This window comes from Streptomyces sp. NPDC005648, from assembly GCF_040605395.1.
Lineage (GTDB): Bacteria > Actinomycetota > Actinomycetes > Streptomycetales > Streptomycetaceae > Streptomyces.
The window spans coordinates 55,652-105,613 of sequence record NZ_JBEXCS010000022.1; the positions used below are offsets into that span (position 1 = coordinate 55,652).

A 49,962-nucleotide genomic window follows, 5' to 3' on the forward strand; every position below is an offset into this window, starting at 1 on the left:
ACCCCGGGCGGCGATGGCGGCGCGCAGCGCGACATGGAAGGGTCCGCCGCGCAGGGCCGATTCCAGTTCCGCGGTGGCGACGGTGGCGACATCCGCGTGCTGTGTGGCGTGCGGCATGCAGGGGCCTTTCTGTGAATGCTCGCTACGGCTGGTCGGGCCGGGTTCGTGCGGCCCCGGAGCCACCCCGTCGGCGTCACGGGGCGTCTTCACATCCGTACGCCGTCGTTCACGGCCCCGAGTTCCCCCGCATTGAAGCGTGTTGACCAAGTCCCGACAACACCTGATGCCCAACAGTCGTGTGCTCCTGGCCGAGACGCGGTCGGTCGCCTCAGGTCGGCGGGGCCGTCCCGCCGCCGCCCACAACCTGCCGGATCGCCCGCGCGGACAGGTCGGACTTGTGAAGGAAGCCGCGGGCCGGACTGCCGGCGACCAGTTCCTCGAAGTCCTCCAGGGAGTGGGTGGAGATCAGGATGATGACGGAGGAGACGCGGTCGGCGAGCCGTGTCGCGATGTCGAAACCGCTTTCCCCGTCGAGATCGAGATCCACCAGCACGACGTCGGGGGAGAGTTCCGCCGCTCGCGCGAGAGCCTCCGCACCCGTCGAGGCCAGGCCCACGACGGGTATTCCGTCGCGTTCGAGCAGGGTGCGTGCGGCCTCCAGGAACCGGATGCTGTCATCCACGAGAAGACAGCGCAGGGACATGTGGCCAGAGTGCCAAGTGAGGGGTGATCGCGCTTTCCGGCTAGCCGGAAACTGTCGGCGGCCGGTGTTACCGGTCAGCTGGAATGTGCTGAAGTCCTGTGCCGGACAAGCGGGTTCGCGTCGGCCCGGCGCGGCGGCACAGCACCGGCGGTAGCGTGAGGGCCCCTCTGGGGAGGCCGAAGGTCCGGTCGAGTGGGGGTGCGCCATGCGGGCGTCGCGCAGCGGGATTCCGCTCTCGGGACTGACGGGTGCGGCGCTGGTGTTGGCCGGATGCAGCGGTGGCGGAAGCGGGTGCGCCGCGACGGCGAAGACCCCGGGCGACACCTCCTGCGACGGCCGGATCGAGGAAACCGCGCATGTCAGCGTGTGGTACCACTCGGGACCCCTACGGCGACCTGGTCGAGTCCGCCGCGGCCGGCGGCGCCCTGCCCGACTTGCTCGACTGCGCGACGGCATCGCGCGTCCACGGCCGCGGACGCCCGCCCACCCGGCGATCACCACCGCCTTCGGCCGCCGCCGCCAAGATCATGCTGCAGGGGGCTCCGGTGCGGACCACGTTCGACGCGGCGGCCGAAGCCGTGGCCAAGGACCTGACAGCCCACGAGGGCTACCCCTGGCAAGGGTCCTGAGGATCCACCAGGGACAGTCGGCCGCCCTCGGCGCCCTCGGTGACGCCTTCGGAACGTCGGTGCCTGGACCATGTACGGGTTCACGGGCATCCTGAGGGAACTCCGTGAGGCGGGACGACACCGCGCGCCACGGCACCGTCACGGGCGCCTTCCCGCCGAGCCCTGCGAGGTGGTGCGCATGACGGACGTCAGCGGCGCGATACCAGCGGCCTGTTCGGCGATCACCCGCACCGAGCGGTCCCCGCACCGTCCGCCCGCCGGGCACTGAGGCCCGGCCGTGCACCGCCCCCGACGCGCACGACGCCCTCGGTCAGGGAGACCGACGCGTGCCCCGCTCGGACGGCGCGCCACCCGGAGAAGGGGTACGACGCCCACGGCACCCCTTATCCGCGGGAACCGCCCGCCCTTCCTCGCCCGTCTCCGGGTCGGCCGCAAGCTGCTGCTCCTGGTCCTGCTGCCGGTGACCGGCATGCTCGCCTTCACCGCCTTCGGTGCCGTCGCCCAAGGACAGGAGGCCCACACCCTGGAGCGCTTCCACACGGCGATCGGGGTGTCGTACGGGACGACGGAGGTCTCCGACGCCGTGGCGCGGGAGCGGATCGCGGCGGTGCTGGCCCGGCTGCGGCCCGGAGCGGTCACTTCGGCGGAACGGACGGCGGCCGAGCGGGCGGTGGACCGCGCCCTGACCCGGGCCACTCGCAGGGCCGCCACCTGGTCGCGGACCGATGTGGTGGCTCGGCTCGAAGCCATCGGCCGCCAACTGCACGCGCTGCGGGTGCGGACGGGGACCGGCTCGCCGGGCGCGCGCTCGGTCGTGGACCAGTACCAGTCCGTCGAGGACCAGCTGCTCGACACCGTCGCCGGTCTCGAGTCCGGGCGGCCCACCAGGGCGGCCGGCCGGGCGGCCGACGCCCATCTCGCGCTCCTGGAGGCGATCGAGGCCGGCGAGCGGGAGCGCGCGGAGGTGGCCGTCCTGCTCGCCACACCCTCCGAGCGCCGTCCCGCGGCCGCCGAACGGTGGTCCGCGCTGGAGGAGTCCCAGCTGCGGGAGTTCCGCCGGAACACCTCCGACCGGCTGCGGGCCGAGCTGTACGGCAAGCAGTTCGAGCCGCCCGGCCGGGCCGTGCGCGCGGTACGCGACACGCTCACCGAGTCCGGCCCCAGGTCCGCCCGGCTGCCCTCGTACGACCGCTGGCTCGCCGCGTCCGAGGCGCGCATCGACTCCCTGCGCGGCCTCCAGGACCAGGCCGCCCGCGAACTCGCCGGCACGGCCGCCCGCGACCTGCGCGGCGCCGAGACCCGCGTGTGGCGCGACCTCTCCGTCTCCCTGTCCGTCCTGTGTCTCGTCACCCTCCTCTCCCTGGCCCTCGGCCGCTCGATCACCCGGCCCCTCGGCGAGGTCGCCGCGGGCGCGCGAGCCCTGTCGGACGGCGATCTGTCGTACGACATCCGGTACACGGGACGCGACGAACTCGGGGCGGTCGCCGACACGTTCCGCGAACTGCGGGTGACCACCGAACGACTGGCGGCCGAGATCCGTTCCATGAACACCGCGATCGACGACAACCGGCTCGGCCACCGGGCCGACGTCGATTCCTTCGCCGGTACCTGGGCCCAGCTGCTGGATGGCATGAACGGCACCATGGCGTCCTTCGCGGCGGCGCACGGACGGCGCGAGAAGGCCGAGGACGAGCTGGAGAGCATCTTCAACCTCTCCCTCGACCTGCTGTGCATCTCCGGAGTCGACGGCTACTTCAAGCGGGTCAACCCCGCCTTCGAGCGCACCCTCGGACACCCGGCGCGCACGCTGCTGTCCAAGCCGTTCATCGAGTTCGTGCACCAGGAGGACCGCGCCGGCACCCGCAGGGCCTTCGAACGGCTGGAACGGGGCGTGGAGGTCGCCGAGTTCGAGAACCGCTACCTGCGCGCGGACGGCACCGAGTGCCGGCTCCAGTGGAGCGCCCGGCCGGTCCCCGAGGAGGGCCTGGTCTACGCCGCCGCACGCGACGTCACCGAGAGCCGCCGGCGCGCCCGCGAGCAGGCCGCGCTGCGCCGCGTCGCGACCCTGGTGGCCGGCGGCGCGCCGCCCGCCGAGGTGTTCGCGACGGTGGCCGAGGAGGTCGGGGACCTGCTCGGCACCACCGCGGCCGTCCTCAGACACGAGCCCGACGGCAGCCGTACCGTCCTCGGGACCGCCCATGAGCTCCTGGACGACGACGAGCGCGTCTCCCGCGACGCCCGCCGCGACGCCGCGCGCCTGGCGGTCCACGAGGTGACCCGGACCCGGTGCGCGGCCCGCGTCGGCCGGGCCGTGGCCGCGCCGATCGTCGTCGAGGACCGGCTGTGGGGTTTCGTCGTCGCGGCCTCCCCGCTCGACGCGCTGACCGAGGGGACCGAGTCGCGGCTGGCCGACTTCACCGAACTCATCGCCACCGCGATCGCCAACGCCGACAGCCGCGCCGAACTGACCGCCTCACGCGCGCGCGTGGTGGCCGCCGGCGACGCCTCCCGCCGCCGTATCGAGCGCGATCTGCACGACGGCGTCCAGCAACGGCTCGTCGCCCTCCAACTCGACCTGCGGCTGGCCGAGTCCATGGTCACCGAGCCGGGTTCCGAGCTCGCCGGGCAGCTCGCCCACGTCAGCAAGGGGCTCGACGACGCCTTCCAGGACCTGCTCCAGGTGGCCCGCGGTATCCACCCGGCCATCCTCTCCAAGGGCGGCCTCGGCCCAGCCCTGCGCTCTCTCGCCCGCCGCTCCGCCGTCCCCGTGGAGCTCGACCTCCGGCTGCCCCCGACCCGCCTCCCCGAGCAGGTGGAGGTGGCCGCGTACTACGTGACCTCCGAGTGCCTATCCAACGCCGCCAAACACGCGCACGCGCGCGTGGTGAGCGTCGAGGCCCGGACCCATGACGACGTCCTGGAGCTGATCATCGCGGACGACGGTGTCGGCGGCGCCGAGATCGGCGGCGGCTCCGGCCTCATCGGTCTCATCGACCGGGTCGAGGCGATCGGCGGCAAGCTGGACGTGGGCAGCCCGCCGGGGGAGGGCACGAGGACGCGCGTACGGCTGCCGCTGGGCGGGCCGCCGTCAGACGGGTGACCGCCCGAGGCGCACGCGGGGGAGTTCGCCCAGGCGGGGGAGTCCTGGACTCGGTGACGTCGCGTACGCTCCGGGCGGTCCTGTTGGACGGAGAGGCGTCCGTCCGGCTCCGGGGGCGGTGCCGGCGGGCGCGGACCGGGTTCCGTTGCTTCCCGGCCGATCCACTCGCATCGGCACTGACAAGAGAATCCCGCGCGCATGTCCTTATGTCTTCATGGCAGGCCTCCAATACCGCTTCCGGCTAGCCGGAACCCCGCCGGTCGGGCAGGCTGTTGGGCGCGCACGGATCGGTCGGGCAAGGGGGGCCGGGACCATGGACGACGCATCGCGGCAGCCCGCGCGGGGACGGGTCGTCCTCGCGGACGACGACGTGCTGCTCCGGGAGGGGCTCGCGAGCCTGTGCGAGCGGGTCGGCTACGAGGTGGCGGGGCAGGCCGGGGACGCCGTGCGGCTCATGGAACTGGTCGGGGCCGAGCGCCCCGACCTCGCGATCGTCGACATAAGGATGCCGCCGGACCACTCCACCGAGGGCCTCCGGGCGGCCCGCGCGATCCGGGAGCGCCACCCGGACACCGGCATCCTCGTCCTGTCGGCGTTCGTCGAGGTCGAGGAGGCGCTGGAGCTGCTGGCCGGCGGCCGCAAGATCGGATACCTCCTCAAGAGCCGGGTCACGGTCGTCGACGAGTTCATCGAGGCCCTGGAGCGCATCCACCGGGGCGGCTCGGTCGTCGACCCCTCCCTGGTCCAGGAGCTCTTCTCGGTCCACCGCCGCGACGACCCCCTCGCCCACCTCAGCGCCCGCGAGAAGGAGGTCCTCGCCCTCATGGCCGAGGGCCGCTCCAACGCCGGGATAGGCCGCCGTCTGTGGGTCACCGAGGGCACGGTCGAGAAGCACGTCCGCAGCATCCTCGGCAAACTCCGCCTCACCGAGGACACGGACGACCACCGCCGTGTGCTGGCCGTACTGACCTTCCTGGAGTCGCGGTAGACCGGGCCGGTGCCGTCCGGTGTCGTCCACAGCCCCACCGCACTGTCAGCCCTCGCCAGTAGGGTGTGAGACATGGCCGACCCCTCCAGCTACCGCCCCAAGCCGGGACAGATCCCGGACTCTCCCGGGGTGTACAGGTTCCGCGACGAGCACCGCCGGGTGATCTACGTCGGAAAGGCGAAGAGCCTGCGTCAGCGCCTGGCGAACTACTTCCAGGACCTGGCGAACCTGCACCCGCGCACCCGGACGATGGTCACCACCGCCGCGTCCGTGGAGTGGACCGTGGTGTCCACGGAGGTCGAGGCACTGCAGCTGGAGTACTCCTGGATCAAGGAGTTCGACCCCCGGTTCAACGTCAAGTACCGCGACGACAAGAGCTACCCGTACCTCGCGGTGACGATGAACGAGGAGTTCCCGCGCGTGCAGGTGATGCGCGGTCACAAGCGCAAGGGCGTCCGGTACTTCGGACCGTACGGACACGCCTGGGCCATCCGGGACACCGTCGACCTGCTGCTGCGCGTGTTCCCCGTGCGCACCTGCTCGGCCGGCGTCTTCAAGAACGCCACCCGCACCGGCCGCCCCTGTCTGCTCGGCTACATCGGCAAGTGCTCGGCTCCCTGCGTCGGCCGCGTCTCGGACGAGGAACACCGCGAACTGGCCGAGGAGTTCTGCGACTTCATGGCCGGCCGCACCGGCACCTACATCCGCCGCCTGGAACAGCGGATGACCGAGGCCGCCGAGGAGATGGAGTACGAGCGGGCCGCCCGGCTGCGCGACGACATCGAGGCCCTCAAGAAGGCCATGGAGAAGAACGCGGTCGTGCTCGCCGACGCGACCGACGCCGACCTGATCGCGGTCGCCGAGGACGAGCTGGAGGCGGCCGTCCAGATCTTCCACGTCCGCGGCGGACGCGTCCGCGGCCAGCGCGGCTGGGTCACGGACAAGGTGGAGGAGATCACCACCGGCGCCCTGGTCGAGCACGCCCTGCAGCAGCTCTACGGCGAGGAGAAGGGCGACTCCGTCCCCAAGGAGGTCCTCGTCCCCGCCCTGCCCGACCCGGTCGAGCCCGTCCAGGAGTGGCTCGCCGAGCGCCGCGGGTCGAACGTGTCGCTGCGCATCCCGCAGCGCGGCGACAAGAAGGCCCTGATGGAGACCGTGGAGCGCAACGCCCAGCAGGCGCTCGTGCTGCACAAGACCAAGCGCGCCTCCGACCTCACCACGCGCTCGCGCGCCCTGGAGGAGATCGCCGAAGCCCTGGACCTGGACAGCGCCCCGCTGCGCATCGAGTGCTACGACATCTCCCACCTCCAGGGTGACGACGTCGTGGCCTCCATGGTCGTCTTCGAGGACGGCCTGCAGCGCAAGAGCGAGTACCGCCGCTTCCAGATCAAGGGCTTCGAGGGGCAGGACGACGTCCGGTCCATGCACGAGGTGATCAACCGTCGCTTCCGCCGCTACCTCGCCGAGAAGGAGAGGACCGGCGAGTGGACGGACGGCGAGGGCGAGCACGCGTTCACCGAGGAGGACGGGCGTCCCAAGCGCTTCGCCTACCCGCCCCAGCTCGTCGTCGTCGACGGCGGCCGGCCCCAGGTCGCCGCCGCCAAGAAGGCCCTGGACGAGCTGGGCATCGACGACGTCGCCGTCTGCGGTCTCGCCAAGCGCCTGGAGGAGGTCTGGCTGCCGGACGAGGAGGACCCGGTCGTCCTGCCCCGTACCAGCGAGGGCCTCTACCTGCTGCAACGCGTCCGCGACGAGGCGCACCGGTTCGCGATCACCTACCAGCGCGCCAAGCGGGCCAAGCGCTTCCGTTCCAGCCCCCTGGACGACGTGCCCGGCCTCGGCGACACCCGGAAGCAGGCACTTCTTAAACATTTCGGTTCATTGAAGAAACTGAAGTCCGCCACCATCGACCAGATCTGCGAGGTGCCCGGCATAGGCCGTAAGACGGCCGAGACGATCGCCGTAGCCCTCGCCCAGGCGGCCCCGGCCGCACCCGCCGTCAACACGGCGACTGGAGAGATCATGGAAGAGGAACCCGGCACCATGGGTTCCAGTGGGGAGCCCGTGACGACGGGCGCCCCGGACGAACGACGGGGGCAGGAGACATGAATGTGAACAAGCACGATGAGCAGGACGGCCGAACGGGCCAAGACGGAGACGGAGCACAGGTGAGTACGGGCACGACCGGTGACACGGCCGCGGTTCCCGAGGCGGCCATCCCCGAGCTGGTGATCATCTCCGGGATGTCCGGTGCGGGACGGTCGACGGCCGCCAAGTGTCTGGAGGACCTCGGCTGGTTCGTCGTCGACAACCTGCCGCCCGCGCTGATCCCCACCATGGTGGAGCTCGGCGCCCGCTCGCAGGGCAATGTGGCCCGGATCGCGGTCGTCGTCGACGTCCGCGGCCGGCGCTTCTTCGACAACCTGCGCGAGTCCCTCGCCGACCTCGACAGCCGGGGCGTCACCCGCCGGATCGTCTTCCTGGAGTCCTCCGACGACGCCCTGGTCCGCCGCTTCGAGTCGGTCCGCCGACCGCACCCCCTCCAGGGCGACGGCCGTATCGTCGACGGCATCGCCGCCGAGCGCGAACTGCTGCGCGAGCTGCGGGGCGACGCCGACCTGGTGATCGACACCTCCAGCCTCAACGTGCACGAGCTGCGCGCCAAGATGGACGCCCAGTTCGCCGGCGAGGAGGAGCCCGAACTGCGGGCCACCGTCATGTCCTTCGGCTTCAAGTACGGCCTCCCGGTCGACGCCGACCTGGTCGCGGACATGCGCTTCCTGCCCAACCCGCACTGGGTCCCGGAGCTGCGCCCCTTCACCGGCCTCAACGAGGAGGTGTCGGCCTATGTCTTCAACCAGCCCGGCGCCAAGGAGTTCATCGACCGGTACGCGGAGCTGCTGAGGCTCATCGCGGCCGGCTACCGGCGCGAGGGCAAGCGGTACGTGACGATCGCCATCGGCTGCACCGGCGGCAAGCACCGCTCGGTGGCCACCTCGGAGAAGCTCGCCGCGCGCCTCGCGGCCGAGGGTGTGGAGACGGTGGTCGTACACCGGGACATGGGACGGGAATGACGGAACGTTCTTCGCGGCTGGGCAGGCTGCGCCGGGTGGTGCCCGAGTCACGCGTGGGCCGACCCGTCGAGGCCCGTGGCGCCCGGCCGCGCCGGCGCGGCGCCCAGCCCAAGGTCGTCGCCCTCGGCGGCGGCATGGGCCTGTCCGCCTCCCTCGCCGCGCTGCGCCGCATCACCGGTGATCTGACCGCCGTCGTCACCGTGGCCGACGACGGCGGCTCCAGCGGCCGACTCCGCGACGAGCTGGGCGTGCTGCCGCCGGGAGACCTGCGCAAGGCCCTGGCCGCGCTGTGCGGGGACGACGACTGGGGCCAGACCTGGGCCCGCGTCATCCAGCACCGCTTCCAGTCCAAGGGCGATCTGCACGAGCACGCGGTCGGCAACCTGCTGATCGTGGCCCTGTGGGAGCAGCTCGGCGACCACGTCCAGGCCCTGGACCTGGTCGGCAGGCTGCTCGGCGCGCACGGGCGGGTGCTGCCCATGTCCGCCGTGCCCCTGGAGCTGCAGGCCCTGGTCAGGGGACACGACCCGGAGCGGCCGGAGGACGTGGACACCGTCCGGGGCCAGGCGACCGTCGCCCTCACCCCGGGCGAGGTGCAGTCCGTGCACGTCGTACCGCACGACCCGCCCGCGGTCCCCGAGGCCGTCGACGCCGTCCTGGACGCGGACTGGGTCGTCCTCGGCCCCGGTTCCTGGTTCTCGTCGGTCATCCCGCACCTGCTCGTGCCGGAACTGCTGGACGCGCTCACCGAGACCAAGGCGCGCCGGGTACTCTCGCTGAACCTCGCCCCGCAGCCCGGAGAAACCGACGGCTTCTCCCCGCAGCGTCATTTGGAGGTTTTGGGACGACACGCCCCTAAACTCGCCCTGGACGTGGTGCTGGCCGACGAGGCCGCCGTGCCCGACCGTGACGTGCTCACCGAGGCCGCCCGGCGGCTCGGGGCCGCGGTCGAGCTGGCCCCGGTGGCACGGAGAGACGGAACTCCGCGGCACGACCCGGAGCTGCTGGCCGCCGCGTACGACCGTATTTTTCGGATGCATGGAAGGATCGGCCCATGGCGATGACGGCAGCGGTGAAGGACGAGATCTCCCGGCTCCCCGTCACCCGGACCTGCTGCAGGAAGGCGGAGGTCTCCGCCATTCTGCGGTTCGCCGGCGGCCTCCACCTGGTCAGCGGGCGCATCGTGATCGAGGCGGAGCTGGACACCGCGATGGCGGCCCGGCGCCTGAAGCGGGACATCCTGGAGATCTTCGGCCACAGCAGCGAGCTGATCGTGATGGCGCCCGGGGGACTGCGCCGCGGCTCGCGCTACGTCGTCCGGGTCGTCGCCGGCGGCGATCAGCTGGCCCGGCAGACCGGCCTGGTGGACGGGCGCGGCCGCCCGATCCGCGGTCTGCCCCCGCAGGTGGTCTCGGGGGCCACCTGTGACGCGGAGGCCGCCTGGCGCGGGGCCTTCCTGGCGCACGGCTCGCTCACCGAGCCCGGCCGCTCCTCCTCCCTGGAGGTGACCTGCCCGGGCCCCGAGGCCGCGCTCGCCCTGGTCGGTGCCGCGCGCCGGCTGTCGATCGCCGCCAAGGCCCGTGAGGTGCGGGGCGTGGACCGGGTGGTCGTCCGCGACGGCGACGCCATCGGCGCCCTGCTCACCCGCCTCGGCGCGCACGAGTCGGTGCTGGCCTGGGAGGAGCGCCGGATGCGCCGCGAGGTGCGGGCCACGGCGAACCGTCTCGCCAACTTCGATGACGCCAATCTGCGCCGCTCCGCCCGCGCCGCCGTCGCCGCGGGCGCCCGGGTCCAGCGCGCGCTGGAGATCCTCGGCGACGAGGTCCCCGAGCACCTCGCGGCCGCCGGGCGGCTGCGGATGGACCACAAGCAGGCCTCCCTGGAGGAGTTGGGCGCGCTCGCCGACCCGCCGCTCACCAAGGACGCGGTGGCCGGCCGGATTCGCCGGCTGCTCGCGATGGCCGACAAGCGCGCCTCCGACCTCGGTGTCCCGGGCACCGAGTCCAGCATCACCGAGGAGATGGCGGACAACCTGGTCGGCTGATCCCCCGAACGGCCCAACACACCGGTGCCGACGCCCATTTGGGAGTCGGCACCGGTTTTTTGACTGGCTTTGTGTCGCCCTTGACTCCGCTGTGAACTGGCATGAGCCTGGCAGCAATTCGTCGCCGTGACGAAAGATTGCTAGGGGGGTTCATGAGACCCAGAGCGAGATCGATCCTCGCTGTCGGCGCGCTCCTGCTCGGCGGAGCGAGCCTCGCACCCATCGCCCAGGCGCAGAACGGACCTTCACAGGGACAAGATCCCCACGAGGTCAACGTCTATCGGGCCGACGTCACCGCCAAGCAGGTGCCCCTGCTGCTGGCCGCCGGACAGGACGGCCACGAACTCGGCGAGCAGGTCCCCGCGAAGGGGAAGGCCACCGTCGAGGTCTACCTCACCGCCGGGCAGGCCAAGTCCCTCGAGAAGCAGGGCGTCGACCTCACCGAGCACACACTTTCGGCCAAGGCGGAGAAGCGGGTCGGTGCCGCCGCCGAGGGAGTGTTCCGCCCGTACAGCGGAAGCGGTGGTCTCAAGGAGGAGATCGTCCGGACCGGGCAGCAGCACCCCGACCTCACCAAGGTCGAGTCCATCGGAAAGACGATCAACGGCCAGGACATCCTCGCGGTCAAACTGACCAAGGGCGCGCGGAAGTCCAAGGACGGTTCGAAGCCCTCCGTCCTCTACGTCTCCAACCAGCACGCGCGGGAGTGGATCACGCCGGAGATGACCCGCCGGCTGCTGCACTACTACCTGGACAACTACAAGAAGGACAAGCGCGTCAGGAAGATCGTCGACTCCACCGAGCTGTGGTTCGTGATCTCGGCCAACCCCGACGGCTACGACTACACCTTCAAGAACTCCGACACCCGTCTGTGGCGCAAGAACCTGCGGGACGTCAACGGCGACGGCGTCATCTCCACCGGCGACGGTGTCGACCTCAACCGCAACTTCGGTTACAAGTGGGGCTATGACGACGAGGGTTCGTCCCCCAACCCGACCAGCGAGACCTATCGCGGCGCGTCCCCGGAGTCCGAGCCCGAGACCAGGGCGCTGGACAACTTCGAGAAGCGGATCGGCTTCTCCTACGGCGTCAACTACCACTCCGCCGCCCAACTCCTCCTCTACGGCGTCGGCTGGCAGGTGGCCACCCCCACGCCCGACGACGTCATCTACAAGGCGCTGGCCGGCACCCCCGGCAACTCCGCGATCCCCGGCTACCGCCCGCAGGTCTCCTCGGAGCTGTACACCACCAACGGCGAGGCGGACGGCCACGCGGGCAACGTCAACGGCATGTCGATGTTCACCCCGGAGATGTCGACCTGCCAGACCGCGTCGAACATCGACCCGAACGACCAGTGGAACGCGGCCGACTGCCAGTCCGTCTTCAACTTCCCGGACGACGAGAAGCTGATCCAGCAGGAGTTCCAGAAGAACATCCCGTTCGCGCTGTCGGTCGCCGAGACCGCCGAGCACCCCGACGTCCCGTCCTCCTCGCTCGGCCTGAAGGCCGCCGACTTCACCCCGGCGACGTTCGCCACGTCGTACTCCCGCGGCGCCGACCAGGAGGTCTCGGTCGTCGTACGGAAGTCCGTGCGCGACAAGGAGCTCAAGTACCGCGTGAACGGCGGCCGTACGCAGGACCAGGACCTCAAGGCCTGGAAGGGCGGCGAGACCTACGGCGGTGACGACAACCTGCACTTCGACGAGTACCGGGCCAAGGTGAGGGACGGCGACCCGGGTGACAAGGTCGAGGTCTGGTTCACCGGACGGAGCAGGGGCGGCAAGAAGGTCTCCAGCGGGCACTTCACCTACACCGTCGCCCAGCGGGCCAAGGCCGACACGCTCGTCGTCGCCGAGGAGGGCGCGGCCGCCACACAGGCACAGACGTACGTGGACGCGCTGAAGGCCGGTGGCCGCAAGGCCGTCGTCTGGGACGTCGCGACCCAGGGCGCGCCCGACGCGCTCGGTGTGCTCAAGCACTTCAGGACCGTCGTCCACTACACGGGCGCCGGTGTCCCCGGCAACGCCACCCAGCTCCAGCTGCGCGCCTATCTCAACGAGGGCGGCAAGCTGATCGAGGCCGGCGAGCAGGCCGGCGGCAACGTCGACCTCGGCGGCGGCACCCTGTCGGACGACTTCAGCCAGTACTACCTGGGCGCCTACTCGCGTACGTCGACGCCGGGGGCCAACGGCTTCACCGGCTCCGGCAAGCTCGACGGCTCCGGCGGCGCGCTCGGCGCGGCCCCCGGCAACCCGCTCGACAAGGCGGGCACCTACGCCGTCACCTCCGACTCGCTGCCCGTCGACAAGTACCCGCAGTTCGCCAGTGCGGGCGCGGGCCAGTTCGCCGGGACGGTCAACCCGTACGGGCCGTATTCGGGCTCCTACATGGCGGCCGCCGTGCACACCGACGACTCGTACAAGCGTCTCACCCGCACCATCGACCTCAGCGGTGTGACCGCGGCCCAGAAGCCCACCCTGCGCAGCCAGCTGCTGTGGGACACCGAGCCCGGCTACGACCATGTCATCGTCGAGGCCCACACCACCGGCGCCGACGACTGGACGACCCTCCCGGAGGCGGGCGGCGCGACCAGCACGGCGGTGCCGCTGGACTGCGAGGCGGGCTTCCTCGTGGGCGAGCACCCGTGGCTCAAGCACTATCTGACCGTCGCCCCCGGCGGCTGCACCGCGAGCGGCACCAGCGGCACCTGGAACAGCCTCACCGGCGCCTCCAGCGGCTGGCAGCAGGTCAACTACGACCTGAGCGCCTACGCCGGCAAGTCCGTCGAGGTCTCGATCAGCTATGTCACCGACCCGAGCACCGGTGGCCACGGCGTCCTTGCCGACGACACCTCGCTCGTCGTGGGCGGCGCGCCGACGCAGAGCGAGGGCTTCGAGACGTCGCTGGGCGCCTGGAACGTGCCCGGACCGCCCGCGGGCAGCCCGGCCGTCCTGGAGGACTGGGCGCGCACCGGGGCGCTCTTCAAGACCTACGGCGCCATCACCACCGACCGGACCGTGCTGCTGGGCTTCGGCCTGGAGCACGTCACCTCGGCGGCCGACCGGGCCACCCTCGTCAAGAAGGCCCTCGCGGCCCTCGGAGGGTGAACTCCCCGGTCAACGATGACTAGCTCACCGTAGTCAAATCGAGTGATACGACCTTCGGGCCCGGGCGGTCCGTACCCCTACTGGCGGGTACGGACCGCCTGCCCGTGTATGCGGCATCTCGATGTCACTCCGGGGGCCTCAGGGAGGTAGGGTCGGGGGTGGTCGGGGACATCCCAAACAGAGCTCGCCGGCACCGCATGGCCGGCGTACCAACGAGGAGATCGGTTCGTGACGATCCGCGTAGGCATCAACGGCTTCGGTCGTATCGGTCGCAACTACTTCCGCGCGCTGCTGGAGCAGGGTGCAGACATCGAGATCGTGGCTGTCAACGACCTGGGTGACACCGCGACCACCGCCCACCTGCTGAAGTACGACACCATCCTGGGCCGCCTCAAGGCCGAGGTGTCGCACACCGCCGACACGATCACCGTCGACGGTCACACCATCAAGGTCCTGTCCGAGCGCAACCCCGCGGACATCCCGTGGGGCGAGCTGGGCGTCGACATCGTCGTCGAGTCGACCGGCATCTTCACCAAGAAGGCCGACGCCGAGAAGCACATCGCCGGCGGCGCCAAGAAGGTCCTCATCTCGGCTCCGGCCAAGGACGAGGACATCACCATCGTGATGGGCGTCAACGAGAACAAGTACGACGCGGCCAACCACCACGTCATCTCGAACGCCTCCTGCACCACCAACTGTGTGGCGCCGATGGCGAAGGTCCTGGACGAGAACTTCGGCATCGTCAAGGGCCTGATGACCACGGTCCACGCGTACACCAACGATCAGCGCATCCTGGACTTCCCGCACTCCGACCTGCGCCGCGCCCGCGCCGCCGCGGAGAACATCATCCCGACCACGACCGGTGCCGCCAAGGCCACCGCCCTGGTCCTGCCCCAGCTCAAGGGCAAGCTCGACGGCATCGCGATGCGCGTCCCGGTGCCCACCGGTTCCGCCACCGACCTGGTCGTGGAGCTGGAGCGCGAGGTCACCAAGGACGAGGTCAACGCCGCGTTCAAGAAGGCCTCCGAGGGGGAGCTGCAGGGCTACCTGTCCTACACCGAGGACCCGATCGTCTCCTCGGACATCGTCAGCGACCCGTCCTCCTGCACCTTCGACTCCTCCCTGACCATGGTCCAGGAGGGCAAGTCGGTGAAGATCCTCGGCTGGTACGACAACGAGTGGGGCTACTCCAACCGCCTCGTCGACCTCACGGTCTTCGTCGGCAACCAGCTCTGATCCCCACCGCGGAGCAGGCACGTTGATGTGAACGCAGGGCTCGGGCAGCGCAGGGACGCGCCGCCCGGGCCCTGACTCACGTACGAAGCAGCCCTCGTACGATCAGAGCAGCCCTCACCAGGAGTGTCCCCTTATGAAGACGATCGACGAACTTCTCGCCGACGGCGTGGACGGCAAGCGGGTCTTCGTCCGCGCCGACCTCAACGTGCCGCTCGCCGACGGCCTCATCACCGACGACGGCCGCATCCGCGCCGTACTGCTCACCGTCAAGGCACTCGCCGAGGCGGGCGCCAAGGTGGTCGTCGCCTCGCACCTGGGCCGCCCCAAGGGCGCCCCGGACCCCGCCTTCTCGCTGCTGCCCGCCGCCGAGCGCCTCGGTGAACTCCTCGGCGCCCCGGTCGCGTTCGCCCAGGACACCGTCGGCCCCGCCGCCCACGACGCGGTGAACGGGCTGGAGCCCGGCCAGGTCGCGGTCATCGAGAACCTGCGCTTCAACGCCGGTGAGACCTCCAAGGACGACATCGAGCGCGGCGAGTTCGCGGACCAGCTGGCCGCCCTCGCGGACGTCTACGTCGGCGACGGCTTCGGCGCGGTCCACCGCAAGCACGCCTCCGTGTACGACCTCCCCGCGCGCCTGCCGCACGCCGCCGGCTACCTCATCGCGAACGAGGTCGCCGTCCTGAAGCAGCTCACCGAGGACGTCCGGCGCCCCTACGTCGTCGCGCTCGGCGGCGCCAAGGTGTCCGACAAGCTCGCCGTCATCGACCAGCTGCTCGGCAAGGCCGACCGGCTGCTCATCGGCGGCGGCATGGCCTACACCTTCCTCAAGGCCAAGGGCTACGAGATCGGCACGTCGCTGCTCCAGGAGGACCAGCTCCCGGCCGTCCTGGAGTACATCGAGCGCGCCGAGAAGACCGGCGTCGAACTGGTGCTGCCCGTCGACGTGGTGGCCGCCCCGGCGTTCCCGGACCTGAAGACCAAGGCGCCGGCGAACCCCGTCACCGTCGCCGCGGACGCCGTACCCGCGGACCAGATGGGCCTGGACATCGGCCCCGAGTCCCGCAAGCTGTACGCCTCGAAGATCACCGACGCCGCGACCGTCTTCTGGAACGGTCCGATGGGCGTCTTCGAGCACCCCGATTTCGCCGAGGGCACCAAGGCGGTCGCCCAGGCCCTCCTCGACTCCCCGGCCTTCACGGTCGTCGGCGGCGGCGACTCCGCCGCGGCCGTCCGCCTCCTGGGCTTCGACGAGACCGCATTCGGCCACATCTCGACCGGTGGTGGCGCCTCCCTCGAATACCTCGAGGGCAAGACGCTCCCCGGCCTCGCCGCACTGGAGGACTGACCTACATGGCTGCATCTATTTCTTCCGGGCGCACGCCGATCATGGCGGGCAACTGGAAGATGAACCTCAACCACCTCGAGGCCATCGCGCACGTCCAGAAGCTCGCCTTCGCCCTGGCCGACAAGGACTACGAGGCCGTCGAGGTCGCCGTCCTGCCGCCCTTCACCGACCTGCGCTCCGTGCAGACCCTGGTCGACGGCGACAAGCTCAAGATCAAGTACGGCGCCCAGGACATCTCCGCGCACGACGGCGGCGCCTACACCGGCGAGATCTCGGGCCCGATGCTGGCCAAGCTGAAGTGCACCTATGTGGCCATCGGCCACTCCGAGCGCCGGCAGTACCACGCGGAGACGGACGAGATCGTCAACGCCAAGGTCAAGGCCGCCTACAAGCACGGCATCACCCCCATCCTGTGCGTCGGCGAGGAGTTGGAGGTCCGCGAGGCGGGCAACCATGTCTCCCACACCCTCGCCCAGGTCGAGGGCGGTCTGAAGGACCTCCCGGCCGAGCAGGCCGAGTCCGTCGTGATCGCCTACGAGCCCGTCTGGGCCATCGGCACCGGCAAGGTCTGCGGCGCCGAGGACGCGCAGGAGGTCTGCGCCGCCATCCGCGGCAAGCTCGCCGAGCTGTACACCCAGGAGCTGGCCGACCGGGTCCGCATCCAGTACGGCGGCTCCGTCAAGGCCGGCAACGTCGCCGAGATCATGGCGCAGGCCGACATCGACGGCGCCCTGGTGGGCGGTGCCTCGCTGGATGCCGATGAGTTCGTCAAGATCGTGCGCTTCCGCGACCAGTGAGTAGGCCCTAGCGGCGATCCGTCGTACTCTTGCGGGGGCACAGCCTTGGTGCTGTGCCCCCGTCGTTCATCCGAATCCGAGGAAGTTGGTCCAGCCGTGGTTTTGGGGTTCTCGATCGCCCTGATCGTCTTCAGCCTGCTGATGATGCTGCTGGTGCTGATGCACAAGGGCAAGGGCGGCGGCCTCTCCGACATGTTCGGTGGCGGCATGCAGTCGTCCGTCGGCGGCTCCTCGGTCGCCGAGCGCAACCTGGACCGCATCACGATCGTGGTGGGTCTGCTGTGGTTCGCGTGCATTGTCGTACTCGGCATCATCATGAAGACGAACAGCTGAGCAGCAACGCACACACAGCACGTACATTCCGCACGTAAGGCCCCATGTTCGGTACGCGCAGCTGAGCGCGGCCTATCATGGGGCTTGCGTCTGGGTGTGGGGGCGGTAACTCCAACCACTGGACGTGCGTTGGGCCTTACGTAGACTGAGGCGCTCGCAACGAAGCGAAACGCCGACTCGCTTCGCGGCACCATCACGCAGGGAGTTACGACCGTGGCAAGTGGCAACGCGATCCGAGGTAGCCGGGTCGGGGCGGGGCCGATGGGCGAGGCCGAGCGCGGCGAGTCCGCGCCGCGTCTGCGCATCTCCTTCTGGTGCTCGAACGGGCACGAGACGCAGCCCAGCTTCGCCAGCGACGCGCAGGTTCCCGAGACCTGGGACTGCCCGCGCTGCGGCTTCCCCGCCGGACAGGACCGGGACAACCCGCCGGACCCGCCGCGCACCGAGCCCTACAAGACGCACCTCGCCTATGTGCGGGAGCGGCGCAGCGACGCGGACGGCGAGGCGATCCTCGCCGAGGCGCTCGCCAAACTGCGGGGCGAGATCTAGGAGACGTCAGCCGGCCGGGCACCGAACAGGGTGCCTGGCCGGAGCTGTTTCAGCAGCTCACAGGCGCTCTCACGGTCGATCGACCGGCCGCCTCACGACCGATTGTCAGTGCTGACCTCTACGGTTTGTGCATCGCCTGGGTGGCGTGCGCGGACTGAGGGGGAGCAGTGACGACGGTGACGGGGACGAGTGCCTCCGCACCCGCCTGGCGGGGCGGTTTCGGGCGGCTGTGGACCGCGGCGGTGGTCTCGCGGTTCGGGGACGCGTTGCGCAACACCGCGCTGCCGCTGGTCGCCGTGCGCCTGTCCGACGAGCCGCTCGTCGTCGCCTCGGTCACCGCCTGCGGCTATGTCCCCTGGCTGCTGTTCGGGCTGCTCGGCGGAGCCGTGGCGGACCGGGTCGACCAGCGCCGGGCGATGTGGGCCGTGGACACGGTACGGGGCCTGCTCGTCGCCGGTTTCGCGCTCGCCGTGGCCCTGGGACACGCCTCGATCCCGCTGCTGGTCGCGCTCGCCTTCTCACTGACCACGCTCCAGACGCTGTTCGACAACGCGTCCACCGCGCTGCTGCCCTCCCTGGTGGACCGCGAGGCCCTGGGCGGCGCCAACGCGCGGCTGATGACCGGGCAACAGCTCGCCGGCGGCCTGCTGGCCGGCCCGTTCGTGCCGCTTCTTCTCGGCGTCGCCGCCTTCATGCCGTTCGCGGCCGACGCGGGCACCTGTCTGCTGGCGGCGGCCCTGGTGGCCTTCCTGTCGATACAGCCCCCGCAGCGTCAGCCGCGGCCGGCGGGCAGCACCCTGCGGGCGGAGATCCGCGAAGGCGTGGGCGCGCTGTGGCGGGACCGCACACTCCGGGCGACCTGTCTCGCCACCCTGCTGTGCAACATCGGGATGGGTGCGCTGATCGCCACCCTGGTGCTGCATGTGACGCGCTGGCTGCACGCCGACAACGCGGAGTACGCGGCCGCCATGACGGCCTACTCGCTGGGCAGCTTCACCGGAGGCTTCCTCGCCCAGCGGATCGCGCGCCGGGTCGGGCGCGTGCGGGCCCTGCTGTTCGGCGGGACCGTGCAGACCGCGGCCCTGCTGGTCATGGGCGGCGTCCGGCACCTCGCGGCGCTTCTCGTGAGCATGCTGCTGCTCGGCGTCATGGGCATGGTGTGGAACGTCAACCAGGTCACGCTGATGCAGCGGCGCAGCCCCGAGGCCATGGTCGGCCGGATGGCCGCCGCGTTCCGTACGGCCTCCACCTCCGGCGCGCCGGTCGGCGCGGTGCTCGGCGGAGCCGTCGCCCACGCCTTCGGGCTGAACGGCCCGGCGCTGCTCGCGGCCCTGCTGTTCGCCCTGGCCGTCACCTCGTTGATACCGGTGAGCAAGACCGACGTACCTGATGTTGCGCCGCACGGCGACGTCACCACGGCTCGGGCGGCGCGCTGATCAACTAGGTTGGAACAGCTGGGACAGGCACGAAAGAAGGCTGAAGTCGGACATGAACGCAGACGGCCGTACCAGGCTCAACCAGACGCCCGAGTGGATCGCGCTGGCCGGGCACCGCGAGGAGCTCGCCGGCACCCACCTCCGGGAGCTCTTCGCCGCCGACCCGGACCGCGGCACCGGTTACACGCTGCAGGTGGGCGACCTGTACGTCGACTACTCCAAGCACCTGGTCACCGACGAGACCCTGCGGCTGCTGCGCGAACTCGCCGCCGCCACCGATGTGTTCGGGCTGCGGGACGCCATGTTCCGCGGCGAGAAGATCAACACCACGGAGAACCGCGCCGTTCTGCACACGGCCCTGCGCGCCCCGCGCGACGCGGTGATCGAGGTCGACGGGGAGAACGTCGTCCCGGGGGTGCACGCCGTCCTCGACAAGATGGCCGGCTTCGCCGAGCGCATCCGCTCCGGCGCCTGGACCGGCCACACCGGCAAGCGCATCAAGAACGTCGTCAACATCGGCATCGGCGGCTCCGACCTCGGTCCGGCGATGGCGTACGAGGTGCTGCGCGCCTTCACCGACCGCGACCTGACGGTCCGCTTCGTGTCCAACGTGGACGGCGCCGACCTGCACGAGGCCGTCCGCGACCTCGACGCCGCTCAGACGCTGTTCATCATCGCCTCCAAGACCTTCACCACCATCGAGACGATCACCAACGCGACCTCGGCGCGCGAGTGGCTGCTCGGTGAGCTGAAGGCGGGTCAGGAGGCCGTCGCCCAGCACTTCGTGGCGCTGTCGACCAATGCGGAGAAGGTCGCCGACTTCGGCATCGACACCGCCAACATGTTCGAGTTCTGGGACTGGGTCGGCGGCCGGTACTCGTACGACTCGGCGATCGGGCTCTCCCTGATGATCGCCATCGGCCCGGACCGCTTCCGAGAGATGCTCGACGGCTTCCGCCTCGTCGACGACCACTTCCGCACCGCGCCGGCCGAGGCCAACGTGCCGCTGCTGCTCGGCCTGTTGGGCATCTGGTACGGCAACTTCCACGACGCCCAGTCCCACGCGGTGCTGCCGTACAGCCACTACCTGTCCAAGTTCACCGCCTATCTGCAGCAGCTGGACATGGAGTCCAACGGCAAGAGCGTGGACCGGGACGGGCGGGAGGTGGACTGGCAGACGGGTCCGGTGGTGTGGGGCACGCCGGGCACCAACGGGCAGCACGCGTACTACCAGCTCATCCACCAGGGCACGAAGGTGATCCCCGCGGACTTCATCGGCTTCGCCGAGCCGGTCGCGGAGCTCAGCGACGGGCTCAAGGCCCAGCACGATCTGCTGATGGCCAACTTCTTCGCCCAGACCCAGGCCCTGGCCTTCGGCAAGACCCCGGACGAGGTGCGCGCGGAGGGGGTTGCCGAGGAACTGGTCCCGCACAAGACCTTCAAGGGCAACCACCCGACGACGACGATCCTCGCCCGTGAGCTGACCCCGTCCGTCCTCGGTCAGCTGATCGCCCTCTACGAGCACAAGGTGTTCGTCCAGGGCGCCGTCTGGAACATCGACTCCTTCGACCAGTGGGGCGTCGAGCTCGGCAAGGTCCTCGCCAAGCGCGTCGAGCCGGCACTCACCGAGGGCGCGGAGGTACCGGGACTGGACGCGTCCAGCAGGGCGCTGGTCGCCAAGTACCGGGAGCTGCGCGGGCGGTGAGACGGGCCGGGGTGCGACGGGACCTCCTCGCCGCACCCCGTTCGGTGCCGCACCCCAGCGGGTGCCCTCGTGCCGTCAGGCGCTCAGGGCGAAGCCGGTGGATAGAGCGAGCGCGGCAGCTGTGAGGCCGCCGCCGAGTCCAGCAGCCACAGGGTGCGCTGCCGGCCGTGGGCGCCCGCCGCCGGGGCCTGGATCTCGCCCGCGCCGGAGAGAGCGATCGCCGCGGCCTCCGCCTTGTCCTCGCCCGCCGCCAGGAGCCAGACCTCACGGGCCGCCCGGATCGCCGGGAGGGTGAGGGTCACCCGCGTCGGCGGGGGCTTGGGGGCGCCGTGGACGCCCACCACCGTGCGCTCGGTCTCCCGTACCGCCGGGAGCTCCGGGAACAGGGACGCCACATGGGTGTCCGGGCCGACACCCAGCATCAGGACGTCGAAGGTGGGGACGGCGTCCCCCGCGGGCTCGGTCGCCGATGTCCATGTCTCGGGGCCGGCCGCGAGGGCCAGCTCCTGCGCGTACGCCTCCGCCGCCGCCTCGACGTCGGCACCGTGGGGGCCGTCCGACGCGGGCATGGCGTGCACGCGCTTCGGGTCCAGCGGGACCGAGTCCAGCAGGGCCTCGCGGGCCTGGGTGACATTGCGCTCCGGGTCGCCCTCGGGCAGGAAGCGCTCATCGCCCCACCACAGGTCGAGGCGGCCCCAGTCGATCGCGTCCCGGGCGGGCGCGGCGGCGAGGGCGGCCAGCAGGCCGTTGCCGTTGCGCCCGCCCGTGAGGACCACGGACGCGAAGCCCCGGGAGGCCTGCGCGTCCACGATCTTCGTGATGAGACGGGCCGCGGCGGCCTGCGCCATCAGTTCCTTGTCGCGATGCACGACCAGCTGCGGAGTGGTCATGTCGTGGCCGCCTCCGGCACGTCGTTCACCGGTTCCGGCGTCGCCGTCTCCGGTACGGAAGCTTCAGCCGCGGCTTCGGACGGCTCTCCCTCGGAGAAGGAATCGTCGCTTTTGGGCGCCGTCTCCTCGACGGCCACCACCGCCTCCCGCACCGGCTCCGGCGCGTTCAGCCGCTCCACGCCGAACCGCAGCGCCGACGCATAGGTGTCGTCCGGGTCGAGGCGCCGCAGCTCCTCGGCGATCAGCTCGGCCGTCTCCCGCCGCTTCAGGGCGACCGCGCGGTCCGGCTGGCCCTGGATGGAGAGGGTCGCGAGGGACCCGTCCGCCCGGTCAAGGACGATCGGACCGTTGTCCGTGTGCATACGGACCGCGGTCAATCCCGGGCCGCCCGACAGCGACCGCTTCACCGGCACGTCCAGCCGGTCCGCCAGCCACATCGCCAGCAGCTCACAGCTCGGGTTGAACTCCTCGCCCTCCACCTCGACGGCCTCCACCTCGACGGTGACCTGGTCGAGCGCGGCGGCCAGCATCGAGCGCCAGGGCGTGATGCGGGTCCAGGAGAGATCGGTGTCGCCGGGGGTGTAGGTGTCGGCACGGGCCGCGAGCTCCCGTACCGGCTGCTCGGCGGCGTAGGTGTCGGTCACCCGGCGCTGGGCGAGCGCGCCCAGCGGGTCGTTGGCCGGGTCGAGCGGCGCGTTCACCGGCCACCAGACGACGACGGGCGCGTCCGGCAGCAGCAGGGGAAGGACGACCGACTGGGCGTGGTCGGCGATCTCGCCGTAGAGACGCAGGACGACCGTCTCGCCCGTGCCCGCGTCCGCGCCCACCCGTACCTCGGCGTCCAGACGGGACGACGTGCGGTCGCGGGGGGTGCGCGAGACGCGCTTGATGACCACGAGCGTGCGCGAGGGGTGCTCGCGCGAGGCGTCGTTCGCGGCCTTCAGCGCGTCGTACGCGTTCTCCTCGTCCGTCACGATGACCAGCGTCAGCACCATGCCGACGGCGGGCGTGCCGATGGCCCGCCGCCCCTGCACCAGCGCCTTGTTGATCTTGCTGGCCGTGGTGTCCGTGAGGTCTGTCTTCATGGCCGGCGCCAGCTCCGTCCCTCTCGTGCGAGCATTTCGTCCGCCTCGACGGGACCCCAGGTGCCGGACGGGTACTGGGCGGGCCTGCCGTGCGTGTCCCAGTACTCCTCGATCGGGTCGAGGATCTCCCAGGACAGCTCGACCTCCTCGGTGCGCGGGAAGAGGTTCGAGTCGCCGAGCAGGACGTCCAGGATCAGCCGCTCGTACGCCTCCGGGGAGGACTCGGTGAACGACTCGCCGTAGGCGAAGTCCATCGACACGTCCCGGATCTCCATCGACGTACCGGGGACCTTGGAGCCGAAGCGGACCGTGACGCCCTCGTCCGGCTGGACGCGGATGACGATCGCGTTCTGGCCGAGTTCCTCGGTGGCCGTCGTGTCGAAGGGGGAGTGCGGGGCCCGCTGGAAGACGACCGCGATCTCGGTGACCCGGCGGCCCAGGCGCTTGCCGGTGCGCAGATAGAACGGGACGCCCGCCCAGCGGCGGTTGTCCACCGACAGCTTGACGGCCGCGTAGGTGTCCGTCTTCGACTGGGGGTCGATGCCCTCCTCCTGGAGGTACCCGACCGCCTTCTCGCCGCCCTGCCAGCCCTCGGCGTACTGACCGCGCACGGTGTCCCGGCCGAGGTCCTTGGGGAGTCGTACGGCCCCGAGCACCTTGGTCTTCTCGGCGGCCAGCGCGTCCGCGTCGAAGGAGGCCGGCTCCTCCATGGCCATCAGCGCCATGAGCTGGAGGAGGTGGTTCTGGATGACGTCACGGGCGGCGCCGATGCCGTCGTAGTAGCCGGCCCGGCCGCCGATGCCGATGTCCTCGGCCATGGTGATCTGGATGTGGTCCACGAAGGACCGGTTCCAGATCGGCTCGAACATCGTGTTGGCGAAGCGCAGCGCCAGGATGTTCTGGACGGTCTCCTTGCCCAGGTAGTGGTCGATACGGAAGACCTGGTCCGGGGCGAAGACCTCGTGCACGATCGCGTTGAGCTCCTTGGCCGACTCCAGGTCGTGGCCGAAGGGCTTCTCGATGACCGCGCGCCGCCAGGAGCCGGAGCTCTGGTCGGCCAGGCCGTGCTTCTTCAGCTGCTGGATGACGACCGGGAAGGAGCGCGGCGGCACGGACAGGTAGAAGGCGAAGTTGCCGCCCGTGCCCTGTGCCTTGTCGAGCTCCTCGATGGTGGAGCGCAGCCGCTCGAACGCGTCGTCGTCGTCGAAGGTGCCCTGGACGAAGCGCATCCCCTGGATGAGCTGCTGCCAGACCTCCTCGCGGAACTGCGTACGGGCGTGCGCCTTGACGGCGTCGTGGACCTCGGCGGCGAAGTCCTCGTTGGCCCACTCGCGGCGGGCGAAGCCCACCAGCGAGAAGCCCGGCGGCAGCAGACCCCGGTTGGCGAGGTCGTACACGGCGGGCATGAGCTTCTTCCGTGACAAATCGCCCGTGACGCCGAAGATGACCAGGCCCGACGGCCCCGCGATACGCGGGAGCCGTCGGTCGGCGGGGTCACGCAGCGGGTTGCTGCTCGACAAAGTTTCAGCCCTCCGAGGGGGCGAGGCGCTCCAGCTCCGCCTCGGTCGACTTGAGCAGGTCGTTCCAGGACGCCTCGAACTTCTCGACACCCTCGTCCTCGAGGAGCTGCACCACGTCGTCGTACGAGATCCCGAGCTTCTCGATGGCGTCGATGTCGGCGCGGGCCTGCTCGTAGGTGCCGGCGACGGTGTTGCCGGTGATCGAGCCGTGCTCCTCGGTGGCCTGCAGGGTGGCCTCCGGCATGGTGTTGACCGTGTTCGGGGCGACCAGGTCGTCGACGTAGAGGGTCGGCTTGTAGGCCGGGTCCTTCACTCCGGTGGAGGCCCACAGCGGACGCTGGGTGCGGGCGCCCGCCTTCTCCAGCGCGCTCCAGCGGGCCGAGGAGAAGACCTCCTCGTACGCCTGGTAGGCGAGACGCGCGTTGGCGACGGCGGCCTTGCCGCGCAGCGCCTTGGCCTCGTCGGTGCCGAGGTCGTCGAGCCGCTTGTCGATCTCGGTGTCCACGCGGGACACGAAGAAGGACGCCACGGAACGGATCTGCGAGAGGTCGAGGCCGCGCTCCTTGGCCTTCTCCAGGCCGGAGAGGTAGGCGTCCATGACCTCGCGGTAGCGCTCCAGCGAGAAGATCAGCGTGACGTTGACGCTGATGCCGAGGCCGATGACCTCGGTGATCGCCGGCAGACCCGCCTTGGTGGCCGGGATCTTGATGAGCGTGTTGGGGCGGTCGACCAGCCAGGCGAGCTGCTTGGCCTCGGCGACGGTCGCCTTGGTGTTGTGGGCCAGGCGCGGGTCGACCTCGATGGAGACCCGGCCGTCCTGGCCGTCGGTGGCGTCGAAGACCGGGCGCAGGATGTCGGCGGCGTCGCGGACGTCCGCCGTGGTGATCATGCGGATGGCCTCTTCGACGGTGACCTTGCGGGCGGCGAGGTCCGACAGCTGCTGGTCGTAGCCGTCGCCGGACGAGATCGCCTTCTGGAAGATCGTCGGGTTGGTGGTGACGCCCACGACGTGCTGCTGGTCGATCAGCTCGGCGAGGTTGCCGGACGTGATCCGCTTGCGCGACAGGTCGTCCAGCCAGATCGCGACGCCCTCCTCGGAGAGGCGCTTGAGTGCGTCTGTCATGGAATTACATCTCCTACGTGTCGTATATGGGCGTCAGCGCTGCGCGGCCGAGAGGGATTCCCTGGCCTTGGCGGCCACGTTCTCGGCAGTGAAGCCGTACTCCTGGAAGAGCACCTTGCCGTCGGCGGAAGCACCGAAGTGCTCCAGGGAAACGATGCGACCGGCGTCCCCCACGTACTTGTGCCAGGTGAGTCCGATACCGGCCTCGACCGCGACCCGCGCCTTCACGTGCGGCGGCAGAACGCTGTCCCGGTACCCCTGGTCCTGCTCCTCGAACCACTCCACGGACGGCATGGACACGACCCGGGTGGGCACCCCGTCGGCCTGCAGCCGCTCGCGCGCCTCGACGGCGACGTGCACCTCGGAGCCGGTGGCGATGAGGACGACCTGGGGCTCCCCGCCCTCGGCCTCGAACAGGACGTAACCACCCTTGGCGGCGTCCTCGTTGGGCTCGTACGTCGGCACGCCCTGACGGGTCAGCGCGAGGCCGTGCGGGGCGCCCTTGCCGTAGACCTTCGTGTAGCGCTTGAGGATCTCGCGCCAGGCGATGGCGGTCTCGTTGGCGTCGGCCGGGCGGACCACGTTCAGGCCCGGGATGGCGCGCAGCGAGGCGAGGTGCTCGACCGGCTGGTGGGTCGGGCCGTCCTCACCGAGACCGATGGAGTCGTGCGTCCACACGTACGTCACCGGCAGGTGCATCAGCGCCGACAGCCGTACGGCGTTGCGCATGTAGTCGGAGAACACCAGGAAGGTGCCGCCGTAGACACGGGTGTTGCCGTGCAGGGTGATGCCGTTCATCTCGGCGGCCATCGAGTGCTCGCGGATGCCGAAGTGCAGGGTGCGGCCGTACGGGCTCGCCTCCGGCAGCGGGTTGTCCGCCGGCAGGAACGAGGAGTTCTTGTCGATGGTCGTGTTGTTGGAGCCGGCGAGGTCGGCGGAACCGCCCCACAGCTCGGGGACGACCGCGCCCAGCGCCTGCAGCACCTTGCCGGAGGCCGCGCGGGTGGCGACGCCCTTGCCGGGCTCGAAGACCGGGACCTTCTCCTCCCAGCCGGCCGGCAGCTCACCCTTGCTGATGCGGTCGAAGTCGGCGGCGCGCTCGGGGTTGTTCTGGCGCCACAGCTGGAACGACTTCTCCCACTCGGCCTTCGCCTCGCGGCCCCGCTCCAGCGCCTGCCGGGTGTGCTTGATGACGTCGTCGGAGACCTCGAAGGACTGCTCCGGGTCGAAGCCGAGGACGCGCTTGGTGGCGGCCACCTCGTCGTCGCCGAGCGCCGAGCCGTGGGCGGCCTCGGTGTTCTGCGCGTTCGGGGCGGGCCAGGCGATGATCGAGCGCATCGCGATGAAGGACGGCTTGTCCGCAACCTTCTTGGCGGCCTCGATCGCGTTGTAGACCGCGTGCGGGTCGATGTCGCCGTCCGGCTTCGGGGCGACGCGCTGGACGTGCCAGCCGTACGCCTCGTAGCGCTTGACGGTGTCCTCGGAGACGGCCGTCTCGGTGTCGCCCTCGATCGAGATGTGGTTGTCGTCCCACAGCAGGATCAGATTGCCGAGCTTCTGGTGGCCGGCGAGCGAGGACGCCTCGGCGGAGATGCCCTCCTGGAGGCAGCCGTCACCGGCGATCGCGTAGATGAAGTGGTCGAACGGGGATTCGCCCTGTGGGGCCTCCGGGTCGAACAGACCGCGCTCGTAGCGGGCGGCCATCGCCATGCCGACGGCGTTGGCGACACCCTGGCCGAGCGGGCCGGTCGTCGTCTCCACGCCCAGGGTGTGGCCGTACTCCGGGTGGCCGGGGGTCTTGGAGCCCCAGGTGCGGAACGCCTTCAGGTCGTCCAGCTCCAGGCCGAAGCCGGCCAGGTAGAGCTGCGTGTAGAGGGTCAGGGACGAGTGGCCGGCGGACAACACGAAGCGGTCGCGGGCAACCCAGTCCGGGTCGGCCGGGTCATGCCGCATCACCTTCTGGAAGAGGGTGTAGGCGGCGGGCGCCAGGCTCATGGCCGTACCCGGATGGCCGTTGCCGACCTTCTGTACGGCGTCGGCGGCCAGGACGCGGGCGGTGTCGACGGCCCGCTGGTCCAACTCGGTCCACTCGAGGTCTGTGGTGGTCGGCTTGGTGCTCACCCTGAGTCAGGGCTCCTCTCCACATGTCACGCATGTCGAATGCCGGCGCACTGGACGCCCACCGGCCGCTGTCGAGCCTACCCCCGTGAGAACGTGCATTTTTTCGAGTCATTCCAGACTGCCGGGACTACCGGCGATCCGCCTCCCGACTGCGGTGATCCGTATTCGGCAACTGAATACGGAGCCGCTCATCCGACTGCTCAATCGAGCCTCAGTACGACCTTCTGTATGACCGATGAGTAGGCGCCCGAGCGGCTGGTCGGCGGCCCCTCCCAACACGACCCCACCCCCGCGAAGATCGGGGTATGGGCAACGTCTACAGTGGCGTGGTACGCGCGGGCCTTTACCGGGACTTCACACGGGTGAGGCTTGCTGGGATGTCTCTGTAGGGGTGTGCGTGACGGCCGTCGAATCCCGTCCAGCGGGGGTAATCGGTGCGAGCGAGAGCCCGCGTCACCGGCCGTTCGGGGCCCGTGTCAAGGCGTTCGTGGCGCTGACCAAGCCGCGGATCATCGAGCTCCTGCTCATCACCACCGTTCCGGTGATGTTCCTCGCCCAGCGGGGCGTGCCGGACCTGACGCTGGTGCTGCTCACCTGCGTCGGCGGCTACCTCTCGGCGGGCGGCGCGAACGCGCTGAACATGTACATCGACCGGGACATCGACGCGCTGATGGACCGCACCTCGCAGCGTCCGCTGGTGACCGGCATGGTCAGCCCGCGCGAGTGCCTCGCCTTCGGCATCACGCTGGCGGTGGTCTCGACGCTCCTGTTCGGCCTGACCGTCAACTGGCTGTCGGCCTGGCTCAGCCTCGGCGCGCTCCTCTTCTACGTCGTCGTCTACACGATGATCCTCAAGCGCCGTACCGCGCAGAACATCGTCTGGGGCGGTATCGCGGGCTGTATGCCGGTGCTGATCGGCTGGTCGGCCGTGACCGACTCCCTCTCCTGGGCGCCGCTCATCCTCTTCCTGGTGATCTTCTTCTGGACGCCGCCGCACTACTGGCCGCTGTCCATGAAGGTCAAGGAGGACTACGCGCGCGTGGGCGTGCCGATGCTGCCGGTCATCGCCTCCAACAAGACGGTCGCCCGGCAGATCGTGATCTACAGCTGGGTGATGGTGGCCGTCTCGCTCCTGCTCACGCCCCTCGGCTACACCGGCTGGTTCTACACGCTGGTGGCCTTGGCGGCGGGCGGCTGGTGGCTGTGGGAGGCGCACGCGCTGCAGAACCGCGCGAAGGCGGAGGTGACGGGCGGCAAGCTCAAGGAGATGCGCCTGTTCCACTGGTCGATCACCTATGTGTCGCTGCTGTTCGTGGCGGTGGCGGTCGACCCGTTCCTGCGCTGACGCACGTCACAGTGCCCCGCTCTCGCCAGTCGATCTACCGGTGAGTAGCATCCTGGCCATGGCAGACACGCAGCAGGTTGACCCCAGGGCCGAGCGCAGGGTGGCGAAGCTCGCGCGGCAGATCGACGCCTTCGCCAAGGCGCACGGCGGGGCCGAGGGCCAGGTGGCGTACATCGGGGAGCGCGGCGCCCGTATCGTCCTGGTCGGCGAGGACGGCGGCTGGGGCGACCTGGTGGCCCCGTCGTACGCACTCGCCGAGAAGGCCGTCGAGAAGGCCGGCATCACCGTCCACGAGGACTTCGACGGCGAGTTCGCGGCGAAGGTGCGGACCGGGCCGTACGAGTGGACGCGGATGGCCGGTATCCAGGTGGGCGGCCCGAGCAACACCTAGTGCCCGGTTCACCCGTTAGGACCTGTACCACCCACAGGGTCCTACCGGGGAGTCCGGATGATCGAAACGCCGTCCCTCGTGGACCAGTACTGCCACGGCGTACTGAGAACGGAGCTGGGCCTCGGCACCTTCGAGGCCCAACTCGCCCGCACCGAGGGCCCGCCCGCGCCCGGCACCACCCTCTTCGACACCCAGACGGGTTTCGCCGTACGACGCTGGTGCCCGCCGTTACTCGGCCTGGAACCGCACTGTCCCCCCGCTCGCTATCTCGCCCGCCGTCGTGAACTGGGCGTACAGGAAGCGGGCCGCCGACTGCTGCGGGGCAGCGGCATCACGACGTACCTGGTCGACACCGGGCTGCCCGGCGATCTGACCGGTCCCTTCGAGATGGCCTGTGCGGGCGAGGCCGACGCCCGCGAGATCGTGCGGCTGGAACTGCTCGCCGAGCAGGTCGCCGACACCTCCGGCACCGTCGAGTCCTTCCTCGCCAACCTCGCCGAGTCGGTCCACGGCGCCGCGGCCGGCGCGGTCGCCTTCACCTCGGTCGCGGGAGTACGGCACGGCCTGGCACTGGCCCCCGAACCGCCGGGGCCGGGAGAGGTGCGGGGCGCGGCGGGGCGGTGGCTGGCCGGCCGCCGGGTGGGCGGCGAGCTGACCGACCCGGTGCTGCTGCGGCATCTGCTGTGGATCGCCGTCGCCTCGAACCTGCCGCTCCAGCTCCACGCCGGGCTCGGTGAGCCCGGCCAGCGCATCGACCGCACGGATCCGGTGCTCCTGACGGACTTCGTCCGCGCGACGGCGGGCCTCGGCACGGACCTGATCCTCCTGCACGGCTACCCGTACCACCGCCACGCCGCCCATCTGGCCGGCGCCTTCCCGCACGTCTACGCCGACTCGGGAGCCGCCCTGGTCCGCACCGGCGCCCGCGCCGCCACCGTCCTCGCCGAGATCCTGGAGCTGGCCCCCTTCGGCAAGATCCTCTTCTCCAGCGGCGCCCACGGGCTGCCCGAACTGCACGTCGTGGGCGCGCGACTGTTCCGCGAGGCGCTCGGGCGGGTGCTCGGCGGCTGGGTGGCCGAGGGGGCGTGGGCCCTGTCGGACGCGCAGCGGGTGGCGGGGATGGTGGCGGCGGGCAACGCACGGCGGGTGTACGGGCTGGCGTGAGCTGTACAGACTGGGGCCCATGCCGACCGACGCCTTGCTCGCCCGTTTCCTCGACGCACTGACCCCACTGGACCCCGTGGCCGTCTGGGCGCACGGCTCACTGGCCGGGGGCGACTACCAGGAGGGCCGCAGCGACCTGGATCTGATCGCCGTACTGCCCCGTCCGGTGCGGCTCGCGACCGTACGGACCGTCGTCTCCCTGCACCGGCGGCTGCGCGCCGAGCCGCTCGCGGACAAGCTGCACTGCAGCTATCTCACGCCGGACACGCTGGACGACGCCGGGCACAGACACCTGACCTGGGCGCACGGGCATGTGATGCGGCGGACGGTCACGCCCGTCACCCGGCGCGAACTGCACGCCTTCGGGCGGGTGCTGCGGGGCGGGAGCCCGGCCGGCCTGCTGCCCCCGGTGCCGGACGCCGTGCTCGCCGAGTTCGTCGTGCGCGACCAGCGCGACTACTGGCGGCCCGCGGTGGACAGAGCGCGGCTGTGGACGCGGGACATCTGGGTCGACCTCGGGCTGATCACCTTCGCCCGGGCCGGCGTCACCCTGCGGGAGGGCCGCCTCATCTCCAAGCGGGAGGCACTGGAGCTGCTGCCGGGGCTGGGGGCGCCCGCCGAGGTGGTCGAGGACATCCGCAGACGGCGCTACGACGAGCCCACGGCGCCGCCCACCGACGGGTGGACGGCGCGCAGGAGCGCCCTGACCAGGAGCTACCTGGGCCCGGCGATCGACGAGCTGGTGGCGGCGTACGGCTGATCCGGCAGCCGGACCTCCGCCGCCGGCCGCTCCCGCAGCGCCAGCAGCACCCGGAGCACCCCGATCCACACCAGACACGAGCCGAGCATGTGCAGGCCGACCAGGGCCTCGGGGAGGTTGGTGAAGTACTGGACGTAGCCGATGACGCCCTGGGACAGGAGGATCAGGAAGAGCTCGCGGGTGCGGGCGAGCGGGCCGGGCGGGGCGTCCACCGCCCTGAGGATGAACCACAGGGCGAAGCTCAGGGTGACCACGATCCACGCCAGCACGGCGTGCAGCTTGGCGACCGTCTCCCAGTCCAGCGGCATCCGCTCGACCTCGCTGGAGTCACCGGCGTGCGGGCCGGAGCCGGTGACCACCGTGCCGACCGCGATCAGCAGCACGGAGGCGAGCACCAGGAACCACACCAGCTGCTGCACCGGCTTGCCGACCAGCGGCCGGGGAGCGCCGTCGCCCTCACGGGTGCGCTGCCACATCACGGCCGCGACCGCGATCAGCGCCGACGCGAGCAGGAAGTGGGCCGCCACGGTGTACGGGTTGAGGCCCACCAGCACCACGACGCCACCCAGCACCGCGTTGCTCATGACCAGCCAGAACTGCAGCCAGCCGAGCCGGGTGAGGCTGCGCCGGCAGGGCTTCTCGGAGCGCGCGGCGACGATCGCCCAGCCGATGGCGGCGCACAGCACATACGTCAGCATGCGGTTGCCGAACTCGATGGCGCTGTGGAAGTTCATCTCTCCCGTGGGCGCGAGCGAGTTGGCGGTGCACTTGGGCCAGGTCGGGCAGCCGAGACCGGAGCTAGTCAGCCGCACCGCGCCGCCGGTGACCACGATGACCACCGACATGACGAGCGCGGAAAGAGCCGACCGCTGGACCGTCCGGGGCTGCGGGGTCCAGCGCGCGGCGGTGAAGGCTAGGGGGTTGCGCACGGCCGCCAGGGCGTCGGCGCGGGTCATCTTCGGCACGGACCCCATCGTAGGCGGCCGCTTGTGCACGCTTTCACGAGGGTCCCCGCCGGCCCTCGTCCCCGGCTCACGCGCCGCTCACTCCCAGCGGAAGAACCGGCCGGCCAGCGCCAGCCCGACGACCGCCCACACGCCCAGGATCCCCAGGTCGCCCCACGGCATGGCGGCGCCGTGCCGGAGCACGTCCCGCAGACCGTCCGACAGGGCCGAGATGGGCAGCAGGCGCAGTACGTCCTGGGCACCCTGGGGGAACTTGTCGAGCGGGACGACGACCCCGCCGCCGACCAGGAGCAGCAGGAAGACCAGGTTGGCCGCGGCCAGGGTCGCCTCCGCCTTCAGGGTGCCCGCCATGAGGAGGCCCAGCCCCGAGAAGGCGGCCGTGCCCAGGACCAGCAGCAGGAGGACGGCGAAGGGGTCGCCGTGCGGTGACCAGCCCAGGGCGAAGGCGATCACCGTCAGCAGCACGACCTGCAGCGCCTCCGTGACCAGCACCGACGCCGTCTTGGCCGTCATCAGGCCCCAGCGGGGGAGCGGGGAGGAGGCCAGGCGCTTCAGGACGCCGTAGCGGCGTTCGAAGCCCGTGGCGATCGCCTGGCCGGTGAAAGCCGTGGACATGACCGCCAGGGCCAGGATGCCGGGGGCGAGGAAGTCGACCGACTTGCCCGCGCCCGTGTCGACGATGTCCACCGAGCTGAACAGAAGCAGCAGCAGGGCCGGGATCACGACCGTCAGCAGGAGCTGCTCGCCGTTGCGCAGCAGCATCTTCGTCTCCAGCGCGGCCTGGGTCGCGATCATGCGGGGGAGCGGGGCCGCGCCGGGCTTCGGCGCGTAGGTACCGGTGGCCGTCGTCATGAGCGCAGCTCCTTGCCGGTGAGCTCCAGAAACACGTCTTCGAGGGTGTGCCGCTCCACCGAGATCCGGTCCGGCATCACACCGTGCTGTGCGCACCAGGACGCCACCGTCGCGAGGAGCTGGGGGTCGACCTTGCCGACGACCCGGTACGAGCCGGGAGTGAGCTCCGCCGCCGAGCAGTCGGCGGGGAGGGCCTTGAGCAGCGAACCCACGTCCAGGCCGGGACGGCCGACGAAGCGCAGGGTGTTCTCGGCGCCGCCGCGGCACAGCTCCTCCGGGGAGCCCTGGGCGATGACCCGGCCGGCGTCGATGATGGCGACGTCGTCGGCGAGCTGCTCGGCCTCCTCCATGTAGTGCGTGGTGAGGATCACGGAGACGCCGTCCGCGCGCAGGTCGCGGACCAGGTCCCAGGTGGCGTGGCGGGCCTGCGGGTCGAGGCCGGCGGTCGGCTCGTCGAGGAACACCAGCTCGGGGCGCCCCACGATCGCCATGGCCAGCGCCAGTCGCTGCTGCTGGCCCCCGGAGAGCCGGCGGTAGCTCGTACGGCCGCAGGAGCCGAGGCCGAGACGTTCGATCAGGGCGTCCACGTCCAGCGGGTGCGCGTGCAGCTTCGCCACATGGCGCAGCATCTCGTCCGCCCGCGCGCCGGAGTAGACCCCGCCGGACTGCAGCATCACACCGATCCGGGGATGCAGCTCACGGGCCTGCCGTACCGGATCGAGGCCGAGCACGCGCACCGTGCCGGAATCCGGTCTGCGGTACCCCTCGCACGTCTCCACGGTGGTCGTCTTGCCCGCGCCGTTCGGGCCGAGTACGGCGGTCACACCCGCCTGGGCCACCAGGTCGAGGCCGTCCACGGCGGTTTTCGTGCCGTACCGCTTCACCAGGGCCTGAACCTGGAGCACGGGCTCACTTCGCATGGGCCAGAGTCTAGGTTCGGGGTCCGCGCCGCCGACGGGCGGGTGCAGGATCTCCACTCGGAGGCGGCTCCTCCGCACGGGAGCGGTGCAGCGCGAGCCACCGCTGCGCGTACGCCACCGCGTCCGCCACGGGGAACAGCCGTGTGGGGGCGGCGCCCACCTCGCCCCGTACGACGGGACGGTCCCGTTCGAAGTCGTAGCCCAGCTCGTCGAAGCGGTCCGAGGTGATCGACACCTCGGTGACCGTCTCCCAGCCGCCACCGGGTGCGGGGCGGCCGACCGTGACGCGGGGGGACGGTATGCGGTATTCGGCCAGGTGGAAGGCGGTGCACGAGCCGTAGCCCGCACCGAGCAGCAGCACCCGCGCGGCCAGCCGTTCCAGCCGGGCCAGCGGGCTGCGCTCGCCCAGCCGGCAGTCCGGCGCGTGGCCCTCGACGATGTCCGCCGCGCCCGGGCCGAGCGCCGCGAAGGACGTCTGCGGGTGCGCGCTGCGCAGGGCGCCGGGCCAGGTCCGTACGGTCTCCGGGATCACCCCGACCCCGCGGCTGGGGGTGATCAGGGGGTCGTACGGAGGCATGGTGGCCCGGATCCGGTCCCACCACTGCTCGGGCACCGGCGGGTCGGACCACAGGGCCGGGTCCGAGAGGTCGCCGGTCTGGGTGGGGACGACGAGGGTGCCCCGCGGGCCAAGGGCGTCCAGCAGTCCCCGGACGACCGCGACGGCACCTCCGTTGACCCAGCCGAGGCTGCTGAGGGAGGAGTGCACGAGGAGCGTCTCGCCGCTCTCCACACCCAGCAGGCGCAGCTGTGCGGCGACTGTGTCCCGAGTGACAAGAGGGCCGGTCGGAGGGGGTGTCGGCATGGTGGGGGAGTCTGCCGGAACGAGGCCGGGCCCGCCATCGGTCTGATCGATCAAAGATCGTTCCCGCAGGTCGGATTAGGTGAACCTAAGTGACGCAGTGCACCGTCCGGCGGCCCGGACGTGGGTTGCCCGCCCCTGAGGAATTACGCAACAATGGCGTTGTGAAAAACGTCGGCGAGGCTCTGGAGACCCCCACGGGGGCCCAGCAGGACGAGCACGCGACCGGTGAGCGCTCCACGCGCAACCGGGTCGCGCGCTCGATCCTGGACCACGGCCCGTCGACCGTCACCGAGCTGGCCGGCCGCCTTGGTCTCACCCCCGCGGCCGTACGACGGCATCTGGACGCGCTGGTCGCCGACGACGTCGTGGAAGCCCGTGAGCAGCGGGTGTACGGCACGCGCACGCGTGGCCGTCCCGCCAAGGTCTTCGCGCTCACCGACTGCGGCCGCGACGCCTTCGACCAGTCCTACGACAAGCTCGCCGCGGACGCCCTGCGCTGGATCGCGGAGCGCTTCGGCGGGGACGAGGCGGTCGTCGCCTTCGCGCGCGCCAGGATCGCCGAGCAGGCCGACGCCTACCGCAGGGCCGTGGAGGCCGCCGCCCCCGAGGAGCGCACGGAAGCCCTGGCCAAGGCCCTGAGCGCGGACGGGTACGCTGCTACGGCGCGCAGCGCACCGGTCGGCGAGCAGCTGTGCCAGCACCACTGCCCCGTCGCCCATGTCGCGGAAAAGTTCCCCCAGCTCTGCGAGGCGGAGACCGAGATCTTCTCCCAGCTGCTGGGTACCCACGTCCAAAGACTGGCGACCATCGCGCACGGTGACGGCGTCTGCACGACGTTCATCCCCAAGATTTCCCACATGTCTCACAACGCATCCGCAAGCACGGCCGGGAGGAACCCCGAATGACTCTCCCCATCGAGGAGACCGCCCACCCCGAGCTCGAAGGTCTGGGCACGTACGAATACGGCTGGGCGGACTCCGACGAGGCCGGTGCCTCTGCCAAGCGCGGTCTGAGCGAGGACGTCGTCCGCGACATCTCCGCCAAGAAGAACGAGCCGGAGTGGATGACCAAGCTCCGCCTCAAGGGCCTGCGCCTGTTCGACAAGAAGCCCATGCCGAACTGGGGCTCCGACCTGTCGGGCATCGACTTCGACAACATCAAGTACTTCGTGCGCTCCACGGAGAAGCAGGCGGAGTCCTGGGAGGACCTGCCCGAGGACATCAAGAACACGTACGACAAGCTCGGCATCCCCGAGGCGGAGAAGCAGCGCCTCGTCGCCGGTGTCGCGGCCCAGTACGAGTCCGAGGTCGTCTACCACCAGATCCGTGAGGACCTGGAGGAGCAGGGCGTCATCTTCCTGGACACCGACACCGCGCTGAAGGAGCACCCGGAGCTCTTCAAGGAGTACTTCGGGACCGTCATCCCGGTCGGCGACAACAAGTTCGCCTCCCTGAACACGGCCGTGTGGTCGGGCGGCTCCTTCATCTACGTCCCGCCGGGCGTCCACGTGGAGATCCCGCTCCAGGCCTACTTCCGTATCAACACGGAGAACATGGGCCAGTTCGAGCGGACCCTGATCATCGTCGACGAGGGTGCCTACGTGCACTACGTCGAGGGCTGTACGGCCCCGATCTACAAGTCGGACTCGCTGCACTCCGCGGTCGTCGAGATCATCGTCAAGAAGAACGCCCGCTGCCGCTACACGACCATCCAGAACTGGTCGAACAACGTCTACAACCTGGTCACCAAGCGCGCCGTCGCCTACGAGGGCGCCACCATGGAGTGGATCGACGGCAACATCGGCTCCAAGGTGACGATGAAGTACCCGGCCGTCTACCTGATGGGCGAGCACGCCAAGGGCGAGACCCTCTCCATCGCCTTCGCGGGCGAGGGCCAGCACCAGGACGCCGGCTCCAAGATGGTCCACATGGCGCCGAACACCTCCTCCAACATCGTCTCCAAGTCGGTGGCGCGCGGCGGTGGCCGTACCTCCTACCGCGGTCTCGTCGAGATCGGCGAGGGCGCCCACGGCTCGAAGTCCAACGTGCTGTGCGACGCGCTGCTCGTCGACACCATCTCCCGCTCCGACACGTACCCGTACGTCGACGTCCGCGAGGACGACGTGTCCATGGGCCACGAGGCGACCGTCTCCAAGGTCTCCGAGGACCAGCTCTTCTACCTGATGAGCCGCGGTCTGAGCGAGTTCGAGGCGATGGCGATGATCGTGCGCGGCTTCGTCGAGCCGATCGCGAAGGAGCTGCCGATGGAGTACGCGCTGGAACTCAACCGGCTGATCGAGCTCCAGATGGAAGGCGCGGTCGGCTAAGGCCCCGACCGCCGTCCCCATCACGTCACTTACGCAGGAAAGAGAGCAGACCGACAGCCATGGCTGAGGCCCAGAACTCCCCCACCTCCGGCTTCGCTCCGGCGGGGGGACCCCCACCGGTGGGTTCCACCACCGCCGGCTCGATCGCGGTGGCCGCCGAGTCGACCGTCGCCACGCGCATGAGCGCGCCCCCGTCCTTCGACGTGGCGGACTTCCCCGTCCCTCACGGCCGTGAGGAGGAGTGGCGGTTCACCCCGCTGGAGCGCCTGCGCGGGCTGCACGACGGCACCGCCGTCGCGACCGGCGAGGGCGTGACGGTCGCCGTCGAGGCCCCCGAGGGCGTCACCGTCGAGCTCGTCGACCGCGACGACCCGCGCCTCGGCAGGGCCGGCACCCCGGTGGACCGCATCGCCGCGCAGGCGTACTCCGCGTTCGAGAAGGCCGGCGTGGTCACCGTCCCCAAGGAGACGGTCCTCACCGAGCCCATCCGGATCGCCGTGCACGGCGAGGGCGGCACCCGCTTCGGCCACCAGGTCGTCGAGCTGGGCGCCTTCGCCGAGGCCGTGGTCGTCATCGACCACACCGGTGACGCCGTGCTCGCCGCCAACGTCGACTACGTCCTGGGCGACGGCGCCAAGCTGACCGTCGTCTCCGTCCAGGACTGGGACGACAAGGCCGTGCACGTGGCCCAGCACAACGCGCTGATCGGCCGGGACGCCTCCTTCAAGTCCGTGGTCGTCACCTTCGGCGGCGACGTCGTACGACTGCACCCGCGCGTGCAGTACGCCGGCCCCGGCGGTGAGGCCGAGCTGTTCGGGCTGTACTTCACGGACGCAGGCCAGCACCAGGAGCACCGCCTCCTGGTCGACCACAACGTCCCGCACTGCAAGTCCAACGTCGTCTACAAGGGCGCGCTCCAGGGCGACGACGCGCACGCCGTGTGGATCGGTGACGTGCTGATCGAGGCCAAGGCCGAGGGCACGGACACCTACGAGATGAACCGCAACCTGGTGCTGACCGACGGCGCCCGCGTCGACTCCGTGCCGAACCTGGAGATCGAGACCGGCGAGATCGTCGGCGCCGGACACGCCTCCGCCACCGGCCGCTTCGACGACGAGCAGCTCTTCTACCTGATGGCCCGCGGCATCCCGGCCGACGAGGCCCGCCGTCTGGTGGTCCGCGGCTTCTTCGCCGAGCTGGTCCAGCAGATCGGCGTCGACGACATCGAGGCGCGGCTGCTCGAGAAGATCGAGGCCGAGCTGGAGGCCACCGTCTGATGGCCTTCGTACGCGCATGTGCGCTGAGCGAGCTGGAGGAGGACACCCCGAAGCGGGTGGAACTCGACGGCACGCCGGTGTCCGTCGTGCGGACCGCGGGCGAGGTCTTCGCGATCCACGACGTCTGCTCGCACGCGAACGTCTCGCTCTCCGAGGGCGAGGTGGAGGACTGCCAGATCGAGTGCTGGCTGCACGGCTCCAGCTTCGACCTGCGCTCCGGCAAACCGTCCGGCCTTCCCGCGACGCGCCCCGTCCCCGTATACCCCGTAAAGATCGAAGGGGACGACGTGCTCGTCTCCCTCAACCAGGAGTCCTGAGGCACCCATGGCAACGCTTGAAATCCGAGACCTGCGCGTCACCGTCGAGGCCGACAACGCCACGAAGGAGATCCTCAAGGGCGTCGACCTGACCGTGAAGCAGGGCGAGACGCACGCCATCATGGGCCCCAACGGCTCCGGCAAGTCGACCCTCGCCTACTCCCTCGCGGGCCACCCGAAGTACACGATCACCGGCGGCACCGTGCTGCTCGACGGCGAGGACGTCCTGGAGATGTCCGTCGACGAGCGCGCCCGCGCGGGCCTGTTCCTGGCGATGCAGTACCCGGTCGAGGTCCCCGGTGTGTCGGTCTCCAACTTCCTGCGCACCTCCGCCACCGCCATCCGCGGCGAGGCCCCCAAGCTGCGCACCTGGGTGAAGGAGGTCAAGGAGGCCATGGAGCGCCTCAACATGGACCCCTCCTTCGCCGAGCGCAACGTCAACGAGGGCTTCTCCGGCGGTGAGAAGAAGCGCCACGAGATCCTTCAGCTCGAACTGCTCAAGCCGAAGGTCGCGATCCTCGACGAGACCGACTCCGGCCTCGACGTCGACGCCCTTCGCATCGTCTCCGAGGGCGTCAACCGCGTCCGTGAGACCGGCGAGGTCGGCACCCTGCTGATCACGCACTACACGCGCATCCTGCGCTACATCAAGCCCGACCACGTGCATGTGTTCGCGGGCGGCCGGATCGTCGAGTCGGGTGGCCCCGAGCTCGCCGACAAGCTGGAGGCCGAGGGCTACGAGGCTTACACGAAGGGTGGCGCATCCGAGTGACCCAGCTGCCGGGCCTCCTCGACGCCGAGGCGATCCGCAAGGACTTCCCGATCCTGGACCGGCTGGTCCACGACGACCGGAAGCTCGTGTACCTGGACAACGCGGCGACCTCGCAGAAGCCGCGCCAGGTACTGGACGCCCTCGCCGAGTACTACGAGCGCTACAACGCCAACGTCCACCGCGGTGTGCATGTGCTCGCCGAGGAGGCCACGGCGCTGTACGAGGGAGCGCGTGACAAGGTCGCCTCCTTCATCAACGCGCCCAGCCGCGACGAGGTGATCTTCACCAAGAACGCCTCCGAGTCGCTCAACCTCGTGGCCAACATGCTCGGCTGGGCCGACGAGCCCTACCGCGTGGACCACGAGACCGAGATCGTCATCACGGAGATGGAGCACCACTCCAACATCGTCCCGTGGCAGCTGCTCTCGCAGCGCACCGGCGCGAAGCTGAAGTGGTTCGGCCTCACCGACGACGGCCGTCTCGACCTGTCCAACATCGACGAGATCATCACCGAGAAGACGAAGATCGTCTCCTTTGTGCTGGTGTCGAACATCCTGGGCACGGTCAACCCGGTCGAGACGATAATCCGGCGCGCACAGGAAGTCGGCGCGCTCGTCTGCATCGACGCCTCCCAGGCCGCCCCGCACATGCCGCTGGACGTACAGGCCCTCCAGGCCGACTTCGTGGCCTTCACCGGCCACAAGATGTGCGGCCCGACCGGTATCGGTGTCCTGTGGGGCCGCCAGGAACTCCTCGAGGACCTGCCTCCGTTCCTGGGCGGCGGCGAGATGATCGAGACGGTGTCGATGCACTCCTCGACCTACGCTCCCGCACCCCACAAGTTCGAGGCGGGTACGCCGCCGATCGCGCAGGCCGTGGGCCTGGGCGCGGCGATCGACTACCTGAACTCGATCGGCATGGACAAGATCCTCGCCCATGAGCACGCGCTGACCGAGTACGCGGTCAAGCGGCTGTCGGAGGTCCCGGAGCTGCGCATCATCGGCCCGACGACGGCCGAGGACCGCGGCGCGGCGATCTCCTTCACGCTCGGTGACATCCACCCGCACGACGTGGGCCAGGTCCTCGACGAGCAGGGCATCGCGGTCCGCGTCGGCCACCACTGCGCGCGCCCCGTCTGCCTGCGCTACGGAATTCCGGCGACCACGCGAGCGTCGTTCTATCTGTACTCCACTCCGGCAGAGATCGACGCACTGGTCGAGGGGCTGGAGCACGTGCGGAACTTCTTCGGCTGAAGGGCGTGAGCTGACACCGTGAAGCTCGACTCGATGTACCAGGAAGTCATCCTGGACCACTACAAGCACCCGCACGGGCGTGGTCTGAGGGACGGCGACGCCGAGGTGCACCATGTGAACCCGACGTGCGGCGACGAGATCACCCTGCGGGTGAGGTACGACGGCACGAGGATCGAGGACGTCTCGTACGAGGGCCAGGGCTGCTCGATCAGCCAGGCCTCGGCCTCCGTGCTGAACGACCTGCTGGTCGGCAAGGAGCTGGCCGACGCGCAGAAGATCCAGGAGACCTTTCTGGAGCTGATGCAGTCCAAGGGCCGGATCGAGCCGGACGACGCGATGGAGGAGGTGCTGGAGGACGCGGTCGCGTTCTCCGGTGTCTCCAAGTACCCGGCCCGGGTCAAGTGCGCCCTCCTCAGCTGGATGGCGTGGAAGGACGCGACGGCCCAGGCACTGGGTGGCGCCGACGCCGAAAGGAAGACGGCATGAGCGAGACCGTTGAGATGAAGCCGGCCTCGGAGGAGGAACTCCGCGAGGCCCTGTACGACGTCGTCGACCCCGAGCTCGGCATCGATGTCGTGAACCTCGGCCTGATCTACGGCATCCACATCGACGACGCGAACATCGCGACGATCGACATGACCCTGACCTCGGCGGCCTGCCCGCTGACGGACGTCATCGAGGACCAGGCCAAGTCCGCCACGGACGGTCTGGTCAACGAGCTGCGCATCAACTGGGTCTGGATGCCGCCGTGGGGCCCGGACAAGATCACGGACGACGGCCGGGAGCAGCTGCGCGCACTCGGCTTCAACGTCTGAGAGACACACGACAGGACGGCGGCGGCACCCTGCGCGAGGGTGCCGCCGCCGTCCTGTCGGTGCTTGTTCAGCCGAGCGGATCCGTCAGACGGAAGAAGAAGTCCTGCCGGTTGGTGGTGTTGTAGCCGTAGGGGTCCAGATGCAGCTGGAAGTCCTTGTGGCGCAGCGCGTAGTTCGGGTAGTTCACCGACTGGAGCAGCACCGCGCCCGGATAGCCCGAGTACTGGGGGCAGAAGGTCGCGTCCTGCTTGAACAGGTTGGAGCCGTCGTTGCGTTCGTCGCGCAGCACGAAGTCGCGGTGGCGCAGGTACTTGCCGTCATGCGTGAGGAACGAGTAACAGGAGCTGTTGGCGAGTCCCTTGACCAGCTGGAAGGTCGAGTCCTGCCGGGACTCCGAGCCGCGGGGCGGGTCGAGGTCCACGAAGTCGCCGCTCACGTGCCAGTAGCGGTCGGGGTAGTTCACCGACTGCACGGACCGGTAGGTCGCCGAGGGGTTCGGCTTCGCGGGGGAACTCGCCTTGTGCGTCGGGGACTTCGCGGGCTTCGAGCCCGTGGCCGCGGACGGTGAGCCGTTCTCCTGGACCTGCGGTGAGCTGCTGGGCCGTGTCGACGACATCCCGCTCCTGCCGTCCGGCGGTGCCGTGGCGCTCTTGGTGGAGGGGGAGGCGAAGGAGATGAGACCCGGCGCGGTCGACGCGGGCGCCGGGTCCTTCGAGGCGTGTGACTTCTTGTCAGAGTCGTTGTCCATGACGGATATCCACGTCACGCACGTGATGACCGTGGCTATGGCCAGCGCGCCGGCCAACCAGAGTCTTCGGGTTCCCGGTGCGCGGGACGTGTCAGGGGCCCAGCCGTTCTCCCAGGGTTGTTGGCGAGGTGGCTCGGGCGTCATTTCTGGCATGCGCGGTTCCTCCAGCGGCGCCCAGGGCGGCGGCCGGGGGTGTGAGGGTGAGGTGAGTGAACGGTGAAACCTTAGTGGAGCAGGTGGTGTACGGGGAGATGTTTCAGCGAGCGGTTTCCGTGAATCTTGAACCTTCCTGGGGATCTCTCTACAGGACTTCGCACGCCCTCCGTGGGGCCGTGTCGTACTCGTGATGTGTACTGTCGTACACATTTCTTGTGTACGCTAGTACACATGGGTTATCTCTTGCTCGGCGCGGCCATCGCCGCCGAGGTCGGCGCGACGACCGCGATGAAGTTCAGCGACGGGTTCAGCAGGCTGGTGCCGTCGCTGGTGACCGTCGTCGGTTACGTGGTCTCCTTCGTACTGCTCGCGCAGACGCTGAAGACCATCTCCGTGGGCACCGCCTACGCCATCTGGGCCGGGATCGGCACGGCCGCCATCGCCACCATCGGCCTGCTCTTCTTCGGCGAGGACATGACCGCGGTCAAGGCCGCCGGGATGGCGCTGATCATCGTCGGAGTGGTGGTGCTCAACCTCGGGGGCGCGCACTGATGGCCCGGCGCTTCGATCCCGACCGGCGGCAGCGGATCATCGACGCGGCGATCCGGGTGGTGGGCGAGAAAGGGCTTGCCGGGCTCACCCACCGCACCGTCGCCGCCGAGGCCGATGTGCCGCTCGGCTCGACGACGTACCACTTCAAGACCCTCGACGAGCTGATGGTCGCCGCGCTGCGCCAGGCCGACGAGGGGTTCGCCAAGGCCATCGCCTCCCGCGGCGGGCTCACCGACGCGGATGCCGACCTGGCCGTCGAACTCGCCGGGCTGCTCGGCGACTGGCTCGCCGGCGACCGCACCGGCGTCGAGCTGGAGTACGAGCTCTATCTCGCCGCCCTGCGCCGCCCCGCCCTGCGCCCGGTCGTCGCCGGGCAGATGGCGGAGCTCGCCGACCGACTGGCCCGGCGCACCGACCCGGTCACGGCACGAGCGCTGGTCGCGCTGATGGACGGCATCTGTCTGCAGGTGCTGCTGACGGGGACGCCGTACGACGAGGTGTACGCGCGCGAGGTGCTCGCGCGGGTGATTCCCTGACCCCGCTCTTCGTACGGACTCATGTGCGGACGACGGTCCCGCAGCCGGCGGCGACGCCTGGGGGACGCGGGCCCTGCTCCTCACCCCGGACGAGACCTCGCCCGGCACCTGAGACACCGCCCGCACGGGTTGGCCTGTCCGCCCTTCGGCCGGTTAGGTTGCCCTCATGACCGACACGACTGCTCCCCGTACCACCGGCGCCGTTGCCGCAGGCCTTGCCACCCTCGCCGCGGACGGCACCGTCCTCGACACCTGGTTCCCCGCCCCCTCGCTCGCCGCCGAACCCGGCCCGTCCGGCACCGAGCGGCTCTCCGCGGAGAAGGCCGTGGAACTGCTCGGTGCCGGTGCGGCCAAGGCGATCGGCCCGGACGTACGACGGGGCGTCGAGGTCGTCGCGGTCCGTACGGTCATCTCCTCGCTCGACGAGAAGCCCCTCGACGCGCACGACGTCTATCTGCGGCTGCACCTTCTCTCGCACCGGCTCGTCCAGCCGCACGGGCAGAACCTGGACGGCATGTTCGGCTTCCTCGCCAACGTCGCCTGGACCTCGCTCGGCCCGGTCGCCGTCGACGACATCGAGACGGCGCGCCTCAACGCACGCGCCGAGGGCCTGCACCTCCAGGTGACCTCGATCGACAAGTTCCCGCGGATGACGGACTACGTGGCGCCCAAGGGCGTCCGGATCGCCGACGCGGACCGGGTGCGGCTCGGCGCCCACCTCGCCGAGGGCACCACGGTCATGCACGAGGGCTTCGTCAACTTCAACGCCGGCACGCTCGGCACCTCGATGGTGGAGGGCCGTATCTCCGCCGGTGTCGTCGTCGGTGACGGCTCGGACATCGGCGGCGGCGCCTCCACCATGGGCACGCTCTCCGGCGGCGGCAACGTCCGCATCACCATCGGCGAACGCTGCCTGATCGGAGCCGAGGCGGGCGTCGGCATCGCGCTCGGCGACGAGTGCGTGGTCGAGGCCGGGCTGTATGTCACCGCCGGCACCCGTGTCACCATGCCCGACGGCCAGATCGTCAAGGCCCGTGAGCTCTCCGGCGCCTCCCACATCCTCTTCCGCCGCAACTCGGTCACCGGCACGGTCGAGGCCCGCCCGAACAACGCGGTCTGGGGCGGCCTGAACGAGATCCTGCACAGCCACAACTGAGCGACACACGGCCCTACGGCCACGACGGGCGCCCCTCCGACTGCCCCCGGAGGAGCGCCCGTTTCCTTTTCGCGGATTTCTTTCTCGCCCAGGCATAGCGGCACGCCCCCGCACGCGTCACAGGGGGCACAGGGGCGGACGACCGGTCCGCCCGGGGGAAGAGCGAAGGTGACGATGGATGCCGAGGCGCAGGACAGGTTCCGGGAGTTCGTGGAGCACCGGTCGTCCGCGCTGCTGAAGACGGCGGTGCTGCTGAGCGGCGGCGACCGGCACGCCGCCGAGGACCTGCTGCAGAACGCCCTGATCAAGGCGGCGGGCCGGTGGCAGCGGATCGAGGAGCCCGAGGCGTACGTACGGCAGGTCCTGTACCGGCAGCAGATCAGCCGCTGGCGGCTCAAGTGGCGCAGACGCGAACTGACCGTCGCCGAACCGCCCGACACCGGAGCCGGAACCGACGCCTCTTCCGACGCCGACCTGCGGCTGCTGATGCGCGGCGCGCTCGCCCGGCTCACCGCGCGCCAGCGCACCGTGCTGGTGCTGCGCTATTTCGAGGACCTGCCGGAGGCCGACGTGGCCCACATCCTCGGCTGTTCCGTCGGCACCGTACGGTCCACCACCCATCGCTCGCTGGCCCGGCTGCGGGCGCTGGCGCCCGAACTCGCCGCCCTGGGGCCGGCCGAGGCCGAGGGCCTCTCGTCCCGTGACTACTCGCCCGTGGAGGTGCGTCCGTGAACGTCGACGATCTCGTGCGCGACGCCCTGCGCGAGCAGGCCGCGCAGCCGCTGCCGGCGCCGGGGGGATTCGCCGACCGGGTCCTCGCCGTCCGCAGGAGCCGCCGCAACCGCAGACTCGCGACCGCCGCCGCGGCCACGGCCGCCGTGGTCGCCGTCGCGGTGGCGGTGCCGCTGCTCGACTCGGGCAAGAAGGACGTCCGCCCCTCGGGTGTCGTGGAGCAGCAGGACATCAAGGCCCACCCCGACCAGTCGCCGCCGAAGGACCTGATCGCGGCCGGGAGCACGGCGCTGGCCGCCTACTACGTCCCGGAGACGGTCAGGCTGACCAAGGACACCGGTGTCACCCGGCGCGCCTACTTCCTCCTGAACCCCAAGTCCGGCACGTACGAGAGGACGACGAAGTGGTCCTGGGTCGCCGTCGCGCCCGGCCTGACGACCGCCGCCGTCCTGGAGCAGGACCTGCCCGCCGCGCGGATCGGTCTGCTCGACCTGGCGTCCGGGGAGGTGAAACGGTGGCTTCCGGTCGACCACGGGGTCGGCGGGCTCGCGTTCTCCCGCGACGGCCGCAAGCTGGTCGCGACGACGTACGGCGAGAACCCCGACGCGCTGTTCAAGTCCCAGGGCGGTGGTGACTGGGGACCGAAGATGGAGTCGAGCCGCACCGGTTTCTACGTCGTCGACGTGGCCACCGGGAAGCGGGTGTGGACCGAGGTGAAGCCGAAGACCGACCCCAGCGATCCGATGGGCGGATTCCTCAACGCCCGCCAGGACTTCGCCCTCACCGACGACGGCCGGCACGTCTGGGCCGGGAACCCGGAGGGGGACATCGGCAAGCAGTTCTGGGACTTCACCGGCAAGGAGGTCTCCGCGCCGGTGGGTGACAAGTACCTGGAGTGGTTCGTCGACGCGGGGAAGTCGCCCAGCGGCGGGCTCGTCGCCGGGGACTTCGCGGGCAAGGGCTGGAAGACCTCCTCCTGGCTGGTCGACGCCATGAGCGGCGCCAAGACCGAGGTGCGAGGCCAGCAGCTGCTCGCCTGGGCCGACGAGAGCCGGCTCGTCGCCTGGGACATCGGGAGGAACGACAAGAACGAGTTCCACCAGCGGCTCGTGCTGGTCACGGTCGGCAGCGCGAAGGAGGTGCCGCTGAGCGGCTTCCGCCAGGGGCACGACGGGGACGCCGGCCGCTGGGAGCCGATCTTCGCCGAGCGCTGACGTCAGCCGGCCAGACACTCCTCGTAGGCCGCCAGCAGCCCGTCGACCGTCTTCCGGTCGGCGGGCCGCAGCGGGGCCCGGACCGGGCCCGCGGGCAGGCCCAGTTCATTGAGGAGTGCCTTGGCCGTGACGGTGCCGGGCAGGCCCGCCGCCATCATCGACTCGATGAGCGGCGTGGCGCGTCGCTGGAGGCGGGCGGACACGGGGGTGTCGCCCGCCTCCCACGCGTCGAGAACGGCGCGCAACCGGTCCGGTACGACGTTGGCGACCGTGCTGATCCAGCCGGCGCCGCCCACCGCGGTCAGCGCGAGATTGTGCTCGTCGCAGCCCGCGTAGTACGCCAGCCCGGTGCGCGACATGACCTTCTGGGCCGCCAGGAAGTCGTACGAGCAGTCCTTCACCGCCACGATCCGGGGATGTCCGGCGAGCCGGATCATCGTCTCCGCCTCGATCCGGATGCCGGTGCGGCCCGGGATGTCGTAGAGCACGACCGGCAGTCCGGACGCGTCGGCGACCGTGCGGAAGTGCTCCTCCAGCGCGTCCTGCGGGGGTCTGCTGTAGTACGGGCTGACCACCAGCAGGCCGTCCGCGCCGGCCTTCTCGGCCTCCCGGGCGAGCCGCACGGTGTGCCCGGTGTCGGAGGTCCCGACGCCGGTGACGACCGACGCCCGGCCGCCCACCGCCTCCCGCACAGCCTCGACCAGCGCCGCCTTCTCGGCGTCCGTCGTGGTCGGCGACTCGCCCGTGGTGCCGGACAGCACCAGGCCGTCGCAGCCCCGGGAGACGAGATGGTCGGCGAGCCGCTGCGCGCCGTCGAGATCGAGCCCGCCGTCCGCGGTGAAGGGGGTGATCATCGCGCAGAGGGCGCGGCCGAAAGGAGCGTGAGTCGTCATGGAGTCAGTCTCGACAGCCCGACCGTGAAGCTCCACTTAATTCTTCTACGGGATATGGATAAGAATCGCTACGGTATCCGAGGGGGACCCAGCCGTCCGAGGCCCTATGTCCAATTCGGCCCTTCATGGGTCACCATGGTCAAGACGGTCACCGCCATCGGCCCATGGAGGCGTCATGAAGCTCGGTAAGGCACTGGCCACGGGAGTCGCGGAAGAGCGGCCGCAGGTCCACGAGGAAGAGCTCGAACTCTCCGCGGAGATCACGGAAGAACCGCAGGTCCCCGAAGAGGTCCCGGCGACCCGATGAGACTGCGGCTTCCGGAGGAACGCCCGACGGAGCCGCCGACCGGATACAAGATCGCCCACCCGGTGCTGTCCCAGGACGGCACCCGGGCCGGGTTCACCGGTGTGTCGCTCGGCGGCGCGCTGCCGTACGGAGTGCTGGCCGACGCGTCCTGCGTCTACGGCCTGCGCCACCGTTCACCGCACCGCCGCTGCGACTGCGGCTTCCACTGCGTGCACGACCGTACGACGGCCGAGGCGCTGCTGAGCACGGCCGAGCACCGTGCCGCCCTGTTGCTGGAGGTCTCGGTCCTGGGCCGCTACATCCGCTTCGAGCGCGGCTTCCGCTACGCCCGCCAACGGGTGCGTACGGCCACGGTCGGCCCCTGTGCCTGCGGCGCCATCGCCGTGGCGCTGGCCGACGCGGGCTGGGGCCGGCCCGGCTGGCGGGGGCTGGCACCCGCGTGCGCCGGATGCGTGCGCGGCCGTACGTCCGTCTCGCTCGCGACCTTCGCCCGGCTGGCGGGGGAGGGGCTGCGGGTCGTCGCCGGGGCGGAGGGCGCGCGCCGGGCGGCCGGTCCCGGCGCGGCGGCCGGTCCGGACGCGGCCGATGATCTCGGTGTGCCCGAACTCGTCGCGGAGGCGGCCCTGTTGCAGGCCCGGCTCGACTGGTTCCAGACCCAGCTCGCGCGCCTTCGCGACCCCGGAGCGGGCGGCGGGCGACAGGGGTAGCCGGGGCGGGTGCGGGTACCCGGAGTGTTCCGAACGAGAGGCAACCGAGCGGAACACGACAGGAGGCGACGCCCCGTGACCGGGACCACGCACCCCCGGCCGGTGCACGACGAGCACCGCTCCGTGGGCGAACTCGTCGGCCAGGCCACCGAACAGCTATCCCGGCTGATACGCCAGGAAGTGGCCCTCGCCAAGGAGGAGTTGGCCGTCAAGGGCCGCCGCGCCGGACGCGGTGGCGGACTGCTCGGCGCGGCGGGCGCGTTCGCCTACGCCGGTCTGCTCGCGGCGGCCGGCACGGCGACCGCGGCCCTCTCGCTGGCGCTGTCCGTCTGGGCCGCGGCGCTGATCGTGACGGGGGTGCTCTTCGTGATCGCCGCCGTCCTCGGCGCGACCGGCCGCGCCCAGTTGCGCCGGGCCGCGCCTCCCACGCCGGAGGAGACCCTCGACAGCGTCAGGGCCGATGTCGAGGAGATCAGGGAAAGGGCACACCGATGACGGAGACGGGCGCCAAGGGTCCCGACGAGCTGCGCCGGCAGATCGAGCGGACACGCGGTGAACTCGGTAACCCGGTCGAGGAGTTGGCGGAGAAGATGGATGTGAAGGGTCGAGCACGGGCCCGTGCGGCCGACCTCAGGGACAAGGCGGGCGCGATGACGGTACAGCTCCGCAGCACGGCGGCCCAGGCGGGCCACACCGTGCAGGAGCGGGCCGCGAAGGCGGGCCACCAGGTCCAGGAGCGGGCCACGAAGGCGGGCCACCAGGTCCAGGAGCGGGCCACGAAGGCGGGCCACCAGGTCCAGGAGCGCGCCGCGAAAGCGGGACACCAGGTCCAGGACCGCGCTCTGAAGGCGGGCCACACCGCCCAGGAGACGACCGCCGGCACGGGCCGCAGCCTGGAGCACACGGCGGCCCACACCGTGCCGTGGCCCGCGGGACCCGTCGTGCGGGCGGCGCTGCGCCATCCGCGTCCGGCGATGGTCATCGTGGCGGCCGTCGTGGCGGTCGTGGTGGTGTCGTGGAGGTATCCGAAGCGGTAGGGGCGAACGGAGCGGGACCGAAAGCGGTACCGAAAACGCCGGAGGGGCTGGTCGTCCAGCCTGCACCCTCAAGCGGTTCTACTCGTTCGTGACGGCCTGACGTCCGTGGGTCCGGGGCCG

At 70.5% G+C, this 49,962-nt stretch carries 49 protein-coding genes (1 of these 49 running past the window's edge); 36 read left to right on the forward strand and 13 right to left on the reverse strand.

The annotated features are described in order from the left end of the window. Together ABZT17_RS15670 and ABZT17_RS15675 are read right to left on the reverse strand one after the other, a co-directional pair. A protein-coding gene (locus ABZT17_RS15670; protein ID WP_356348725.1) for a hypothetical protein crosses the window boundary here: on the reverse strand, nt 1–117 show its beginning. It extends 840 nt beyond the left edge of the window; only the first 117 of its 957 coding nucleotides appear in the window; it begins with the start codon at nt 115–117; its stop codon lies off the left edge, out of view. Nucleotides 118–328: 211 nt separating this feature from the next. Continuing rightward, nucleotides 329–703, reverse strand: coding sequence for a response regulator (locus tag ABZT17_RS15675; RefSeq protein WP_356348727.1), 375 nt, complete (start codon nt 701–703; stop codon nt 329–331). Between the two features lie 356 nt (nt 704–1,059). On the opposite strand from ABZT17_RS15675, the gene ABZT17_RS15680 reads away from it, so the two are divergent. The 15 genes from ABZT17_RS15680 to pgi all read left to right on the forward strand — a co-directional run bounded on the left by ABZT17_RS15680 (nt 1,060) and on the right by pgi (nt 21,046). Beyond that, nucleotides 1,060–1,332, forward strand: a complete 273-nt coding sequence (locus ABZT17_RS15680) for a hypothetical protein (protein WP_356348729.1) — start codon at nt 1,060–1,062, stop codon at nt 1,330–1,332. Between the two features lie 469 nt (nt 1,333–1,801). Beyond that, nucleotides 1,802–4,432, forward strand: a complete 2,631-nt coding sequence (locus ABZT17_RS15685) for a nitrate- and nitrite sensing domain-containing protein (protein ID WP_356348834.1) — start codon at nt 1,802–1,804, stop codon at nt 4,430–4,432. A gap of 313 nt (nt 4,433–4,745) precedes the next feature. After that, on the forward strand, nt 4,746–5,420 hold the full coding sequence (locus ABZT17_RS15690) for a response regulator transcription factor (RefSeq protein ID WP_356348732.1): 675 nt from the start codon (nt 4,746–4,748) through the stop codon (nt 5,418–5,420). 72 nt (nt 5,421–5,492) lie between these two features. Beyond that, entirely contained in the window at nt 5,493–7,529 is a 2,037-nt protein-coding gene (gene uvrC / locus ABZT17_RS15695) for an excinuclease ABC subunit UvrC (protein WP_356348734.1), read from the forward strand. Next, the gene (gene rapZ / locus ABZT17_RS15700; protein ID WP_356348736.1) at nt 7,526–8,494 is read left to right on the forward strand and encodes an RNase adapter RapZ; all 969 of its coding nucleotides are present in this window, start codon (nt 7,526–7,528) and stop codon (nt 8,492–8,494) included. The genes uvrC and rapZ overlap by 4 nt, the downstream gene beginning before the upstream one ends. Next, complete coding sequence (gene yvcK / locus ABZT17_RS15705; protein ID WP_356348739.1) at nt 8,491–9,558, forward strand: uridine diphosphate-N-acetylglucosamine-binding protein YvcK; 1,068 nt, start codon at nt 8,491–8,493, stop codon at nt 9,556–9,558. Before rapZ ends, yvcK begins: the two co-directional genes overlap by 4 nt. Next, on the forward strand, nt 9,549–10,538 hold the full coding sequence (gene whiA, locus ABZT17_RS15710; RefSeq protein ID WP_356348741.1) for a DNA-binding protein WhiA: 990 nt from the start codon (nt 9,549–9,551) through the stop codon (nt 10,536–10,538). Before yvcK ends, whiA begins: the two co-directional genes overlap by 10 nt. 152 nt (nt 10,539–10,690) lie before the next feature. Further along, nucleotides 10,691–13,645: a M14 family zinc carboxypeptidase gene (locus ABZT17_RS15715; RefSeq protein ID WP_356348743.1), complete on the forward strand. Its 2,955-nt coding sequence runs from the start codon at nt 10,691–10,693 to the stop codon at nt 13,643–13,645. 228 nt (nt 13,646–13,873) lie between these two features. Continuing rightward, complete coding sequence (gene gap / locus ABZT17_RS15720; RefSeq protein ID WP_030318674.1) at nt 13,874–14,881, forward strand: type I glyceraldehyde-3-phosphate dehydrogenase; 1,008 nt, start codon at nt 13,874–13,876, stop codon at nt 14,879–14,881. Nucleotides 14,882–15,014: 133 nt separating this feature from the next. Then, on the forward strand, nt 15,015–16,226 hold the full coding sequence (locus ABZT17_RS15725; RefSeq protein ID WP_356348747.1) for a phosphoglycerate kinase: 1,212 nt from the start codon (nt 15,015–15,017) through the stop codon (nt 16,224–16,226). 41 nt (nt 16,227–16,267) lie between these two features. Next, the gene (gene tpiA / locus ABZT17_RS15730; RefSeq protein ID WP_356348837.1) at nt 16,268–17,023 is read left to right on the forward strand and encodes a triose-phosphate isomerase; all 756 of its coding nucleotides are present in this window, start codon (nt 16,268–16,270) and stop codon (nt 17,021–17,023) included. A 102-nt stretch (nt 17,024–17,125) separates the two neighbouring features. Beyond that, nucleotides 17,126–17,356 carry a preprotein translocase subunit SecG gene (gene secG, locus ABZT17_RS15735; RefSeq protein WP_356348840.1) on the forward strand — a complete coding sequence of 77 codons (231 nt, stop codon included), beginning with the start codon at nt 17,126–17,128 and terminating at the stop codon, nt 17,354–17,356. Between the two features lie 213 nt (nt 17,357–17,569). Next, nucleotides 17,570–17,905, forward strand: a complete 336-nt coding sequence (locus tag ABZT17_RS15740) for an RNA polymerase-binding protein RbpA (RefSeq protein ID WP_003976875.1) — start codon at nt 17,570–17,572, stop codon at nt 17,903–17,905. A gap of 242 nt (nt 17,906–18,147) precedes the next feature. Then, nucleotides 18,148–19,341, forward strand: coding sequence for an MFS transporter (locus ABZT17_RS15745; protein ID WP_356348843.1), 1,194 nt, complete (start codon nt 18,148–18,150; stop codon nt 19,339–19,341). A gap of 52 nt (nt 19,342–19,393) precedes the next feature. Beyond that, nucleotides 19,394–21,046, forward strand: a complete 1,653-nt coding sequence (gene pgi, locus ABZT17_RS15750) for a glucose-6-phosphate isomerase (RefSeq protein WP_356348749.1) — start codon at nt 19,394–19,396, stop codon at nt 21,044–21,046. Nucleotides 21,047–21,129: 83 nt separating this feature from the next. Here pgi and pgl read toward each other — a convergent pair whose 3' ends face one another. From pgl to tkt, 5 genes are read right to left on the reverse strand one after another with little or no spacing between them, the layout of a single operon-like run. Beyond that, nucleotides 21,130–21,936, reverse strand: coding sequence for a 6-phosphogluconolactonase (gene pgl, locus ABZT17_RS15755; protein ID WP_356348751.1), 807 nt, complete (start codon nt 21,934–21,936; stop codon nt 21,130–21,132). Then, entirely contained in the window at nt 21,933–23,021 is a 1,089-nt protein-coding gene (gene opcA / locus ABZT17_RS15760) for a glucose-6-phosphate dehydrogenase assembly protein OpcA (protein ID WP_356348754.1), read from the reverse strand. Before opcA ends, pgl begins: the two co-directional genes overlap by 4 nt. Next, nucleotides 23,018–24,541, reverse strand: a complete 1,524-nt coding sequence (gene zwf, locus ABZT17_RS15765; RefSeq protein ID WP_356348757.1) for a glucose-6-phosphate dehydrogenase — start codon at nt 24,539–24,541, stop codon at nt 23,018–23,020. Before zwf ends, opcA begins: the two co-directional genes overlap by 4 nt. A gap of 4 nt (nt 24,542–24,545) precedes the next feature. Continuing rightward, nucleotides 24,546–25,664: a transaldolase gene (tal, locus tag ABZT17_RS15770; protein WP_356348760.1), complete on the reverse strand. Its 1,119-nt coding sequence runs from the start codon at nt 25,662–25,664 to the stop codon at nt 24,546–24,548. 33 nt (nt 25,665–25,697) lie between these two features. After that, complete coding sequence (tkt, locus tag ABZT17_RS15775; protein WP_356348762.1) at nt 25,698–27,785, reverse strand: transketolase; 2,088 nt, start codon at nt 27,783–27,785, stop codon at nt 25,698–25,700. 391 nt (nt 27,786–28,176) lie between these two features. Between tkt and ABZT17_RS15780 the strand changes: the two genes are divergently transcribed. From ABZT17_RS15780 to ABZT17_RS15795, 4 genes are read left to right on the forward strand one after another with little or no spacing between them, the layout of a single operon-like run. Then, nucleotides 28,177–29,130 carry a heme o synthase gene (locus tag ABZT17_RS15780; RefSeq protein ID WP_356348765.1) on the forward strand — a complete coding sequence of 318 codons (954 nt, stop codon included), beginning with the start codon at nt 28,177–28,179 and terminating at the stop codon, nt 29,128–29,130. A 58-nt stretch (nt 29,131–29,188) separates the two neighbouring features. Next, nucleotides 29,189–29,521: a hypothetical protein gene (locus ABZT17_RS15785; RefSeq protein ID WP_356348767.1), complete on the forward strand. Its 333-nt coding sequence runs from the start codon at nt 29,189–29,191 to the stop codon at nt 29,519–29,521. Nucleotides 29,522–29,578: 57 nt separating this feature from the next. Continuing rightward, complete coding sequence (locus ABZT17_RS15790) at nt 29,579–30,685, forward strand: amidohydrolase family protein (RefSeq protein ID WP_356348769.1); 1,107 nt, start codon at nt 29,579–29,581, stop codon at nt 30,683–30,685. Between the two features lie 19 nt (nt 30,686–30,704). Beyond that, nucleotides 30,705–31,445: a nucleotidyltransferase domain-containing protein gene (locus ABZT17_RS15795; protein ID WP_356348772.1), complete on the forward strand. Its 741-nt coding sequence runs from the start codon at nt 30,705–30,707 to the stop codon at nt 31,443–31,445. On the opposite strand, the gene ABZT17_RS15800 is transcribed toward ABZT17_RS15795, so the two are convergent. From ABZT17_RS15800 to ABZT17_RS15815, 4 genes are all read right to left on the reverse strand, one after another. Continuing rightward, nucleotides 31,400–32,401 carry a COX15/CtaA family protein gene (locus tag ABZT17_RS15800; protein ID WP_356348845.1) on the reverse strand — a complete coding sequence of 334 codons (1,002 nt, stop codon included), beginning with the start codon at nt 32,399–32,401 and terminating at the stop codon, nt 31,400–31,402. The two genes, ABZT17_RS15795 and ABZT17_RS15800, sit on opposite strands and share 46 nt — an antisense overlap. Nucleotides 32,402–32,488: 87 nt before the next feature. Continuing rightward, the gene (locus ABZT17_RS15805) at nt 32,489–33,262 is read right to left on the reverse strand and encodes an ABC transporter permease (protein WP_356348774.1); all 774 of its coding nucleotides are present in this window, start codon (nt 33,260–33,262) and stop codon (nt 32,489–32,491) included. After that, nucleotides 33,259–34,182, reverse strand: coding sequence for an ABC transporter ATP-binding protein (locus tag ABZT17_RS15810; RefSeq protein WP_356348777.1), 924 nt, complete (start codon nt 34,180–34,182; stop codon nt 33,259–33,261). Before ABZT17_RS15810 ends, ABZT17_RS15805 begins: the two co-directional genes overlap by 4 nt. 10 nt (nt 34,183–34,192) lie before the next feature. Further along, nucleotides 34,193–35,044 carry an AAC(3) family N-acetyltransferase gene (locus tag ABZT17_RS15815; RefSeq protein ID WP_356348779.1) on the reverse strand — a complete coding sequence of 284 codons (852 nt, stop codon included), beginning with the start codon at nt 35,042–35,044 and terminating at the stop codon, nt 34,193–34,195. Between the two features lie 161 nt (nt 35,045–35,205). Here ABZT17_RS15815 and ABZT17_RS15820 point away from each other — a divergent pair, with 161 nt between their 5' ends. Genes ABZT17_RS15820 through ABZT17_RS15855 form a run of 8 tightly spaced genes read left to right on the forward strand, consistent with a single transcriptional unit; the run spans nt 35,206 to nt 41,804 of the window. Further along, nucleotides 35,206–35,949, forward strand: a complete 744-nt coding sequence (locus ABZT17_RS15820; RefSeq protein ID WP_356348781.1) for a metalloregulator ArsR/SmtB family transcription factor — start codon at nt 35,206–35,208, stop codon at nt 35,947–35,949. After that, a complete protein-coding gene (gene sufB, locus ABZT17_RS15825; RefSeq protein ID WP_356348783.1) occupies nt 35,946–37,370 on the forward strand; it encodes a Fe-S cluster assembly protein SufB in 1,425 nt (474 codons plus the stop codon). Before ABZT17_RS15820 ends, sufB begins: the two co-directional genes overlap by 4 nt. A gap of 59 nt (nt 37,371–37,429) precedes the next feature. After that, nucleotides 37,430–38,647, forward strand: coding sequence for a Fe-S cluster assembly protein SufD (gene sufD / locus ABZT17_RS15830; RefSeq protein ID WP_356348785.1), 1,218 nt, complete (start codon nt 37,430–37,432; stop codon nt 38,645–38,647). Further along, the gene (locus ABZT17_RS15835; protein WP_356348787.1) at nt 38,647–38,964 is read left to right on the forward strand and encodes a non-heme iron oxygenase ferredoxin subunit; all 318 of its coding nucleotides are present in this window, start codon (nt 38,647–38,649) and stop codon (nt 38,962–38,964) included. Before sufD ends, ABZT17_RS15835 begins: the two co-directional genes overlap by 1 nt. Nucleotides 38,965–38,971: 7 nt before the next feature. Next, nucleotides 38,972–39,736: a Fe-S cluster assembly ATPase SufC gene (gene sufC / locus ABZT17_RS15840; protein ID WP_356348789.1), complete on the forward strand. Its 765-nt coding sequence runs from the start codon at nt 38,972–38,974 to the stop codon at nt 39,734–39,736. Continuing rightward, nucleotides 39,733–40,989, forward strand: a complete 1,257-nt coding sequence (locus tag ABZT17_RS15845) for a cysteine desulfurase (protein ID WP_356348791.1) — start codon at nt 39,733–39,735, stop codon at nt 40,987–40,989. Before sufC ends, ABZT17_RS15845 begins: the two co-directional genes overlap by 4 nt. Before the next feature lie 18 nt (nt 40,990–41,007). Then, nucleotides 41,008–41,475, forward strand: a complete 468-nt coding sequence (sufU, locus tag ABZT17_RS15850) for a Fe-S cluster assembly sulfur transfer protein SufU (protein ID WP_356348793.1) — start codon at nt 41,008–41,010, stop codon at nt 41,473–41,475. Continuing rightward, nucleotides 41,472–41,804 carry a metal-sulfur cluster assembly factor gene (locus ABZT17_RS15855; protein ID WP_037743875.1) on the forward strand — a complete coding sequence of 111 codons (333 nt, stop codon included), beginning with the start codon at nt 41,472–41,474 and terminating at the stop codon, nt 41,802–41,804. Before sufU ends, ABZT17_RS15855 begins: the two co-directional genes overlap by 4 nt. 67 nt (nt 41,805–41,871) lie before the next feature. On the opposite strand, the gene ABZT17_RS15860 is transcribed toward ABZT17_RS15855, so the two are convergent. Then, complete coding sequence (locus ABZT17_RS15860; protein ID WP_356348797.1) at nt 41,872–42,552, reverse strand: AbfB domain-containing protein; 681 nt, start codon at nt 42,550–42,552, stop codon at nt 41,872–41,874. A gap of 387 nt (nt 42,553–42,939) precedes the next feature. Here ABZT17_RS15860 and ABZT17_RS15865 point away from each other — a divergent pair, with 387 nt between their 5' ends. The 5 genes from ABZT17_RS15865 to ABZT17_RS15885 all read left to right on the forward strand — a co-directional run bounded on the left by ABZT17_RS15865 (nt 42,940) and on the right by ABZT17_RS15885 (nt 46,898). After that, complete coding sequence (locus ABZT17_RS15865) at nt 42,940–43,260, forward strand: multidrug efflux SMR transporter (RefSeq protein WP_356348799.1); 321 nt, start codon at nt 42,940–42,942, stop codon at nt 43,258–43,260. Beyond that, entirely contained in the window at nt 43,260–43,796 is a 537-nt protein-coding gene (locus ABZT17_RS15870; RefSeq protein ID WP_356348802.1) for a TetR family transcriptional regulator, read from the forward strand. Before ABZT17_RS15865 ends, ABZT17_RS15870 begins: the two co-directional genes overlap by 1 nt. A 166-nt stretch (nt 43,797–43,962) precedes the next feature. Next, on the forward strand, nt 43,963–44,952 hold the full coding sequence (dapD, locus tag ABZT17_RS15875; protein WP_356348805.1) for a 2,3,4,5-tetrahydropyridine-2,6-dicarboxylate N-succinyltransferase: 990 nt from the start codon (nt 43,963–43,965) through the stop codon (nt 44,950–44,952). A gap of 174 nt (nt 44,953–45,126) precedes the next feature. Next, the gene (locus tag ABZT17_RS15880) at nt 45,127–45,684 is read left to right on the forward strand and encodes a SigE family RNA polymerase sigma factor (RefSeq protein ID WP_356348848.1); all 558 of its coding nucleotides are present in this window, start codon (nt 45,127–45,129) and stop codon (nt 45,682–45,684) included. Continuing rightward, the gene (locus ABZT17_RS15885; RefSeq protein WP_356348807.1) at nt 45,681–46,898 is read left to right on the forward strand and encodes a WD40 repeat domain-containing protein; all 1,218 of its coding nucleotides are present in this window, start codon (nt 45,681–45,683) and stop codon (nt 46,896–46,898) included. Before ABZT17_RS15880 ends, ABZT17_RS15885 begins: the two co-directional genes overlap by 4 nt. Before the next feature lie 2 nt (nt 46,899–46,900). Here the strand turns inward: ABZT17_RS15885 and dapA are convergent, their stop codons facing one another. Then, nucleotides 46,901–47,791 carry a 4-hydroxy-tetrahydrodipicolinate synthase gene (gene dapA, locus ABZT17_RS15890; protein ID WP_356348809.1) on the reverse strand — a complete coding sequence of 297 codons (891 nt, stop codon included), beginning with the start codon at nt 47,789–47,791 and terminating at the stop codon, nt 46,901–46,903. A gap of 175 nt (nt 47,792–47,966) precedes the next feature. On the opposite strand from dapA, the gene ABZT17_RS15895 reads away from it, so the two are divergent. The 4 genes from ABZT17_RS15895 to ABZT17_RS15910 all read left to right on the forward strand — a co-directional run bounded on the left by ABZT17_RS15895 (nt 47,967) and on the right by ABZT17_RS15910 (nt 49,842). Continuing rightward, entirely contained in the window at nt 47,967–48,098 is a 132-nt protein-coding gene (locus ABZT17_RS15895; protein ID WP_356348812.1) for a hypothetical protein, read from the forward strand. Continuing rightward, complete coding sequence (locus tag ABZT17_RS15900) at nt 48,095–48,805, forward strand: hypothetical protein (RefSeq protein WP_356348815.1); 711 nt, start codon at nt 48,095–48,097, stop codon at nt 48,803–48,805. Before ABZT17_RS15895 ends, ABZT17_RS15900 begins: the two co-directional genes overlap by 4 nt. A gap of 75 nt (nt 48,806–48,880) precedes the next feature. Next, entirely contained in the window at nt 48,881–49,300 is a 420-nt protein-coding gene (locus ABZT17_RS15905; protein WP_356348817.1) for a phage holin family protein, read from the forward strand. Continuing rightward, the gene (locus ABZT17_RS15910; RefSeq protein WP_356348819.1) at nt 49,297–49,842 is read left to right on the forward strand and encodes a DUF3618 domain-containing protein; all 546 of its coding nucleotides are present in this window, start codon (nt 49,297–49,299) and stop codon (nt 49,840–49,842) included. Before ABZT17_RS15905 ends, ABZT17_RS15910 begins: the two co-directional genes overlap by 4 nt. Nucleotides 49,843–49,962: the final 120 nt, after the last annotated feature.

What these genes read in the sequence shown, in the direction of transcription:
- ABZT17_RS15800 (WP_356348845.1), bottom strand. Translation starts at nt 32,401, where the DNA reads ATGACCCGCGCCGACGCCCTGGCGGCCGTGCGCAACCCCCTAGCCTTC.
- rapZ (WP_356348736.1), top strand. Translation starts at nt 7,526, where the DNA reads ATGAATGTGAACAAGCACGATGAGCAGGACGGCCGAACGGGCCAAGAC.
- opcA (WP_356348754.1), bottom strand. Translation starts at nt 23,021, where the DNA reads ATGAAGACAGACCTCACGGACACCACGGCCAGCAAGATCAACAAGGCG.
- ABZT17_RS15835 (WP_356348787.1), top strand. Translation starts at nt 38,647, where the DNA reads ATGGCCTTCGTACGCGCATGTGCGCTGAGCGAGCTGGAGGAGGACACC.
- ABZT17_RS15910 (WP_356348819.1), top strand. Translation starts at nt 49,297, where the DNA reads ATGACGGAGACGGGCGCCAAGGGTCCCGACGAGCTGCGCCGGCAGATC.
- ABZT17_RS15895 (WP_356348812.1), top strand. Translation starts at nt 47,967, where the DNA reads ATGAAGCTCGGTAAGGCACTGGCCACGGGAGTCGCGGAAGAGCGGCCG.
- ABZT17_RS15680 (WP_356348729.1), top strand. Translation starts at nt 1,060, where the DNA reads ATGTCAGCGTGTGGTACCACTCGGGACCCCTACGGCGACCTGGTCGAG.
- pgi (WP_356348749.1), top strand. Translation starts at nt 19,394, where the DNA reads ATGAACGCAGACGGCCGTACCAGGCTCAACCAGACGCCCGAGTGGATC.
- ABZT17_RS15870 (WP_356348802.1), top strand. Translation starts at nt 43,260, where the DNA reads ATGGCCCGGCGCTTCGATCCCGACCGGCGGCAGCGGATCATCGACGCG.
- uvrC (WP_356348734.1), top strand. Translation starts at nt 5,493, where the DNA reads ATGGCCGACCCCTCCAGCTACCGCCCCAAGCCGGGACAGATCCCGGAC.
- ABZT17_RS15685 (WP_356348834.1), top strand. Translation starts at nt 1,802, where the DNA reads ATGCTCGCCTTCACCGCCTTCGGTGCCGTCGCCCAAGGACAGGAGGCC.
- whiA (WP_356348741.1), top strand. Translation starts at nt 9,549, where the DNA reads ATGGCGATGACGGCAGCGGTGAAGGACGAGATCTCCCGGCTCCCCGTC.
- ABZT17_RS15725 (WP_356348747.1), top strand. Translation starts at nt 15,015, where the DNA reads ATGAAGACGATCGACGAACTTCTCGCCGACGGCGTGGACGGCAAGCGG.
- ABZT17_RS15815 (WP_356348779.1), bottom strand. Translation starts at nt 35,044, where the DNA reads ATGCCGACACCCCCTCCGACCGGCCCTCTTGTCACTCGGGACACAGTC.
- tpiA (WP_356348837.1), top strand. Translation starts at nt 16,268, where the DNA reads ATGGCGGGCAACTGGAAGATGAACCTCAACCACCTCGAGGCCATCGCG.
- dapA (WP_356348809.1), bottom strand. Translation starts at nt 47,791, where the DNA reads ATGACGACTCACGCTCCTTTCGGCCGCGCCCTCTGCGCGATGATCACC.
- ABZT17_RS15675 (WP_356348727.1), bottom strand. Translation starts at nt 703, where the DNA reads ATGTCCCTGCGCTGTCTTCTCGTGGATGACAGCATCCGGTTCCTGGAG.
- ABZT17_RS15860 (WP_356348797.1), bottom strand. Translation starts at nt 42,552, where the DNA reads ATGGACAACGACTCTGACAAGAAGTCACACGCCTCGAAGGACCCGGCG.
- ABZT17_RS15790 (WP_356348769.1), top strand. Translation starts at nt 29,579, where the DNA reads ATGATCGAAACGCCGTCCCTCGTGGACCAGTACTGCCACGGCGTACTG.
- ABZT17_RS15880 (WP_356348848.1), top strand. Translation starts at nt 45,127, where the DNA reads ATGGATGCCGAGGCGCAGGACAGGTTCCGGGAGTTCGTGGAGCACCGG.
- ABZT17_RS15715 (WP_356348743.1), top strand. Translation starts at nt 10,691, where the DNA reads ATGAGACCCAGAGCGAGATCGATCCTCGCTGTCGGCGCGCTCCTGCTC.
- dapD (WP_356348805.1), top strand. Translation starts at nt 43,963, where the DNA reads ATGACCGACACGACTGCTCCCCGTACCACCGGCGCCGTTGCCGCAGGC.
- ABZT17_RS15795 (WP_356348772.1), top strand. Translation starts at nt 30,705, where the DNA reads ATGCCGACCGACGCCTTGCTCGCCCGTTTCCTCGACGCACTGACCCCA.
- ABZT17_RS15900 (WP_356348815.1), top strand. Translation starts at nt 48,095, where the DNA reads ATGAGACTGCGGCTTCCGGAGGAACGCCCGACGGAGCCGCCGACCGGA.
- sufB (WP_356348783.1), top strand. Translation starts at nt 35,946, where the DNA reads ATGACTCTCCCCATCGAGGAGACCGCCCACCCCGAGCTCGAAGGTCTG.
- pgl (WP_356348751.1), bottom strand. Translation starts at nt 21,936, where the DNA reads ATGACCACTCCGCAGCTGGTCGTGCATCGCGACAAGGAACTGATGGCG.
- ABZT17_RS15690 (WP_356348732.1), top strand. Translation starts at nt 4,746, where the DNA reads ATGGACGACGCATCGCGGCAGCCCGCGCGGGGACGGGTCGTCCTCGCG.
- ABZT17_RS15855 (WP_037743875.1), top strand. Translation starts at nt 41,472, where the DNA reads ATGAGCGAGACCGTTGAGATGAAGCCGGCCTCGGAGGAGGAACTCCGC.
- ABZT17_RS15805 (WP_356348774.1), bottom strand. Translation starts at nt 33,262, where the DNA reads ATGACGACGGCCACCGGTACCTACGCGCCGAAGCCCGGCGCGGCCCCG.
- ABZT17_RS15785 (WP_356348767.1), top strand. Translation starts at nt 29,189, where the DNA reads ATGGCAGACACGCAGCAGGTTGACCCCAGGGCCGAGCGCAGGGTGGCG.
- ABZT17_RS15865 (WP_356348799.1), top strand. Translation starts at nt 42,940, where the DNA reads ATGGGTTATCTCTTGCTCGGCGCGGCCATCGCCGCCGAGGTCGGCGCG.
- sufC (WP_356348789.1), top strand. Translation starts at nt 38,972, where the DNA reads ATGGCAACGCTTGAAATCCGAGACCTGCGCGTCACCGTCGAGGCCGAC.
- yvcK (WP_356348739.1), top strand. Translation starts at nt 8,491, where the DNA reads ATGACGGAACGTTCTTCGCGGCTGGGCAGGCTGCGCCGGGTGGTGCCC.
- tal (WP_356348760.1), bottom strand. Translation starts at nt 25,664, where the DNA reads ATGACAGACGCACTCAAGCGCCTCTCCGAGGAGGGCGTCGCGATCTGG.
- ABZT17_RS15810 (WP_356348777.1), bottom strand. Translation starts at nt 34,182, where the DNA reads ATGCGAAGTGAGCCCGTGCTCCAGGTTCAGGCCCTGGTGAAGCGGTAC.
- sufD (WP_356348785.1), top strand. Translation starts at nt 37,430, where the DNA reads ATGGCTGAGGCCCAGAACTCCCCCACCTCCGGCTTCGCTCCGGCGGGG.